This is a genomic window from Aurantimonas sp. C2-5-R2, from assembly GCF_036549495.1.
In the GTDB taxonomy this organism is placed as follows: Bacteria; Pseudomonadota; Alphaproteobacteria; order Rhizobiales; family Rhizobiaceae; genus Aurantimonas; species Aurantimonas coralicida_A.
In genome coordinates, this window is sequence record NZ_JAZHLJ010000030.1 from 1 (window position 1) to 47,527 (window position 47,527).

The following is a 47,527-nucleotide window of genomic DNA, read 5'->3' on the forward strand; positions in this document are numbered from 1 at the left end:
AAAAGCCGACCTCCTATGAATCATCGAAAACCCATCCTGGGAATCTCTAAAATCGTCGCGCGCTAAAAATATGCCAAAGTAGTGCTAGTGGGTCAAGAAATATCTGACTCGATATTCGTCGATTGTGACATTATCGGAGACGGATTTGTACATCTTCTCGACGATAACTTATTTCTAAACGGATACGAAGTTAATATGATAAGCCGTGAGAAGCTATTTTTTGAAGCCGATAATGATGATAACATAGTTGGCGCGATCGCATTTAACCGTTGTTTATTTATTAAATCCAAGATTCGAGTAAAGAAAATCGCCTTGAGCAATTTATGCGCTGAAAATTTGTTCGGGCAGTCGGGCCGGCCAATTCCCTTGCAACCTCTCCACGAGAGCGTGGAAAAACGCTGAATTCTCGCCTCACCTGCTCGCGTCTGATCGCGGGCTGCTCAATAGCGGTGTCAGCCGTTCTTTTCCAGCAGCCGCCTGCGGATATGCGCCTCGATCCGGTCGCAGACGGCGCGATAGGCATCGAGAATCTGTTCGCGGCTGCCGTCAGCCACGGACGGGTCCGGCATTGGCCAGAATTCGACGTCGACCGAGGCGGTGCCCGTGGCGTCGAGGGCGGCGTGGTGCGCCTCCGGCGCCATGGTGACGATCAGGTCGAAATAGCCGTCCTGCAGCTCCTCGAAGCGCTTCGGCCTATAGTCGCCGAGGCTGAGACCTCGTTCGGCCAGCACGATGTCGACGAAGGGGTCGCGCTGCCCGCTGCGGACGCCGGCCGAGGCGATGTAGACCGATGCGGGAAGGATCGAGCGGGCGATCGCCTCGGCGATCGGCGAGCGGATCGCGTTCATGCCGCAGACGAACAAGAGTGACGAGACCGCGACCTTGCCAGAAGGGTCGACCGCTGTCATTGGCCGCCCCCCGCTGTTGCAACAACATGGAATCCGACGTGTCGGGCCACGCAGGATACGCCAGATATTGTGCCGATTGCCGGTTTCGTCCGCGGCGCCATCGTGGGCTCAGTTCCGCCAGTGCAGAACGCAGATCAGCGTGAACAGCCGGCGCGCCGTATCGAGGTCGACGACGATTTTGCCTTTCAGGCGATCCATCAGGGTCTGCGATCCGTCATTGTGGATGCCCCGCCGGCCCATGTCGATCGCCTCGATCTGCTGCGGCGTCGCGCTGCGGATCGCCTCGTAATAGCTGTCGCAGATCAGGAAATAATCCTTGATCACACGGCGGAAAGGCGTGAGCGACAAGATATGCGCGACGATCGGCTCACCGACCTCGTCCCGTACGTCGAAAACCAGGCGCTTGTCGGCGAGCGAGAGCTTGAGCTTGAAGCGGCCGTCCTCGGGAGCGCCGGCCGGATTGAAGACGTTTTCCTCGATGAGATCGAAGATCGCCACCGCACGCTCGTGCTCGACATCTGGCGTTGCCCGGCCGATGGTCTCGTCGAGCTGGATGTCGATGAGCCTGCCGCTCTTCTGGTCGCCGCCGCCGGTCATCGCACGATCAAAGGTTCAGCCGGATCGCCACGGACCGGCCGTGAGCGTCGAGGCCTTCGACACGGGCCAGTTCGATCGCGGCGGGGCCGAGCGTCCGCAACTGCTCCGGCCCGAGCTTGAGGATCGAGGTGCGCTTGACGAAGTCGAGAACCGACAGCCCCGACGAGAAACGGGCCGAGCGAGCGGTCGGCAAGACGTGGTTCGAGCCGCCGACATAGTCGCCGATGACCTCCGGCGTATGGCGGCCGAGAAACACAGCGCCGGCGTTGCGCACCTTGGCGAACAGCGCCTCGGGGTCCTCGACTGCGAGTTCCAGATGCTCGGGCGCGATCCGGTCCGACAGGGCAGGGGCCTCGTCGAGGGATGCCACGCGGATGATGGCGCCATGGTCGCGCCAACTGGCGGCAGCGGTCTCGCCGCGCGACAGAAGCCGCAGCTGCCGCTCGACGGCCGCTTCGACCGCATCGGCGAAATCGCCGTCGTCGGTGATCAGGATCGACTGCGCCGCTGCGTCGTGCTCGGCCTGGCTCAAAAGATCTGCGGCGATCCAGTCCGGATCGTTGGCGCCGTCGGCGATCACCAGAATCTCGGACGGACCGGCGATCATGTCGATGCCGACCGTTCCGAACACCTGGCGCTTGGCGGCGGCGACGTAAGCGTTGCCGGGGCCGACGATCTTGGCGACCGGCGGGATCGTCTGGGTGCCATAGGCGAAGGCCGCGACCGCTTGGGCGCCGCCGAGCCGGTAAATCTCGTCGATGCCGCAGATCTTCGCGGCCGCGAGCACCAGCGGATTCAGCGCGCCCCGCATCGCCGGCACGGTCATGGCGATGCGCTCGACGCCGGCGACCTTGGCGGGAACCGCGTTCATCAACACCGAGGAGGGGTAGCTCGCCTGGCCGCCCGGAACGTAGAGGCCGACCGATTCGACGGCGGTCCAGCGGCTGCCGAGCTCGACGCCGAGCGCGTCGACATAGCGGTCGTCCTGGGGGCGCTGGCGTTCGTGATGGCTGGTAATGCGCTCATGTGCGGTCCGCAGCGCCGCGAGCGTCTCCGGGGCGGTTGCCGCGAAGGCAGCGTCGATCTCGTCCGATTCGACCCGCAATGTCTCCGCCGTCAGATCGAGGCCGTCGAAACGCCGGGTCAGATCGATCAGTGCTGCGTCGCCCTCGGCGCGCACACGAGCGACGATCGCGCGAACCGCGTCATCGACGTCGGCGGCGGATTCGCGTTTTGCGCCGAGCAGCGCCCGGAACTTCGCCTCGAAATCGGCGTCCGTGCTGGTAAGCCTCGACGGCACTGTGGCAATTCCCCTCTTGATTTGTGGCGGCGTGGCGACCGGCGCCGTGCCGAACTGCCTTCGTCAGGCCGACGGATCGGAACGGTCGTGCTCCGGCCGGGCCGATGTGCTCCAGGCACCTCCGACGTCGGCGAGCTGCGCCTCGATCACCTCGACGTCCAGCCTTATCGCGGAGCCGCCGGCGAAGACAAGTTCGACGACCCCGGAGGGGGCATCGGCGGGGGTGAAGCGGATGGCCAGCAGTACGAGCACCTGATCGCCCTCGGTCGCGTCCAGGCCCATCCGCTTGACGCCCCGCACCCGGTCGAAATGCAGGACGGCCCGCCGCCGCTCATATTCGGCCTTGCGGAACAGGCGAAAGCGGGAAATTCCCTCGGCGGTTTCCCAGACGAAGCGGTTCATTTCGACGACGAACTGCTGCTCACCGGCTCGGTAGCGACAGTCCCGCAATGTGACGACGGCATCCTGGCAATAGGCCGACAGGATGGCGAGATCGTCGGTATCGACGGCAAGGAGGCGCAGGCGGTCCATCGTGATGACCGTTGCTTTCTATCTAAACGGGCGGACTGAACGGGTTACTGCACCGCAAACTAGGCCGGCGGCTCGGAATTGGAATGGTCATCCCGTCGCCCGGTTCACGACGACGTTTCGCGCCATTATTCAAGCCGGAAGCGGCTGCAAAGCCAAAGGCCGACGATGGCGAGCCAGGTCATGAGCCAGATCGGATTGCCGCGACTGAAGAAATAGCTCTCGAAGAAGGAATTCAACAGGGCAAATGCGAGGATCATCAGGAGGAAATCCGCCAGGCGGCGGTTTTCCACGGCGGGCTGGGTCGTCAGATAATCCTTGAACGGCAGCAACACCAGCATCCATGCCGCGACCGCGAGTGTCGGCCATCCGCCCCAGATGGCGATGTCCAGATAGCCGTTATGGGCGTTGACGATAAGGCGCGGGTCCCAGGACAGCTCGAACGGGGCCTCGGCCTTGTAGACGACGCCCGTGTTCCAGAAGGTCTCGAAGCCGAAGCCCGTCCATTGATGATGGCCCATCAAGTCGAGGGTGAAGCGCCACAGATCGAGGCGGCCGGTAAAGGTCGTGCCGGGCAGAACCGCCTGCAGCACGATGTCGAGCGCGGGCGAAATTGCCGCTCCCAGCGTCAACAGCGCGGTTACGAGAATGGCAAGGAAAAGAACCGCGATCGGCAGGAGGCGGCCGCCGAATATCCGACCGCCCGTGACGAAAAGGGCAACGAGCGGAACCAGAGCCAGAGTCGTCTTGGAGCCGGTCTTGTAGATGAAGACCGCCGCCAGGACCGCGATGACGAGGCCGGCCCACCGCTCGCCGCAGCGCATGAGGTAGAGCCCGGCGAAAAACAGCATCGCCATGATCGGACCGGCGACGTTCTTGTGGCTGTAGATGCCCCGCCACAAACCGGCATGCTGCGGTTCGAGGCCGTCCGATCCGTGGATCGCCAATCCGGGATAGGCGACAAGCCCCAGATAGGAGAGCCCGAGAACGACGAGCGCGGCGATGGTGAGCGCCAGCCGGAAGTCGCGGATCGAGGGCGGTAGGCTGAGCGCGCCGGTCATGGCGAGCATTGCGGTCAGCGTGAACAGGATCGCGCGGATCGCGGCGCCCGGCGACTCCGATTGCAGAACGGAAAAGGCCAACAGGGCGATCGTCAACAGCCAGACCGGGCGCAGCAGCGAGAGCGCGACCGCGCGGTCGGTGAACAGGAGATGGCCGACGATCGCGACGAGCGCGAGTGCACTGTAGCCGAGTTGATTGACGATATTGCCCTGAACGTCGGTCTCGTATTCCAGCACGAAGGGCGTGAAGGAGACGAGAAGAAACGTCAGGATCGTCGCCGCGAAGACGAAGCGAAGCACCCTGATCGGGTCGTGGACGCCGACGGCGTCAGTTCTGTTCGGGACGACGATATTGTTCATTGACGAGGCCGAATTCGGCGAGCAGGCGGCCGACGGCGACCTGCATGTGATAAAGCCCGATGACGGGCGACTTGGTGTCGAAGGCCAGCCGTGCCGAGCGGAACGGCGAGGCGGCCAGCAAGGCGGCGCTCTTGGCGAGGCGGCGGAACCGGTCGGTCGTCCCGCCGCGACGGCGGCGTTCGATGATCGAAGAGATCGCGCCATTGCGCAGTGCCCGCGCGTTCAGCCACGAGAATTCGGTGCGCCGGGCTGGCGTCGTCTCATGGACGGGAGCCTCCGTGCACCAGCCGAAGGTGAAACCTTTTTCGCGGCAGCGCGAATAGAAGTCGCTGTCGCCGCCGCCGATGAAGTTGAAGGCAGTATCGAGATAGGGGGCGCCGATCGCCTCCAGGACACGGCGCCGGATCAGGACGTTGCCGGAGGAATAGAGGATCGGCACGGGTCCGGTTCGAGCGTAATGGGGCGTGAACACGGGATGGCGAGCATAGCGCGCCTGTCCATTGCCTTCGAAAATCGGGATCTGCGGGGCGCCGACGATGTCGACGGCAAGGGTCTCGGCCGTCTCCACCAGCCGCGCGATCCAGCTTTTACTGGCAATCTCGTCGTCGTCGATGACCAGAAGATACTGCATCGCCGGGAAGCGCTCGATCGCCGTTTGCCATCCAGCATTGTAGGCCGCGCAATTGCCGCGCTCATGGGCGATCAGGATCAATCCCGGAAGCCGGCCGGTTTCAAACAAGTCTGCGGCGGCGGCCAGTCCCTCGCGGCCTTCGGCATCGTTCTCCATGACGATGACCGCAAACCGCCTTTCGGTCTGCTGGGCGGCGAGCGATTCGAGCGTTTTCAGGAGATGCTCCGGCCGGCGGAAAGTCGGCAGGGTGACGACGACCTCGTACCGCCCGAAATCGAGGTCCGGCGAGATACACTCGATGGTAATGGCGTCGGTCATAGGGCGTCATTCGATCGGATCGCGTAACGGAAGGCGGGTTGGAGCAGATACCAGAACAAAATCAGAAGAAGATGAACGAAGTCTCGACGCAGCCCTCAAAAATCGCGAAATTCGGTCGCGAGCCCAGCAGAACAAACGAGAAGCTGGCCCCGCGGCGCGCTTTCCGATCCATCCCCATGGCACGCTTGGCCTGCTCCACGACGCCGCGCGGCGATCAAGCCGCCGAAACGTGCCGGCGGCATTAGGGCAATTTCAACGTGCGGCTGCGACAATCGGATTCCTGCAATGCGCGGAGTGGTCCGGTCGGAATGCATCTTTTGTTCGTTTCGTCGCTCCTGCCCGACGACGCCCCATCGACCGGCTTCGAGATCGCGAACCGCGCCATCGTCGCGGCGTACCGCCATCATGGCGTGCGGCTGACTTTCGTCGGCTTCCGCCGGCCGGGGTCGCGGCCCGCCAGGGCGGACGAGATATGCCTCGGCGAACTGGCGATCGAAAATTCCGGGGCGTCGACGCTCCGCAAGGCGGCCTGGGTCGGCGCGGCGTTCGCTCGCAACCTGCCGGTCGGAGCCGCGAAAGTGGCCGGGCTTAGCCGCGCCGAGCTTCTCGGCCGTCTGGCCGAAGCGGGGCCGGTGGACGGATATGTGCTCAGTTCCGTGCAAATGCCGGCCGCCTATCCCTTCTTGGCGCGCGAAAAACCGTCGATCTTCATCGCTCACAATGTCGAACATCGCTCCGCCCGCGAAAACGCCCGCAATGCTGGCGGTTTCCACACCCGGCTGCTCTTCGGCCGCGAGGCGGCGCTGCTCGAGCGCGCCGAGGCAACGATCTGCCGGGACGCGGCGGTCGTCCATACGCTGAGCGAAGACGACCGGGACGGGCTCGGCCTTGCCGGATCCGACAAATGCGTGCCGCTGGCGCTGACCGTCGGCCACCCGAACGTCGCCGACAAGGGCGAACGGGCCCATGATGTCGGACTGATCGGCACCTGGAGCTGGGCGCCGAACCGGGTCGGCCTCGACTGGTTCGTCGACGAAGTCGTGCCGCTGCTTCCTTCCGATATGTCCATCGCAGTGGCCGGGCGCTTCGACGGCCCGCCACCCGCCGCCGCCGCCAATGTCACTTTTCTCGGCCGCGTCGAGGACGCCCAGCGGTTCGTCGGCGCCTCGCGCGTGCTCGCCCTGGCGACCAAGGGCGGCACCGGCGTTCAGTTGAAGACGATCGAAACCTTCGAGGAGGGGATGCCAGCGGTCGCAACGCCGCAAGCCCTGCGCGGCGTCGACAGTGTTCCCGCCAATGTGCGGGTCGCGGATGCGCCGCGGGACTTCGCCGACCGGATCATCGAACTCGTCGCCGCCGAAAGGGCCGGCCAATCGCTTCGCCTCGACGGCGCCGCCTTCGCGCGCGCCCAGGGGGCCGCGCTCGACGCCGGCATCGCCGCCGGCCTGGATCGGTTCGCCAAGGCCATCGATAACCATCAGGCGCTGGTTGCACCGGTTGGCCCCGATGCAGTCGTCCCGCCTCGGCTCGCCAACGGAGTTGCCGGACGATGATGAAAGCGAGCGCCCTTTGGCCGGCGGGTTCCTCGCGAGGCGAAGCCGGCGCGAGCCGTGACATCGCCGGCATCGCGGTCACCGACCGCTCCGGCGTGGCGGTCATCGCGGCGCTCGCCGACGCACTGGCGGCCGGCCGGACCACGCGGCTAGCCTTCCTCAACGCCCATTGCGTCAACATCGCCCGGCGGGACGCAGCCTACAAACGCGCTCTGGAGCGCTTTCTGGTGATCCCCGACGGGATCGGCGTCGATACCGCGGCGCGGATGCTCTACGGCAAACCGTTCACCGAGAATCTCAACGGCACCGATTTCCTGCCCCGCCTTCTCGCCTCGCTCGACAGCCGCCTGCGCGTTGCCCTGATAGGAGGCGCGCCGGGCATCGCCGAGCGCGCGGCGACCCGGCTTGCCGCCGAGATCCCGGTGCATGATTATCTGGTGGTGTCGGACGGGTTCTTCGACCGCAAAGCTTGCGCTGGCGTCCTGGACCACCTCGCCTTGGCCAAGGCCGACATCGTTCTCGTCGCCATGGGCGTTCCCGCCCAGGAACTCTTCATCGCCGATCATCTGGGCGAGCGCTACGGCCGGCTCTTCGTCGGTGTCGGCGCGCTGTTCGACTTTCTCGCCGGCAATGTGGCCCGTGCGCCGCTCGCTATTCGGCGCCTGCGCATGGAATGGGCTTGGCGTCTGGCGCTGGAGCCCGGCAGGATGTGGCGCCGTTATATTCTCGGCAACCCGCTCTTCCTCTTTGGCATTCTGCGCGATCGGTTGCGGCGGGAGCGGGACGATGTCTGATGCCGCGCCACGGCAGGGCGCCGGGAAAGGGCGGCCCATGCGATCGGCGATCGTCACGTCGAGTTATCGCGGCGATTTCGAGCGATGCCGGTTGCTCTGCGAAAGCATCGATCGGCGCGTTGCCGGCTTTACGCGCCACCTGATCTTGGTCGAGGCCGGCGACATCGCGCTGTTCCGGCAACTCGCCGGGCCGAAGCGGGAGATCGTCGACGAGCGCGAGCTGCTGCCGCGTTGGTTGCGCCCGTTCCCGGACCCCTTGTCCTTCGGCCGTCGGCGGATCTGGTTGTCGGCTTACGGTCCGCCTCTGCGCGGCTGGCATGTCCAGCAATTGCGGCGGCTGGCGATCGCGGCGGCGATCGAAGAAGAGGTGATGCTCTCCGTTGATTCCGACGTGGTCTTTCTGCGGGAGTTTGACGTTGGCAGCCTGTCGAGCGACGGCAAGGTTCGTTTCTTCCGGCGTAAGGGCGCGGTCGCGACCATCGATTCCGCCGCGCGCGACGAACACCGCGAATGGTCGCGACGGGCCGGCGAATTGCTCGGCATTTCCACGCCACCTTGGACCGATACGGCCTACATCACCACGCTTTTGGCCTGGCGCACCGACACGGTTCGGGACTTTCGACGCCGCGTCGAAGCCCGGATGGGCAAGCCTTGGCTCGCGGCCATCGCGGCCTCGCGCAGCCTGTCGGAATGTACGATCTACGGGCGCTTCGTCGACGAGTGCGAAGATCGGCCCGATCGCCACGCGCCGAGCGACCTGGAGCTGTGTCAGGTCTACTGGAACGGCGCGGCCCTCGGCTCACGCGAACTGACGGATTTCGCCGCGGGGCTGGAGCCGCATCAGGTCGCTGCGGGCATCCAGTCCTTCACCGGCACCGATCCCGATCTCATTCGCCGGGCTGCTGGGCTGGCGTGAGACGCCGCGCCGAGCGCGCGGCGGGTGGGGCGGTCCAGTCGAACGCCGCGTAGGTCGCGGCGGCGGACACGATCCAGAGCACCAGGAACAACCCGTTCAGGCCGAAAATCCAGGTCTCCGTCTGCGGCGCCGCGCGCAGCAGAACGATGAGAAGCGCTGCCTTGATGAGGCCGACGACCGCCAAGATCATCGCCCGTATCCCGGTCCTGCCGCGGGCGTAGAGAAGCTCGCTCTCATATTCGACCAGATTGCGGAAGGCCGGCACGAACAGAGCGAGCAGCACCAAAGGCGCGGCCTCGGCGACATTCTTTCCGAGCGCCATCGGGAAGACGTGCAAGACACCGCCGAGAAAGCCGAGGCCGGCGACGGAGACGGCCGCGACGGCGGCCTCGATGCCCCAACGGATTCGCCATTGTGTCAGCCACTCGGGCGTGCGCATCAGTTTCTGGACGATCATCGTGTTGAAAGAACGGATCGGCAGGGCGGTGAGATCGATGAGCCGCATCAAGATCGCGTAGATGCCGGCCATCTGCGGCCCGCCGAGCGACAGGACCAGCAGCTTGTCGAGTTCGGACTGAAGATAGAAGATGATTTCGGCGCTGGCGACCGACACACTGTCCCGCCACCTGGCGAGATAGAGGGCCGGACGCAGGCGCAGGCGCTGCCGGGGATAATAGGCGATGACGGCGAAGCCCGCAGCGACGGCGTTCGCCCCGGCATAGGCGAGCGCCCAATGCACCAGCGAGCCGTCGCTGATCATCACGAAACCGACGGCGGCCACGGCCCGGATCGCCGAGCCGGCGATGACGATGATCGCCCCGCGCATAAAGCGTCCGAGGCCATTGTTGACGATGACCACGACCTCGAGGGCGCGCCAGAACACGACCTCCGCCAGGACCACGGCGGCGAAGGCGCCGATGCTCATCTCGCCCTTGAAGAATGTGACATAGAAGCCGGCCGCCGCGATCGCGACCAGCGGCAGCGACATGATGAAGGCAACAATCAGTCCGGCGGTGTAGGTTCCCACCAATCGCCGACGGACCGTCGCAACGCGGTAAAGCGGCGAAACGAAGCCGAAGCCGGCGATGCGCGACAGAACGATTCCGGTTGCTGAAGCCGTGGCGAACAGGCCGAAATCGCCAACCGACAGCCCATTGGCGATGGAGACGAAATAGGCGAGCGACAAGACGAGGCGCCCGGCCGATCCGCCGAGCAACGAGGCGTAGTCCCGCACGAGGTTTAGGTTGCCCTTAAGCCTTTCGATCCAGACTGCGAAACGTTGCATGATCGACAACCTTGGAGCCGAGGGGCAGATGACGATACTTCACCGCCGTCGCGCCGCAAAATCCGCTTTCGCCGTCCCGCAGCGGGACGCGGCGGATGGGTGTTTGTCCAACCTTTCCAATAGCGCGGGAACCTTAACGCGCCGTTCTCTGCTGGCCGCCGGCGCCGGACTGGCGCTGGCGCCGGGGACAGTCGCACCTGCCCGGGCCGAGCGGCATGGGGCGCCCCGTTCCGGCCCGGTGCCCCTCGGTTGCGCGGTCCAGGCCGAGTATTTCGATGCCGATCCGGCCTACAGAGACGCCGCAGTCGAGTATTTCGACCTGATCATGCCGATGAACGAACTGAAATTCGATCAAATCCGGCCGACCCGCGACAGCTGGAATTTCGAGCCTGCGGACCGGCTGGTGGAGTTTGCCCTTTCCCACGGTCGCTCGACCCGCGGGACCTGCCATGTCTGGTGGAATTCGACGCCGCAATGGGTTGAGGAAATCGAGACGGCCGCGGATGCGGAAGCGGCGCTCATCGAGCACATCGAACGGGTCGGCGATCGCTACAAGGCCAAGTTGACCGGCTGGGACGTCGTCAACGAGGTGATCTCGCACAATCCCATCAGCGAGGGTCCACTGCGCCGGACCGCGTGGCTCAAGAAGCTCGGGCCGCAGCATATCCCCATCGCCTTCGAGGCGACGGCGCGGGCGGATCCCGGCGCGCGGCTGGTCATCAACGACTACGATCTCGAATTTGCCGGGCCGCGCTACGATGCCCGCCGTGAGGTGATGCTGACGATCGTGCGCCAGCTCCAGGACCGCAACGTGGCCGTTACCGGCGTCGGCATTCAGGGGCATCTTTACGCCGACCGGACGATCGACAAGGACGCACTGGAAGTGTTCCATCGCACGCTCGACGGCTTGGGGGTCGGCCTCTTGGTCACCGAACTGGATGTGATCGACTGGGAGAGCGTGCCCGGTGCCGAGCCCCAGGATGCGACGGCGCAACGCCTGGTGACCGATCTCCTCGATGGAGTCTTTGCCTTCAAGGCGCCGGAATCGGTGATCGTCTGGGGTGTCAGCGACCGCTACAGCTGGGTCTCGGATGTGCTTCCCCGCCCGGACGGGCATCCGAGCCGCCCGTTGCCACTCGACCGGGATATGGCTCCGAAGCGCTGGATGACGCTCTTGCGGCAGCGTTTGAGATCGATCTGACTTTGCGTAAGGGGCCGTTATCGTCCCCGCGTTAACTGTTTCTTGAGCATGAAACCGCATTTTCGACGGATCAGGGCCCGCGACAGACGTCCGGCTCCGGCAATTCGGTGACGCCCATGTTCTCGACATCTTCAGCGACAAATCCGACGGCAAGCGCCCGGTCGCGCTCGCATGTCACGGTCGTTGAGCGTTCCGGACAGGCTTCGCTGATCGACCCCATCTACATCTTCCGCCATGTCTGGTCGTCCAAGCCGCTAATCGTCCTCACAACGTTTCTCGGCATCGCGCTCGCCATTCTACTGGCTCTATCCACACCGAAACTCTACACCGCCGACACCCAGATCCTGGTCGACCCGCGCGACATCAAGGTGGTGCAGAACGAAGTCACCCCGAACGGGCTGCCCAACGAGGCAACCTTGGCGCTGATCGAAAGCCAGATCGCGGTCGTCTACTCGAACAACGTCCTGAACCGGGTGATCGACAAAGCCGGGCTCGAAAGCGACCCGGAATTCAACGGGACGGCCGAAACGTTCTTCGGCTCGATCTTTCCGAACCTGGTGTCCTTCCTCCGTGAGGACGACGCTCAGAGCGGGCGGCAACGGCTCGTCACCGTGAAGAACCTTCGCAAGGCGATGACCGTCACCCGCGACGCCAAGAGCTTCATCATCAATCTTTCGGTCGAGACGAGAAACCCGGAAAAATCCGCCGAGCTCTCCCGTCTGATCGGCACAACCTTCATCGACCAGCTTGGGCGCGTGCAGTCGCAGACGGCGCGGCGCGCCAGCGACGCCCTGTCTGCGCGTCTGGCCGAACTGCGCCAAACCGTCGCTGAAGCGGAGCGGGCCGTCGAGGAATACAAGACCCGGAACCGGCTCGTCGGCGTCGGCGGACGGCTCGTCGACGACGATTACATCCTGCGCACCAACGACCAGCTTGCTCGTACGCGCGGCGAACTGGCGGCGTTGCGGGTGCGCGCCGAGCAGATGAAAAACGTCGGGATCGACGATGTCGTCAAAGGCTCCTTTCCCGAGGAGTTGACGTCGGAGGCGCTGACCCGGCTGCGTAATACCTATTCCGAACTCGCCCAGCAGGCCGCCGTTCTCAGCACCACGCTCGGGCCCCGTCATCCGCAACGCCTGGCCAGCCAGGAGGCGCTGGCCTCGGCGAGGAACGCCATCCGCGCCGAGCTCAACCGTATCGTCGCGGGGGCGCAGACGGATCTGGCCCGCGCCGAGCGCACCGACCGCGATCTGAGCACGCAGATCACCGCATTGAAGACCAAGCAGTTGGAGACCAGCGAATCCTTCGTCAAGCTGCGTGAACTGGAGCGCGAGGTCGAGGCATCGCGCGCGGTTTACGAAGCGTTCCTGCTTCGGGCACGCGAAACCGGCGAACAGGAAACCCTGAATACCGCCAATGTCCATGTCATCTCCGAGGCGACACCGCCGCTGGAGCCGTCGAGCCTGTCCCGGCGGACGATGGTCCTTCTTGGCGCGATCCTCGGCTTTTTCGTCGGAATCGGCATCGCCGTCCTCCGCGGCGCCGTGCGGTTCTTCCAGGAAGTCCGGCCGCTCGATCGTGTCGCCTTGGACGGCGCTGGCGTTCCCGTCGGTTTCGAGGCGGCCGACTATCGCGGGCGCTCGCCCTATTCGCCCGGATTTTATCCGTCCGCCGGCTTCTATTCCGCCGTCTCCGGCGGCATGGGCGACGCACGACAGACTGGCTCCACCGCCGCCGCGGGCGAGGTGGGGCTGGCTGACGCGGCCGGGATGCGTCCGGCGGTCTACGCCGAGACGGGGGATCTCCGGCGTCAGGTTGACGAGGCCGGTGAACCGAACCGGGACCAGCACGAATCCGACCAGCCGGCCGAAATGGGCCCGCTCGAGGAGGAGCGCGTGGTCCGCGAAGAGGACATGGATCAGCAACCTGCGGGCGACGCTCCGGCTTCGCCCGACGCGGCGGCGGAGCCCGCCCCCGTCGACGGTCAACCGCAGACGCGCGAAGAATTGCGCGACGGCATCCGTGCGATCGCCGCCGAGCGTCCCGAAATCGGCGATCAGGATAATCTCGCCGCAACGGATGACGCGGAGGTCGAGCGTCTCCAGTTCGACATCGCCGCCGTCAAGCGGCACATCGCCGAAATCCGCGAACGGCGTCAGGTCCACTGAGACGACGACCCCGTCCGACCTCCCGAGGCCGCGGGCGCGAAAGCTCGCGAATCGATCCTTCCCAAGTCCGATCGCTGTTTTCACTCGCCGAGACGCGGAACGTGTCCACGTGCCGGGTTGCAATCGCCGATGCCCTTGCGTTTCCTCTCAGTGGGGATAGCTTCGAAAGAAGGGCATCCGACCGTGGGAGTGGCCGGATGCAGGGCACCGATGATCGGCGTGCCCGATCGGGACACCAGGGAGGATTTTTCCATGACGCTTTCGCGGTTGGTTCTGGCGTTTGCCGCTTCGACCCTTTTCACCGGCGGCACGTTCGCGGCCGAGCTGTCACTGGTCTCTGGCTCCGTCGGCAAGGACATCGAGGAACTGCGGGGGCAGCTCGACGAATTCGAGAAGGAATCCGGCCACACGGTCAAGATCGTCGAAATGCCGGCGTCGACCACCGACCAGTTCGGGCAGTATCGCCTGTGGCTGTCGGCCGGCAATGAGGACATCGACGTCTACCGGACCGACGTGATCTGGGCGCCGCAACTGGCCGGCAGTCTCGTCGACCTGACCGAGGCCGCCAAGGACATTGTCGGTCAGCATTTCCCCTCGATGATCGAATCCCAGACCGTCGACGGCAAGCTCGTCGCCCTGCCCATGTATACGGACGCACCAGCGCTCTACTACCGCACCGACCTGTTGGAGAAATATGGCAAGGAGCCGCCCAAGACCTGGTCGGAACTCGAAGCCACCGCCAAGGATATCCAGGACAAGGAGCGCGAGGCCGGCAACGGCCAGATGAACGGCTTCGTCTTCCAGGGCGCGCCCTATGAGGGGCTGACCTGTGACGGCCTGGAATGGGTGGCGAGCAACGGCGGCGGGCAGATCGTCTCGCCGGATGGCGAGATCACCATCAATAATCCGAAGGCCGCCGCCGCGCTCGAAAGGGCCAAGGGCTGGGTCGGCACGATCGCCCCCGATGGCGTCCTCGCCTACAAGGAAGAGGAGTCGCGCGGCGTCTGGCAGACCGGCAATGCCGTGTTCATGCGCAACTGGCCCTATGCCTACGCGCTGTCGAACGGCGGCGATTCCGCGGTCGCCGGCAAGTTCGACGTGGTGCCGCTCCCGGCCTCGGAGGGTGGTTCCTCGGCGGCCTGTCTTGGCGGCTGGAACCTGGCGGTCTCCAAATACTCGCAGAACCAGGAGGCGGCGATCGATCTCGTCAAGTTCCTGAGTTCGGAAAAGGCGCAGAAGCAGCGTGCCGTCAATCAGTCGCGCCTGCCGACGATCCCGACGCTCTACGACGATGCGGAGATCGCCGAGAAGCAGCCGATCGTCACAGAATGGAAGGAAGTCGTGACCAACGCCGTGCCGCGTCCCTCGGCGCCGACCAAGCGCCAGTACAACGAGGTCTCGAAGGAGTTCTGGACGGCCGTCAACGAGACCCTCTCCGGCCGGGGCTCTGCCGCTGACAATCTCGATCAGCTGGAAAAGCGCCTGCGCCGGCTGAAGCGCAGCGCCTGGGAGTGAGATTCCGCCCAAGCTGATCGGGCGAGGAGGCTAGGCAGCGCCTTTTCTTGCGAACGTCATCCGGCCGGCATGGACCGCGAAGCGGCGGCCGGCGGACCAGATCGAAAGTCCATTGGGAGGGACGACGATGGCCAATGTCTCGCTGGGCGTGCCGCCGACAGCCAAGGCGATCGCGGCCGAGAAGCAGGGAGCGGCGGGCCGCTCCGATCTCTCCCGCCAGCGGCTGAAGTCGGCCTGGCTGTTTCTGACCCCGATGCTCGTCGTGCTGGCCCTCGTCGCCGGCTGGCCGCTGCTCCAGACGATCTGGTTCTCCTTTACCGATGCCAGCCTCGACAACATCGCGGGGGCCGAGTTCGTCGGATTCCGGAACTATTGGGAATATGTCGATTACGGCGATGGGGAGGGCGAATATTTCGGCCTCCTGTTCGATCCGCAATGGTGGAACTCGGTCTGGAACACCGTCTACTATTCGGTGATCTCGGTCTCGATCGAAACAAGCCTGGGTCTCGTCTTCGCCCTCGTTCTCAACGCCGAGTTCAAGGGGCGCGCCCTGGTGCGCGCGGCGGTCCTCATCCCCTGGGCGATCCCGACGATCGTCTCGGCGAAGATGTGGGCCTGGATGATGAACGACCAGTTCGGCATCCTCAACGACATGCTGATGACGATCGGCGTCCTGTCCGCCCCGGTCGCCTGGACGGCGACGCCCGAGACAGCGATGTGGGCCGTGATCATCGTCGATGTGTGGAAGACGACGCCGTTCATGGCGCTGCTCATCCTCGCAGGCCTGCAGATGGTGCCCGGCGATGTCTACGAGGCCGCCAAGATCGACGGCATCCATCCGGTCAAGGTGTTCTGGAAGGTGACGCTGCCACTGATCCGGCCGGCGATCCTCGTCGCCGTCATCTTCCGCGCGCTGGATGCGCTGCGTGTCTTCGACCTCATCTATGTGCTGACCCCGAACAACACCGATACCAAGACGATGTCGGTCTTCGCCCAGGAAAACCTCTTCCAGTTCGACAAGTTCGCCTATGGATCCGCGGCCTCGACGCTGTTGTTCCTGGTGATCGCCTTCATCACCCTGTTCTACATCAAGGTCGCCAGACTGAATCTCGGGGGAGGACGCTGACATGCCGGTCGTCATCAAGCGGACTGCCTTCTACGCCCTCGTCGTCGCCATCGTCCTGTTCTCGATCTTTCCGTTCTATTACGCGATCCTGACCAGCTTCAAATCCGGGACCGCACTGTTCCGGGTGAACTATTTCCCGACGGATTTCTCGCTGGTGAACTATCGCGGCATCTTCGCCAGCGGCGAGTTTCCGACCAACATCCTCAATTCGGTCATCGTCGCCTCGGTCGTCGTGGCGATCTCGCTGTTCCTTGCGGTGACCGCCGCCTATGCGCTGTCGCGGATCAATTTTCGCGGACGCGGGCTGTTGCTGTTGACCATCCTCGCGGTGTCGATGTTCCCGCAGATTGCGGTGCTAGCCGGGCTGTTCGAGATGGTCCGTGTCACCGGCCTCTACAACACACTGTTCTCGCTGATCTTCGCCTATATGATCTTCACCCTGCCGTTCACCGTCTGGGTGCTGACGACCTTCATGCGCGACCTGCCGATCGAGATCGAGGAGGCGGCGATCGTCGACGGCGCCTCGCCCTTCACCATCGTCGTCAAGGTATTCCTGCCGCTGATGTGGCCGGCGCTGGTGACCACCGGGCTGCTGGCCTTCATCGCGGCGTGGAACGAGTTCCTGTTCGCGCTGACCTTCGTGTCCAACAACGACACGCGGACCGTGCCGGTGGCGATCGCGCTCTTATCGGGCGCCTCCGAGCAGGAAATTCCCTGGGGCACGATCATGGCGGCCTCCGTCGTGGTGACGGTGCCGCTGATCGTCCTGGTGCTGGTTTTCCAGCGCAAGATCATTTCCGGCCTGACCGCCGGCGGAGTGAAAGGCTGACATGCGGACGACGCGGCAGACTGACGATGCTTCCATGACGACCTATTGCGCGGATGCCTCGCCGAGAGCCGCCACGGCGGATCGCGACTGGTGGCGCGGCGCGGTGCTCTACCAGATCTATCCGCGCTCTTTCCAGGACTCCGACGGCGACGGCATCGGCGATCTTCCTGGCATCACCCGCCGGCTGGCCTATGTCGCCTCGCTCGGGGTCGACGGCATCTGGCTGTCGCCCTTCATGACCTCGCCGATGAAGGATTTCGGCTACGACATCTCCGACTATCGCGACGTCGATCCGCTGTTCGGAACGCTTGCGGATTTCGACGCGCTCGTCGCCGAGGCGCACCGGCTAGGTTTGAAGGTGGTGATCGATCAGGTGCTGTCGCACACCTCCGACCGCCACCCCTGGTTCGTCGAAAGCCGCCTGAGCCACGACAATTTCAAGGCGGATTGGTATGTCTGGGCCGATCCCAAGCCCGACGGAACCCCGCCGACCAACTGGCTGTCGGTGTTCGGCGGCTCGTCCTGGGAGTGGGACTCCAAGCGCCGGCAATACTACCTGCACAATTTTCTCGCCTCACAGCCCGATCTCAACTTCCACAACCTGGATGTGCGGGCGGCGCTGCTCTCCGACGTCCGCTTCTGGCTCGATCGTGGGGTCGACGGGTTTCGGCTCGATACGGCGAATTTCTACTTCCACGATCGCGAATTGCGGGACAATCCGCCGCTCGAGGCCGCGCTCCAGTCCGAGGTGATGGCCTCGCGCAACCAGCCCTATAACTGGCAGGCGCATATCTACGACAAGAACCGACCGGAAAACCTCACCTTTCTGAGGGAATTCCGGGCGTTGCTCGACGAATATCCGGCCGCCACCTCGGTCGGCGAGGTCGGCGAGCGCATCCACGGCGCCGAGCTGATGGGCGAATACACCGCCGGCGGCGACAAGCTGCATATGTGCTACGCCTTCGACTTCCTGTCGGGCCGGATGCCGGCGGTCGTCGATCTGACCGGCACGCTGCGACGCTTCGAGGCGGCCGCGGCCGACGGCTGGGCCTGCTGGGCGTTTTCCAATCACGATGTCGAGCGGCACGCGACGCGCTGGGCCGAGGATCACCACGAAGCCGACAAGGTTCTGCGGCTCGCGGCCGGTGTTCTGTTGACGCTGCGCGGCTCGGTCTGTCTCTACCAGGGCGAGGAACTGGGGCTGGTCGAGGCCGACATTGCCTATGAGGATCTGGTCGATCCCTACGGTATCAATTTCTGGCCGGAAGTGAAAGGGCGCGACGGCTGCCGCACGCCGATGGTCTGGGAGGCAGACGTCGCCAATGCCGGTTTTTCGACCGGCAGGCCCTGGCTGCCCGTCGCCGCCGGGCACAAGGACCGCGCCGTCGATGCGATGGAGGCGGAGCCGGACTCGCTGCTTGATTTCTACCGGGCGTTCCTGCGCTTCCGCCGCGCCCATCCGGCGCTCGCCAAGGGCACGATAACGTTTCTGCCGTCGCCGCCGACGGTTCTGGCGTTCACGCGTGAGCATGACGGCGCGCAGCTCGTCTGCGCGTTCAATTTTGACGCCGCGGCGACGCATTTCGATCTGCCGGCGGGCACCGTTCCAACCGCGCTGCCCGGACATGGATTTTCAGGGACGGCCGACGGGGCGACGATTCGCCTCGGCGGCTTCGACGGTTTTATCGGCAGGCTGTGAGGCAAGCGCGCGCGGCTGGAAGGGAGACAGGACCATGGCGAACCTCAAGCTGACCGGTATCAGAAAGGCCTACGGACAGGTGCAGGTGCTGCACGGCATCGACCTCGACATCGAGCCGGGCGAGTTTATCGTCTTCGTCGGCCCCTCTGGGTGCGGCAAATCCACCCTTTTGCGGGTGATCGCCGGTCTCGAGGACATCACCGGCGGAACGCTCGAGATCGACGGCGAGGTCGTCAACGGCCGGACCCCGAAGGAGCGCGGGATCGCCATGGTGTTCCAGTCCTACGCGCTCTATCCGCACATGAATGTCTACGACAACATGGCATTCGGCCTGAAACTGGAGAAAAACAACTCCAAGCAGGAGGTCGACCGGCGGGTTCGCGAAGCGGCGCAGATCCTGCAGATCGAGTCCTATCTCGACCGCCTGCCCAAGGCGCTTTCCGGCGGCCAGCGCCAGCGCGTCGCCATCGGGCGGGCGATCACCCGCAATCCGAAGGTGTTCCTGTTCGATGAGCCGCTGTCCAACCTCGACGCCGCGCTGCGTGTCCAGACCCGGATCGAGATCGCCCGGCTGCACGAGCGCATGGCCGGCACGACGATGGTCTACGTCACCCACGATCAGGTCGAGGCGATGACCCTCGCCGACAAGATCGTGGTTCTCAACCAGGGCCATGTCGAGCAGGTCGGATCGCCAATGGAGCTCTACAATCGGCCAGACAATCTCTTCGTCGCCCGCTTCCTTGGCTCGCCCTCGATGAACATCCTGCCGGCGACGATCGAAGCGACGGGGCAGCAAACCCGCGTGCTACCGACGGGCGGGCGCTCGGTGACGCTACCGATCGCCTCGCCGCCAGACGCGAAGGGCAGGCCGGGCCATCTCGGCATCCGGCCGGAGAACCTCGTTTTATCCGACAGTCCGGACGCGCCGTTCAGCGGCGAGGTCATGCTGACGGAGTCGCTCGGCGAGGTCACGCTGGTCTATGTCGACATCGGTCGCACCGACGAGCCCTTCGTCGTCAAGCTGCCGGGGGAGGTGACGATCGCGCGGGGAACCACGGTGGCGTTGACGGCCGACCCCGACGCGATGCGGCTGTTCGGCGAAGACGGCAAGGCGATGCGAACGGCGCCGCAGCGCGTCGCCGCCTGACGGACTGAAAAGGGACACTGCCGAAAGTGGCGATCCTGGTTTGCGTCAGAAGATGCTGGCGCCGTTGTCGGCGGTGCCGACCGCTGCCCGGAAGGCTCCGAACAACTCGCGCCCCAGCCCGTATTCGTTGCCGGACAAGTCCGGCTTTGCCGGCTCGCGGGCGTCGAATTCGGCCGCGTCGACCAGGATTTCAAGCGTGCCGTTTTCGCCGTCGAGCCGAATCATGTCGCCTTCCTGGACCCGGGCGATGGCACCGCCCGCCTTGGCTTCCGGCGTCACATGGATCGCCGCTGGAACCTTGCCCGACGCGCCCGACATCCGGCCGTCCGTCACCAGCGCGACCTTGTGCCCGCGATCCAAAAGCACGCCGAGAAGCGGCGTCAATTTGTGCAGTTCCGGCATGCCGTTCGCCTGCGGTCCTTGGAAGCGGACCACGGCGATGAAATCCTGATTGAGGTCCCCGGCGTCGAAGGCGGCCTTCAGATCGTTCTGGTCGTGGAAGATCTTGGCCGGCGCCTCGACGAGGCGGCGCTCGGGCTTGACCGCCGAAACCTTGATCACGGCCTTGCCCATGTTGCCGGTCAGCATTCGGACGCCACCATTCGATGAAAACGGCTGATCGGGCGTGGTCAGCACCTTCGGGTCGCCGCTCTCCTTCGTTGCCGCCACCCGCGTCACGGATTGCCCATCGTCGGCGAGCCGAGCCTCGACGGCGTAAGCGCTCAAGCCCTGGCCCCAGGCGGTGCGGACGTCCTCGTGCAGCAGCCCCCGGCCGAGCAACTCGCGGATCAGGAAGCCCATGCCGCCGGCTGCCTGGAAGTGGTTCACGTCGGCGAGGCCGTTCGGGTAGACCCGCGCCAGCAGCGGCGTGACGTCGGACAAATCGGAAATGTCCTGCCAGGTCAGCTTGATCCCGGCCGCAGCCGCCATCGCGACGAGATGCATGGTGTGGTTGGTCGAGCCGCCGGTAGCGTGCAGGCCGACGACGCCGTTGACCACGGCGCGTTCGTCGACGACCAGCCCGGCCGGCGTGTATTCGTTGCCGAGCGCGGTGATGGCAAGCGCCCGCTTGGTTGCCTCCTTGGTCAGGGCATCGCGCAGCGGCGTGTTCGGGTTGACGAAGGACGAGCCCGGTGTGTGCAGGCCCATGATCTCCATCAGCATCTGGTTGGAGTTCGCGGTGCCGTAGAAGGTGCAGGTGCCGGGTCCGTGGTAGGATCGGGACTCGGCCTCGAGCAGCTCATCGCGACCGACCTTGCTTTCCGCGTAAAGCTGACGGATGCGGCTCTTCTCGTCGTTCGGAAGCCCGGTTGTCATCGGCCCGGCTGGGACGAAGATCGCCGGCAGATGGCCGAAGGTCAGCGCCGCGATGGTCAGGCCCGGCACGATCTTGTCGCAGACGCCGAGATAGACGGCCGCGTCGAACATGTCGTGGGAGAGACCGACCGCCGCCGCCATGGCGATCACGTCGCGCGAGAACAGCGACAGCTCCATGCCGCCCTGTCCCTGGGTCACGCCGTCGCACATCGCCGGAACGCCGGAGGCGACCTGCGCCGTGGCGCCCATTTCGCGCGCCGCCTCGCGGATCAGTTCCGGATAACGTTCGAACGGCTGATGGGCCGAGAGCATGTCGTTATAGGCGGTGACGATGCCGAGATTGGGCGTCTGGTCGCCGGACAACCGCTCCTTGTCCACCGGCCCGCAGGCGGCGAAGCCGTGGGCGAGATTGCCGCAGGAGAGCGTCGAGCGCTTCGGCCCCTCGGCGCCCTTGGCGGTGATGCGCGCGACATAGGCCTCGCGGGTCGGCGCCGAGCGCTCGCGAATGCGATCGGTAATGGCTTCGATGCGAGGATCTGCGGTCATGGTGTCGACCTTCTTGGCAGGAGGAAGTCAGGGCGCCCAGAATACGTTCAGCGGCTCGGTCCGCGGTGCTCGCAGCACCGCTCGAACCGGGAGGTCCGTTGCCGCGCCGTCCTTGAGCGCCGTCTCGTAGACGGCGAGCTTTTCCTCCCCCTCGATATGGAGGGCGAGGAGGCGCGCGTCGACCAGCAGCGGCAGTGTGAGGGTCACGCGCGGCTCGCCGGCTCCCGGCGCGCGGATCGCGACGACCGGCTCGTTCGTCGCCATGTCGATCGCCTGGGCCAGATTGTCTGCGTCGGGGAAGAACGAGGCGGTGTGGCCGTCGGCGCCCATGCCGAGGATGGCCGCGTCGAAAGGACGGGCCAGCCGCTGGAACCGCTCGCCGAGGTCGGTCAGCGCGTCTTCGGGCGTCGGCGCATCCATGTAGAGCGGCACGAAACGAGCTTGCGCCGCGCCATTCTTGAGCAAGTGTCGGCGTAGCATGGCCGCGTTCGACCGCTCGCTGGTTTCCGGAACCCAGCGCTCGTCGACCAGAGTGACGCGGACATTGCGCCAATCGATGTCGGCCTCGGCCAGGCGCTCGAAGAAGCGCTTCGGCGTCGAGCCGCCGGAGACCGCTAGCGTCGCCGAGCCGCGCGTGGCGATCGCGCCGGCGAGCACGGCGGCGACGCCGGTGGCCAGCGCTTCGGCGAGCGCCTCGCGCGTTTGATAGCGATGCAGGATGGGAGCGGGGATCATCGCATCCATCAATCGGGCTCGTGCCAGGTGCGCCCGTCGCGTTCGATCAGTGCGACGCCGGAGGACGGCCCCCATGTGCCGGCGGTGTAACCCTGCGGCTTCATGCCCTTCTCCTCCCAGGCATCGAGAATCGGGTCGACCCACTTCCAGGCGGCCTCGACCTCGTCGCGCCGCATGAACAGCGTCTGGTTGCCGCGGATGACGTCCATCAGCAACCGTTCGTAGGCGTCCGGATTGCGCACACGGAACGACTCGGCAAAGCTCATGTCGAGCGGCACATGGCGTAGCCGCATGCCACCCGGGCCAGGGTCCTTGATCATCAGCCATTGCTTGACGCCCTCGTTGGGCTGCAGGCGCATGACCAGCTGGTTCTGGACGATATTGCCGGCGGCTCCGGCGAAGATCGAATGCGGGATCGGCCGGAAGGTGACGACGATTTCCGACATGCGTTCCGAGAGCCGCTTGCCGGTGCGCAGGTAGAACGGCACGCCGGCCCAGCGCCAATTGTTGATCTCGGCCTTGATCGCGACGAAGGTCTCGGTATCGCTTTCGCCATTGCCGAGATCGTCGAGATAGCTCTTGACCGCGGCGCCGTCCGAAGCGCCGGCCTTATACTGGCCCCGTACGGTGCGGCTTTCGACATTCGAGGCGTCGATCGGGCGCAGCGCGCGCAACACCTTCAGCTTTTCGTCGCGCAGCGCGTCGGCATCGAGGGCCGCCGGCGGCTCCAGCGCGACCAGGCACATCAGCTGGACGATATGGTTCTGCACCATGTCCCGCAACGCGCCCGACTTGTCGTAATAGCCGGCGCGACCTTCCAGACCGACCGACTCGGCGACGGTGATCTGCACATGGTCGATATGGGCCGAATTCCAGATCGGCTCGTACAGGGCGTTGGCGAACCGCAGCACCATCAGGTTCTGCACGGTCTCCTTGCCGAGATAGTGGTCGATGCGGAAGACCTGCTCCTCGGTGAAATGATCGGCGATGATCTGGTTGAGTTCGCAGGCTGATTTCAGATTGCGACCGACCGGCTTCTCGACGACGAGGCGCATGTTGGCCGTCGACAATCCCTTTTCGCCAATCTGCTTGGCGAAATCGGCGAACAGCGAGGGGCCGACCGCCAGATAAAAGGCGCGAATGCGGTCTTCGCCCGCCTCGTCGAGCAGGGCGCGCAATTCGTCCCAGCCTTCGTCGGCGCGCGCGTCGACCTTGCGGTAGTGGAGCCGCGACAGGAAGCGGTCGACCGATACCTGATGCATGTCGGCTGCGTCGACGTGCTTGGCGAGGGCCTGGCGGGCGAAGGCGCGGTAATCCTCGTCGGATATCTCGCTGCGGGACGCGCCAATGATGCGCGAGGCGTCGGGTATCTGGCCATCATGATCGCGATGGTAAAGGGCCGGCAGCAACTTGCGCTCGGCAAGGTCACCATTGCCGCCGAAAACGACATAGTCGAATGGCTCGACGGGTATGATCTGGCTGGACATCGCTCGTCTTTCTGTCGCGGAGGGCCGACATCGGCCGCGCACGCGATCTGCTTAGTCTAATCGATTGAATTTTTCCATACCCCGGAAAAATTCGATCCCCTTCTTATTAGGCTCGCGCTCCTCGCTCGTCCTTGCGACGCGCGGCGGCGCGCGCGATCGCCTCCACCACCTCATGTCCGGCAAATGGCTTGCGGATAGCCTCGACTTCGGGAGGGTTGTCTTCGGGCAATTCCAGCCTCTCACCGTAACCGGTGACGAAGACGAAGGGGACGTTCTTGCGGTTGAGCGGTCCGATCAGGGAAAAGCTGGTTTCAGCGCCGAGATTGACGTCGAGCAGCGCCACATCGAAAGTTTCGGTCTCGATGAGCTGGCGGGCCTCGGCAAGGTTGGCGGCCGTGAAGACCTTTTCCATGCCATTGTCGAGCAGCAGTTGCTCGGTGTCGAGCGCAATGATGACACTGTCCTCGACGATCAGGCAGCTCAAACCGTCCAACGTCACGGCCTCGCTCCTCGGAGCCGCTTTCGCCTGCGGTGTCGCCTCGCTCGGGGTTTGCCGGTCGCCACTGTCCAAATGGAAGGCCGAAGCCGGGAACAGAAAGCGTGCGGTCAGACCTGACTCCGGATAAGTCACCTCCGCCTCGCCGCGGAGATCGTGGGGAATCGCGCGCTCGATGATCGTCGAGCCGAAGCCGCGGCGCGTGGGTGGCGAGACCACCGGGCCATTACTCTCGTGCCAGTGAAGCTCGCAAGAGCCGTCTGCCGCGATCGTCCAGCCGGCACGCACGACTCCTTTCGTATCGGAGAGTGCGCCGTATTTCGCCGAATTGGTCACCATTTCGTGGAACACTAGCGCCAGGGTGGAAAAGGCATTCGCCTCGATAAAGATATCCGGCCCCTCGAGATGAACGCGGCCGGCGTTCCGACCGACATAGGCCTGCACTTCGGTCTGGATGATGTCGCCCAAGCGTTGGGCGACATAGGTCTGGCGGGTGATTTGGTCGTGGGCCCGCGCCAGCGCCTGGATGCGCCCGCCAATGATGCCGCCAAATTCCTCGACCGAATCGGCTCCCGCCTGGCTTTGCCCGACCAGGGCGCGGATCAGGCTGAGAATGTTGCGAACCCGGTGGTTGAGTTCGGCGATGACGAATTCCTGATGCTGGGTGGCAAGGTCGCGATGGCGCGCATTTTCCTCGTTGAAATGCAACAGCACTTCCAGAAGTGAAACCCGCAGAGCCTCCGCCCGCTTCAGCTCCGACTCCGTCCAGCTACTACTCCTGCCGACCACCGACTCCTTCCAGACCTCGAAGCTCTCGCGTGGGGTCAGCCGCGGCCCATTCGGCCCCATCACAGTCTGCTTCTTGGTGGGATTGCCGGCCCAACTGACGGTCTGGACGATCTCCTTGCGGAAGAACAGAAGGTAATCCCGCGGACTGCGGGAAAGCGGGATCGCCAGCATGCCGGCAGCCTGATCCGTGAAAGCGGCGGCGTCCGGGGAGACCTCGCTCAGCTTGTCGCTCGCATAGACCTTGCTGGCGGAGGCACGGTTGAGGAACCGTGCGAGTTCGGCGATTTCCTGCGGGTTCGGGCATTGACCGAAGGTTCGGGCCTCGTCTTCCGCCCAGACCGCGAGCCCGTCGCAGGCGATGAAGTCGCGCAGCTCTTCGGCATGGTCGGCAAGCGACGTGACCGAGGGTGTCGCTGCGACGAGTTTGCTGATGTAGCGATCGTGCAGGTCGCGCGCCACCTCGTCGGCCTCACGACGCTGTTTGTGGATCCGGCCCTCGATGACGAAGGAGGCCATCTGGCCAAAGAGCTCGATGGCGCTTCGCAACTCCATCGGCAGGTGCCGCGCCGCGTAGTGATGCAGCGCGAACAGGCCCCAGAGCTTGCCGTCGATCACGATCGAGATCGACATCGATGCCGAAATCCCCATGTTTTTCAGATACTCGACGTGGATCGGCGAAACCGCCCGCAGCAGCGAAAGCGAAAGATCCAGGGGTCGCCCCTCGGGGCTGAGCGCGGGCGTGATCGCAACCGGTTCGGCATCGACATTGGCGATGATCCGGATCTGATTACGGATATAAAGCGCGCGTGCCTGCTGCGGAATATCGCTTGCCGGATAATGGAGGCCGAGAAACGGCTCGTAGCCGCCGCGCACGGATTCGGCGATGACAGCACCGGCACCGTCATCATGAAATCGATATAGCATGACCCGGTCGAACCCGGTTACGGCCCGCAATTGCCGCACGCATTCGCGATAGAGCGTCTCCAGATCGTGCGCTTTCTGGATGCGCAGTATCATTGCTTTGACGAGCGCGCCGGAATCGGCCGAGCGTCGCGCGGAGGCCGGCTCCATCTCCAACACGATCGAATCGCCCGATCGGTGGATAGCGACATCGAAATACTGTCCGTTCTCCAACACATCGATCGCGAAGAGCCGCTCCGAGCCGTCATTGTTCGACAGCACCTGCAGGCGCCCCCGCACCGCGTGCATCGTCGATGCCGGCAAGATGGTGACGAGCGGCACGCCGAGAAGATCGTCCGCCGATTTGCCGACGAAATCGCCGATATTGATCGACGCGTGCCGGACCATCCAGTCGGCGGTGACCGCGATCAGAAAGCCGAATTCCTGGATGCGACCCAGCAGATGAATGGGCTCGCGATCGCAGTTCGACAGATCGACCTGAAACGGAACAGCGGCGTCGGTGGTCACGATGGGACGTTCCCGTCTTCGGGTGGGTGTGGGAAGCCGGCGATGGCGGCATCAAACAGGGCGAAAGCGGCATTCGCGGCCGCGAGCGCGCGAGCGCGATGGGGCGCGGCGTATATGGCGACCGACAGGTCGTTCATCCGGTCCCGGAAACCGTCGGCGCGTGCCGCCGCCTCCAGATAGGCGGTCGAAACTCCCGGCCATCGCCGGGCAAGGCCGCGTGCCAGGAAATCGCGATGGATGAACCGGGCGCCGAGCCGCGACCCATCGAGCACATAGGCAATGCCCGCTGCCTCCGGGAGCCCGACGGGGCGAACGGGGAAGGGGATAGGGGCGGCCGGATGCAATCCCATTTGCCGCATGTCCGATGCCAGCGCCGGCAGAAGGATCGTCCGCAAGTTCGAGCCGATCGTCGCGTCGAGCCCCGCATGTCCTGAGAGAAGCGGTTCCAGGGCCGAATGCGCCGCATGATTCATGGCGATGAAACGTTGATAGAGGCCGGGATCCGAGGCTTCGGTCATGCCCTCGAAAATCCGGTCGAGGGCAGCATGGCGATCCGTGGTTCCGGAGCGCAGCAATTGTCTCAACGAAGGGGCCGACGATGGTCCGTCCAGGGGGCTTGCGAGCGCGGCATCAGTCATGTTGCATTCGGGTATCGTCCGGCTGGGATTGAGCTTGTGGCGGCGTAACGTCAACCCTAGCCGCAAACGCAGAGGCGCGGCAATTGTCGTTCGTGTCCGCAACCTGCTGCGCGTGCCTTTCGGTGCGCGCTCGGCGCGGCTGTCTGGCGTCGTTTACCACTTACCACAAGCCGTAGTCGGCCTCGCGCCTACGCCGGAACTGCGTCCCCAAAAAACCCAAAGGGCCACCTTCCGGCGGCCCAGCGGCACGTCTTGTCAGGTGGGCTGACTCAGCTGACGTAAGCGGCCCGATCCGCATTCGTCTCCAGCAACGCAGCCCTCAGCTTTTCCAGCGCTCGCGTCTCGATCTGTCGCACCCGCTCCTTGGAAATCCCGAGCTTGAGACCGAGCGCTTCCAGTGTGGCGCCATCATCCTGCAGGCGGCGCTCGCGAATGATCTTTAGCTCACGGTCGGACAGGACATTCAGGGCGCTGTTCAGCCAAGTGACGCGGCGCTCGTCGTCGATCGAGTCGGAAACCATTTGATCGGGCAGGGGGTCGTTGGACACCAGGAAGTCCTGACGATCGGCGCTGCCCGACTCGTCCTCCATCAACGGCGCGTTGAGTGAGGAATCCGGCCCGGAGAGGCGGGAATCCATCAAGGCCACGTCGCCTTCCGAAACCTTCAGCGCCGTCGCGATCTCGCGGTACATGGCCACGCCGGTCAGGCTCTCGGAGCCTTGGCTCAACCGTGCGCGCAACCGGCGAAGGTTGAAGAAGAGCGCCTTTTGCGCCGACGAGGTGCCGCCGCGGACGATCGACCAGTTGCGCAGGATGTAGTCCTGGATCGAGGCGCGGATCCACCATGTGGCATAGGTCGAAAACCGGACCTCGCGTTCCGGCTCGAAGCGCGCGGCCGCCTCCAGGAGGCCGACATGGCCTTCCTGGATGAGGTCGCTCATGGCGAGTCCGAAGTGCCGAAATTTCGAGGCCATGGAGATGACCAGCCGCATGTGGGCGGACGTAATCTTGTGAAGCGCTTCCTGATCGTGCTGCTCCTTCCAGCGGACGGCGAGATCGTACTCTTCCTCCCGTTGGAGGTAGGGCGCGGACATCGCTGCGCGGATCAAGGTGCGGCCAGCGGATTGGGATTTCATTTTTTACCCTCCAGTCAAGCTTTCGAGGCTCTTGAGCCTGTTGCGCGAAGCTGTTTGGGAATCCGCGCCTGGTCTGTGCAAAACGCACATCACCCGCAAACGTTCCCGGAGGGGAAAACTTTTTAGGGGAATGTAGAGGGGAAAGGTCTTAGGGCAAGATCAGGCGCGATCCGAGGTCGCAAATCATGATGAGCCTCAATCCATCATGCGCAATCGGGCGGTCGCTGACAAGCCGCCATCACGAAAATCTTCCTTCCGGGCGACAACGGACCACGCAGCAGGCTTGTCGAAGGCGCGGGCCCAGCCGCGCGAACGAATGAGGCCGGCCCTCTGTTCGAGCGGCCGGCCTCATTGGATGTCGGACAGGAGCCTGACGGCGCAACTTTCGTTGTGCCGAGATCAGGCCAATCGATCGCGTGTCAGGCGGCTTTTACCTGTTCGGTCTCGCTGTTGTCGGTCGCCGGCGTGGCTGCGGTGGCCTCTCCATTGGCGTCGGAAACGGCCTCGTTCGCTTCGGCTTCGGCTTCGGCTTCTGCTTCCGCCTTGCTGAGACGCTTCGGACCCTTATTGAGGTTGGTTTCGATCAGGCGAACCGCTTCCGTCTCGGACACCTCGTTGACGGCGGCGAGCTCGCGCGCCATCCGGCCGAGCGCGGCCTCGTAGAGCTGGCGTTCGGAGTAGGACTGCTCCGGCTGGCTCTCCGCGCGGTAAAGATCACGCACCACTTCGGCGATCTGAATCAAATCGCCGGAATTGATCTTCGCATCGTATTCCTGGGCACGACGGCTCCACATGGTCTTTTTGACCCGGGCGCGTCCCTGCACGACCTTCAGCGAACGCTCGACGAAATCCGTTTCGGAGAGTTTGCGCATGCCCACAGACTCGGCCTTGGCGACCGGCACCTTCAGGCGCATCTTGTCTTTCTCGAAGTCGATGACGAACAGCTCGAGCTTCATGCCCGCGACTTCCTGTTCCTCAATTGCGACGATCTGGCCCACGCCGTGAGCCGGATAGACGATGCTCTCGCCGGTCTTGAAGCCCTGGCGGGTTAATGTCTTCTTCTGACTGCTCATACGCTTTTTATAACTCCCTGTTGTGCCTGGCCACGCCAGCGGCTAGACACGGGTGACGACGCTGGCGCCGCCGATTGCACGGGTCCTTCGGAAACCGATCGGACCGCAGTCGTTGGGTTCAGGTCGTTCGCATCCTCACGGGTTCCGCGCAAACCATCCGGTGTTGCGCAGCCGTGGTGTTCAAGAGGATGAGGGAGCGACCTTTCGGAAAGACCCACGGGGCGAGATGGCGTGGCCTCGCGGCCACAACGCCCGACTGTTTTTCCACACTACACTGTTCTGGCGAAAAATTCAAGGTTTTTGGGCGTTTAAGCGTTCTTCGTGCGGCGCAGCATCGCGAGCGCCTGCGAATCAGGCGAATCGTTCCGCCGCCCATGACCGGCCGTGGTCTCCTGTGCCCCGAGTGCCCCGTATTTGGGAGGGCCGTTTCCGTCAGCGGTAGGGGACATCCCGTGGCATGTCAGGTCGCGGGCAGGTCTCCACTGGCCATGTCGACACCTATACGAAAGTGAAGATAATCGGCGTTGAACTCGCCGATCCGTGCCAGGGCCGGCCAGTTCTTGATCACCATGCGTGAGCGCTCGCGCTCGATCAGCCCTTTGAGTTTGAGTTCCTGCAGCACGCGATTGACCGTCACGACGGTCAGGCCAAGCGCGTCGGCCAGTTCATGCTGGGTCAGCGGAATACGGTAGACGTTTTCGGGTGACAGCCCCACGGATCGCAACCGCATCGCGAGTTCGCATAGAAGATGTGCCGTACGGCTTGTGCCAGACAGGCGACCCAGTCCCACGATCCATTCGCGGAAGATCGCGCCGTCAATCAACGTCTCAAGCCATAGCGCCGCCGCGATGTTCGGATGTGACACGCACAGCGACCAGACGGCCTCATGCGATACGAAGCCGATCAGCGATCGCGTTGTCGCCGCGAAGCTGTGGTCCATGATGTTGATATGCAGGCTGTGGAGGTCGGGAATGTCCCCCGGGACGTGAAACGCAATGATCTGCCGCTTGCCCTCGAAGGTGTGGCGATAACGGCGCGTAAAACCGTCGATCAGGATGCAGCATTGCGTGACGTGCTGACCTTCGCTGACGATATCGACCCCCGCACCCACCTCCCTGACCAGGATTGGCAGCCGGGCCAGCGCCTCCCGGTCATCGTCATTGAGATCGGCCACTAGATCGAGGCGCCGTATCAGAACCCTCTGTGCCGCATCCGCCAATGGTCGATTCTCCCCGCAACACTGCGAACCTCTGCGTCGGCCGTGCCTTCGCAGCCTGCGGCGCCATAGCTAGCACGTCGGTCCGGCGCAGGGCCGACAAACATCGTAGCCGTGACGGCGAGGCCGCCTCACAGCCGATCGAGCGCCCGTTCGGCCAGGCGCTGCCAGTAGCTTGCGCCGAATGCGATCGCCGTGTCGGCGAAATCGTAGGCAGGATTGTGGAGGCTGGCGCTGTTGCCGTTGCCGATGAACACATAGGCCCCCGGCTTTTCCTCCAGCATGTAGGAGAAATCCTCGCCGGCCATCATCGGCTCAGCGTCGGCATTGACATTGTCCGCGCCGACGATCTCCCGGGCGACATCGGCGCAGAAATCCGCCTCCGCCGGATCATTCACCGTGATCGGGTAATTCCGATCATAGGCGATCGCGGCGGTGGCGTCGTGCGCGGCACAAATGCCGCGCGCGATCTCGTGGATGCGCTGCTCGGCGAAATCTCTCAGGCCCTTTTCGAGCGCACGCACCGTGCCGGACACGATCGCCGTGTCTGGTATGATGTTGTGGGCGAAGCCGGCGTGAAACTGCGTCACCGAAACGACCATCGATTTCAACGGGTCGGCGTTGCGGGCGGCGATCGCCTGGAGCCCCTGCACAAGTGCTGCGCCGATGAGAATCGGGTCGATCGTGCGATGGGGCAGGGCGGCGTGCCCGCCGCGCCCCTCGATCGTGATGGCGAATTCGTCGGTCGACGCCATGGTGGCGCCATGGCGCATGCCGAACTGGCCGACCGGCATGCCCGGCAGATTGTGCATGCCGTAGACCTTGGCGATCGGAAAACGCCGGAAGAGACCGTCGTCGAGCATCGCCTTGCCGCCGGCCCCGCCTTCCTCGGCGGGCTGGAAGATCACCGCCACCGTGCCGTCGAAGGCGCGCGTCTCGCAGAGGCTGCGGGTAGCGCCCAGAAGCATCGCCATGTGGCCGTCATGACCGCAGGCGTGCATGGCCCCGGGGGTCCGAGAGGCATATTCGAGGCCGGTTTCCTCCACGATCGGCAGCGCGTCCATGTCGGCCCTCAGCCCGATCATCGGGCCGCCGGCGCCGCCGCGACCATGGACCAGCGCGACGACGCCGGTCTTGCCGATGCCGGGAACGACCTCGTCGCAGCCGAACGCGCGCAGCTTGCCGGCGACGAAGTCCGCCGTCTCGAACACGTCGTAGAGAATTTCCGGCCGGGCGTGGAGATGCTGGCGCCATCCCGCGATCTCGGTCTGCGTTTCGGCAATTCGGTTATTGACAGGCATCGATACTTTCCGGTTTTCCTGATGCAGGCTAGAATCCTGGCGCATTCATCGGCGGCAACTGTAACACGCCATGCTTGCGTCACAGCTTGGAGCTAAGCGCCCCGTTGAATCGTTCAGGTTCAGCAAAGTGCGCAGACTGACCGCAATCAATGAAGGAATCCAGCGTGAAGACGCTTGCCTCCCGTCATTTTCAATTTTTGACCGCGGCCTGCCTCGCTGTGGCGTTGCTCGGCGTGATGCCGATCGCGGGCCGCGATTCGCGCGCGATGGCCGCCGAAGATACCGCGCAGCCGATGGCGTCGATCGTCGTCGATGTCGAGACCGGGAAAGTGCTGTCACAGGATCGCGCGACCGAGCGCCGTTACCCGGCTTCGACGACCAAGCTGATGACCGCCTACCTCGCGCTGAAAGCTTTGCGCGAGGAGCGTGCGGCGCTGGACACGCCGGTGGTCATGACCCGCCGCGCGGCGGCCGAGCCGCCCAGCAAGATGGGCTATCAGCCCGGCTCGGTTATCCGACTCGACAACGCCTTGCGGATGATGCTGGTCAAGTCGGCAAACGACGTCGCCTACGCCATCGGGCAGACGATCGGCGAGGGCTCGATGGAGAATTTCGTCGCCATGATGAACGACACGGCGAAGAGGCTCGGGATGCTGGATACGCGGTTCATCAATCCCAATGGCCTGCCCGGCGACGGCCAGTACGCGAGTGCCAAGGATCTGGCCATTCTCGGCGTCGCCATCCGCCGGGAGTTTCCGGCCTTCTCGGACTTCTTCAACACCGAGGCGATCTCCAACGGCAAGAGGGTCATGAACAACGGCAACAAGCTGCTCGGCCGCTTCGACGGGGCCGACGGCATGAAGACCGGCTATATTTGTGCCTCCGGGTTCAATCTGGTGTCGTCGGCGACGCGCGACCGGCGCACGCTCGTCGCCGTTGTCATCGGCGCCAACGGCACCATTGAGCGTGAACGTAACGCCGCCGAGATCCTGGAAGCTGGTTTCAAAGCCGATCTCGCGAAAATCGACACCACCATCGACGAATTGCCGACAGCGAGCGGCGAACCGCTCGACGTCAGCGGCTATATCTGTTCGGCCGAGGGCCGCTCGGTCCGCGCCAATGACCGCGTCGAGGAAAAGGAGCGCGAGGAGACCTACGGCTCACCGTATCTTCACGAGATGAATCGTTCGCCCGTCGCGCTTCAGGTCGGTCTTGGCGGAGCAGCCGGCAACGCCATCGCCGAGCCGGGCATCTCCTTGATATCGGCCTATGGCATCCCGCTGCCCACGCCACGGCCCAGTCGGTCGGAGGATGTCGCCTTAACGTTGCCCGAATCCGTAAACGCCCTTGTGCCGCCCGTCGTGGCCGCCGATGTCGGCGTCTTCGATCAGGTGGTGGGCGGTGACGAGAACGAACCACCGCCCCTGGACGCGGCGCCCGCCGAAGCCGCGGACATGACCGTGTCGATCGATCCCGGCCCGGTGGGCGGCAAAACCTCGCGGTTCGGAATTTACCGTGACGATCCGGCAACCGGCCTGGCGCGTCAGCCGGCGGCGCTCCGTTGATGCATTCGTCTTGACCGCCTCGGTTTTCGACAAGGCGCGGCGACCGATCCGGCTGACCATCCTCACCGGGTTTCTCGGGTCCGGCAAGACGACGCTGCTCAACCGTCTGCTTCGCGAGACGGCCGTGACCAATACGGCTGTCGTCGTCAACGAGTTCGGCGAGGCCGGGATTGACCAGCTCCTCGTCGAGACGGCGTCGAGCGACGGGGTCATCGAATTGTCGGATGGCTGCCTTTGCTGCAGCGTGCGCGGCGAACTCGTCGAAACCCTCATCACGCTGGCGACGCGCCCGCGCCCCAGCGGTGATTCGGCGCTGGAGCGGGTGATCATCGAGACCACCGGTCTCGCCGACCCGGTTCCCATCCTCGCCTCGCTGATGACCCATCCGGGCCTTTTGGAAACCTATGCGCTGGACGGGGTCGTCGCGGTGGTCGACCGGCTGGCCGGCGCCCGGAACCTGGCCGAGCGGGAAGAGGCACAGCGGCAAGTGGCGGTCGCCGACCGAATTGTCCTCACCAAGTCCGACCTGGCGTCGGAGACCGGAGCCGAGTCCCCGGACGCGGCTATCGCCGCGCTGAATTCGCGTGCGCCGGTCATCGACGCGGGCGACGGGCGCGCGCTGGCGTCGCGCCTGCTCAATTGCGGCGTCTACGATCCAGCTTCTGGCACCGCCGATCCCTACCGATGGCTGGGCCTGGAATCCGGCGCCGAACTTCACCCTTCGGCAGCCCGCGACGATGCTCACGGCGCCGATGATAGCGCCTTCCCACATCATCACCACGGGCACGACCACCACGGCGCGGTGCGCTCGTTCTCGATCGTGTGCCGCGAACCGGTGGCTTGGGACGCCATCGACGGGTTTCTCGATCTTCTGCGCTCGACCCAGGGCCAGCGCATCCTGCGCATGAAAGCGCTGGTTTATACGCGCGAATACCCGGAGCGCCCGGTCGTGCTGCACGGCGTGCAGGGCTATTTGCACCCGCCCGCGCAGCTTCCCGCGTGGCCGGCCGGCGCGAACCGGGAAACGCGGATCGTCCTGATCGGCGAAGCGCTTCCAGAAACCTATGTCCGTGATCTCTTCGCTGCCTTCACAGGCGGGGTTCGTACTGATGCGCCCGACCGGGCCGCCCTCGAAGCCAACCCGCTGGCGGTGCCGGGACATCGCTTCCGCTGACCGGATCGCTTCCGGCGGCACGCCTGCCGCCTTGCTTGCCCAAGGGAGTCCTCCATGAGTACCGTCTCGATCGATCCCCAGACCATCGTCGATTTCTGGCGCGAGGCCGGTCCGGAGCGATGGTTCGGCAAGGACGCCGAATTCGACGAGACCATCCTGCGGCGCTTCGGCGACATCTACGAACAGGCGGTCCGCGGCGAACTCCAGGCGTGGCGGAGCGATCCGACGGGAGCGCTGGCGCTCGTGATCCTCCTCGACCAGTTTCCTCGCAACATGTTCCGGAACACGCCAAAAGCCTTCGCGACGGACGACCAGGCGCTGGAAATCGCCCGAGAGGCACTCGCCCGCGGCGACCATCGAACGGTCGCGGAGGACGTGAACCAGTTTCTCGCCATGCCGATGATGCATTCGGAGATTCTGGCGGATCAGGATGCTTGCGTCGCGTGGATGGGTGAGATCGGCGACGAGAGCAATGTCGCTTTCGCCAGGGAACATCGCGACATCATCGCCCGGTTCGGACGTTTTCCCCACCGCAACCTAATTCTCGGTCGGGAATCGAGCGAATCCGAACGGCAATTTCTCGCGGATGGCGGGTTCGCCGGGTAAATTCCCCCGCCAGCCCTTAGCGGCGACTGATTCTTAAGGCTATGGCGCTAATCCTTTGCAGGAGAACCGATCGGATTCGTGCGTGAGAAGCGCAAATCGCGTCGAATGACTGCATTTGGATCATCGAGTTATGGCAGCCAAGCCTCTAGTCGACGAGTTGTTCGTTCCGCCTCTGGCCGCTCCCGAGATTGCGCTGGCCGGCGGAGCTGAGCTCGTCCACGATCCGGAGCGCGACATCGCCGTTTCGCGCGGCGATACTATCCGCCACTTCTCCATCTATGCCCCGATGGCCGCGTTCGGTCTGGTCGAGGAACTGTCGCATCTGTCCCGCCGGGCGATCGAGCCGAACGTCTTCTTCGATCCGCAGTTTCTCGTGCCGGCCATGCCGCGACTCGACGAACGCAAGGTCCGGCTCATGGTGGTTCGCGACGAAGCCGGCTCTCGCAGCAGGTTAAGGCTTTTGATGCCGTTTTCGCTGGAACGGTCGGCGTCCGTCGGCGGGCCCGCGACGATCCGCGCCTGGACGCATCCGTTCGGTCCGCTGGGCACGCTGCCCGTCGATGGCGACGATCCGGCCGACACGCTGGCGAGCTTTCTCGAAACCATCGCAAGGCCTGAATTCGCCCTGCCCGATGTCCTCGTCCTGCCGGATGTCCGCATCGATGGAGCGATGGCGACGACCCTTCTGGCGGTAGCGAAGGAACGCGGCTTGCCGGCCACCTGCGTCAACGGTTTTACGCGTGCGGCGCTGCTCAAGGACGCCGACGGCGAACCTCACAACCTGTCGGCTCTTTCGGGCCGGCGCCGGCGCGAACTCGCACGTCAGCGCCGTCTGCTCGAAGCCACCGGTCAGGTCAGTTTCGACGTCGCCCGCACGAAGGCGGATGTCCAACTGGCGCTGGAGGATTTTTTCGTTCTGGAGGCCAGCGGCTGGAAGGGCCGGCAGCGCAGTGCCCTGATCACGGACCGCTATCGCGCGGCTTTCGCCCGCGAAGCGGTCAATGCTCTGGCCGCCGACGGACGGGTGCGCGTCTTCACGCTCAAAGTGGGGACGCGGACGGTGGCCAGCCTTGTCGCCTTCGTTGATCGTGGCGAAGCCTACACCTGGAAAAGCGCTTATGACGAGGCCTTCGCTGCCGCCTCGCCGGGGCAGCAGATCGTTGCCGAAGCGACCCGCGCCTTGCTGGCGGATCCAGCCGTCAAGCGCGCCGATTCCTGCGCCATGCCGGACCATTTCGTCATGAATCGATTCTGGTCCGACCGGATCGAGATCGCGACCATCGTTCTCGGGCTGAATCCGAATGGCGCGCGGCGCGTCGAAGCGGCGGCGAAAGGCCTTTCGTCGATGCGCCGCTCGCGCAACTTCGCCCGCCTGATGCGCGAGCGGCTGCGGGCCATGCTGTCCTTTTCATAGAGGGGCCTATCCCGCACGGCAGGCGTCGTGGAAGTTTGTGCTTTCCGACGTCTCCAACCCGGCTTCCTGCTTCGCCTGTTCCCGAAACACCCGGCGGACGATCTTGCCGCTCGTCGTCAGCGGCATCTCGCCGACGAAGGCGACTTCGCGCGGATATTCATGGGCCGACAGCCGCTCGCGCACGAAGCGCTGGACCGAGGCCGCGAATGCGGCATCCGGCGCATATCCGTCGGCTGGCACGACATAGGCCTTGACGATTTCGGTGCGCATCGCGTCCGGCTTGCCGACGACGGCGGCAAGGGCAACCCCCGGATGGGTCATCAGGCAATCCTCGATCTCACCCGGACCGATCCGATAACCCGCCGAGGTGATGACGTCGTCCTCGCGCCCGAAGAAGGTGACATAACCCTCTTCGTCCATGACGCCCTGGTCGCCGGTCGTCAGCCAGTCGCCGGAAAACTTTGCCGCCGTTGCGGCCGGGTCCTGCCAATAACCGAGAAACATCACCGGATCGGGTGCCTTGACCGCGATCGTCCCGGTCTTGCCGCGCGCCACCTCGCGCCCGTCCAGATCGAGGATGGCGACGCGGTGGCCGGGCACCGGTTTGCCGATCGCGCCGGCGCGCGACACGCCATAAGCCGCCGACGATCCGAGCACCATGTTGCATTCGGTCTGGCCGTAGAACTCGTTCACCGTCAGCCCAAGCGTCTGCCGCGCCCACAGGAACGTGTCGCGCGGCAGCGACTCGCCGGCCGAGCCGATGGTGCGAAGATCGAGGCCGGCGACCGCGTCCGGGCTGGCGGCGCCCTTCATCATGCGCAGCGCCGTCGCGGGCAGGAAGGCGTTGCGGACCTTCTGCCGCGCCATCAGCGCGAAGGCCTCTCCGGCCTCGAACCGCGCCTTGGTGAAGACCACCGGCACCCCGAGGAGAAGCGACGGCAACAGCGCGTTGAGCAGGCCGCCGGCCCAGGCCCAGTCCGACGGCGTCCAGAGACGGTCGCCGGGTTTGGGAAAGCCTTCGTGGTGGAAGCGCATGCCCGGCAGATGCCCGAGCAGCACGCGATGGCCGTGCAGGGCGCCCTTCGGCGGGCCGGTGGTGCCGGAGGTGAAGATGATCATAGCCGGGTCGTCCGGCGTCGTGTCGGTGGTTCCGACCTCCGGGGCCGCTTGCGTTTCAAGCTCGGCAAAGTCGAGAACGCCGGGCTTTTCCGTCCCGACCGCGACGATCTCGGCGAGATCCGGCAGCGGCCTATCGACAGCGGCAAGCGTGGCAAGCCCGGCGGTGTCGGTCACCACCATGCGCGCGCCCGATGCCTGCAGGCGAAAGCCGAGCGCCTCCGGCCCGAAACGCAGCGCCAGCGGCACGGCGATGGCGCCGAGGCGATAGACCGCCAGATGCGCGATCGCCGCCTCGAAGCTTTGCGGCAGCACGATCGCGACCCGGTCGCCGCGCCCAACGCCCCGCGCCGCGAAACCGGCCGCCAGCCGCACGGAGCGACGCGAAAGCTCGGCATAGGTCAGCGTTTGCGCCGCGTCACCGCCGCGATCCTCGATCAGGCATATCCGGTCCGGCTCGCGCGCTGCCCAGACATCGGCGCAGGCCGCCGCGATGTTGAAGCGGCCCGGCAGATTCCAGCGGAAGCTGGCGTAAAGATCGGCATAGGATGATGATGTGGTCATGTCGTCCAGAACAGCGCCGGAACATTGGTGCCCCTGGCCGGAATCGAACCAGCACTCCTTGCGGAACGCGATTTTGAGTCGCGCGCGTCTACCAATTCCGCCACAGGGGCGAACGGCCTCGGCCATTCGACGCGGGACTATAGCCGCAACGGGTCCTCGGTCAATGCCGACGGCCCTGCTTCTGTGCAATGCGGTAACGACAATTGCGTTTGCGCCGCGTTCGTCCTATGCGCCAGCCATGCGCGCGGGCCTCGTCTCGCACCCCAGGTTTGGAACCCGCCATGCTCCGCCGCCTCTATGATTGGGTCATGTCCCTGGCCGCGACCCGCCATGCGGAACGAGCGTTGGCTGCGGTGTCCTTCATCGAAAGCTCGGTTTTTCCGATCCCGCCGGACGTGCTGTTGATCCCGATGGTGATCGCGGACCGGGCGAAGTGGTTCCGAATCGCCTTGGTCTGCACGGTTGCTTCGGTGCTCGGGGCGTTTCTCGGCTATGCCATCGGCGCCCTGTTTTTCGACCTCGTCGGCCGGCCGATTCTCGAGCTCTACGGCAAGGCGGATGCTTTCGCCGAACTGACGGCCCGCTACAATTCCTGGGGCGGCTGGGCGGTGCTGTTCGCGGCGATGACGCCGTTTCCCTATAAGGTCCTGACGATCTTCTCCGGCGTCACCGGGCTCAATCTGCTGACCTTCACCGTCGTCTCGATCATCGGCCGGGGCGTGCGGTTCTTCCTCGTCGCCTGGCTGCTCAACCGCTACGGGGCGCCGATCAAGGGGTTCATCGAGAACAATCTCGGCATGCTCTTCACCCTCTTCATGGTTTTGCTCGTCGGCGGCTTCGTCGTGCTGCGGTATTTGATGTAACGGATGATTTCGATGGGATTGACTGAACGTTTCCAGCGTCCGACCGGCTTTCGCCAAACGTTGGCATCGGGCTTCCTCACCGTGGGAACGGCGATGACCGTCGGGACGGCGCTGCTGTTCCAGCATGTCGGGGGCTACATCCCTTGCGCCCTCTGTCTTCAGCAGCGCATCCCCTATTACGTGGCGATCCCGATCGCGCTTGTCGCCTTCGTTGCGGCGGCGGGGCGGGCGCCGGCTGTTCTGACCCGCGCACTGCTCCTGGCGATCGGTCTGATCATGCTCTATTCCCTCTATCTCGGCGTCTTCCATTCGGGCGTCGAGTGGGGATTCTGGCCGGGACCGGCCGATTGCGGGCAGGTCGGCGGCAGCGACCTGATGGGCGGCGATCTCCTCGCCACCATCGACGCCATCCGACCGCCCTCCTGCGACGAGGCGGCCGGCCGCTTCCTCGGCCTGTCCTTCGCCGGCTGGAACGCCGTCGCGTCCGCCCTCTTCGCGGCCGTGGCGCTGCGCGGCGCCGTCGCCAAGGCCGACCGATTCGCCTGAGGACAAGCGAGGCGATCTCCCCGAAAAGGGTTGATACGAGGCGATGCCGGCGATTTTCCTGACCCTTTGGCCGCTGTTTGCCCTGATCCTCGCGGGCCTTGTGTTCCGGCGGTCGGGCTTTCCAGGCGAGGGCTTCTGGCCGGCGGCGGAGAAGCTCAATTATTTCGTTCTCTTCCCGGCGCTGCTCTTTGCAAGCCTTGCCAAGGCGCCGCTGGCCGATCCGACCCTCCTTGGTTTCGCCGCGGCGATCCTCGTCGTGATGGTTGTCGCCGCCATCGTCCTTGCGCTGCTGCGCCGCTGGCGAGGGTGGCCGGCCGCGCGCTACGGGCCGCTGGTCCAGGGCACGATCCGCTTCAACACCTATCTGGGGCTGGCACTGGTCGGAAGCCTCTACGGCACCGAGGGCCTGGCGCGGGCCGCTGTCGTCCTCGCCGTGCTGGTACCGGCGGTCAATGTCCTGTCGGTCATCGCCCTGACCGCCGAACGCGAAACCAGTGCCCGCCAGTTGCTGATGCCGCTGGTTCGCAACCCGCTGATCCTCGCCTGCGCCGCCGGGGCGGCCTTTGCCCTCACGGGCGTTGGCCTTCCGTTCGGGACGGACCGATTCCTTGGCCTGTTGGCCGCTGCCAGCCTGCCGCTCGGCCTCTTGTGTGTCGGGGCCGCCCTCAAGCTCGCCGCCGCGCGGGCCGAGACCACGACGCTTCTTCTCAACAGCGCCGGCCGGCTCGTCGCCATGCCGCTCGTCGCCGCGCTGGTCGCATGGCTGTTTGTCCTGTCGCCGCTCGACGCCTCGCTACTCGTCATCTTCTTTGCGCTGCCGACCGCCCCGACCGCCTATGTGTTGACGACACAGTTCAAGGGCGACGCGACGCTGATGGCGGGTCTCGTCACCCTGCAGACGCTGCTCGCGGCGGCAAGCCTGCCGCTGGTCCTGTCCCTGTTCGGCTGATCAGGCCCTGTCGCTGTCATCGCCGGCATCTCCGGGAATCATGGCCGCCGCCGCTGCATATCCGCCGGTTGCCCCATCGATGAAATGGACATGGTCGCTGCGGCTCGCCGAGGGCACGAAGCAGGTCATCAGCGCCGCGCCCTGACGGTGGGTGCCGATCCGCGCGGTTCCCTCGGCCGCCGCCAGGCGCAGCCGCTGCTCGATCCGATCAGCGACGGACGGCGTGCAGTCCAGCGTCATCCTGAGGCCGTCGTCGAATTTGCGGAAATCGGTATTGCGCACGAGTTCGGCCCGATAACGTCTCGGATCGAACCGGCCGACCCGGATGCCCGTCGTGAATGTCAGATGGGCGAGAAAGGAGCGCAGAAGGACGGAAAGCCGTGACGACCAAAGAGCTCGACCGGTTCTTGCCGCCCAGACCTTTGCCTCGATCCGGAAGCCGGCGGATGGCCAGCGCAGATCAGGCCCTTGGGGCGGAACCGGGCTGCCGACCTCAATTCCATCGGCGCCCAGCGCCACAATCTCTTGTGCCAGGGCGGCAAAACGCTCCGGCGCGGCGTCCGGAGCCGGGACCATGATGATCGACAGGATCAGGCCACGGCTAGCCGGTATCTCCGCGAATCGGCAGGTCAGGCCCGTCAGGTCGGGCCGGGCCGCATCGCCCGTTGCCGGTTCCAGCTGATATTCCCCCGCCTTCATCCGCTGTTCCGCCCAGGCGAGGCCGCCGCCGTCGAACATGGCGTAGGCAACATCGGGTGAGGGAGAGAAGCGGGCGACCCGCACGTCGTGCGTGTTTGCCCGGATCGTCGCGACCGGGACCATGGCGATACGCAGGGTCAGGTCGAAAGCCTCGTCTGCCCAGCCGGCGACAGCCGCCATGGCCGTTCGGGCAAGTTCAGCCTGGGCAGCGGGCAGGGCGAATCCGGCACCATCGCCGCCGAACACGAAGGGAAAGTCCTTTCCGGAAAGGCCGTTGGCGATCGCGGCGATCACCGCCGCGGCGACCGTGTTGATCTGCTTGTAGGCGCCCGCTTCGATGGCGGCGGTCGAGCGCACGATGTCGGCGACACCGACGACCCAGTCGTCCGGAAGCGGCACATAGGCGGCGGGGTCGCCGAGACGACTGAAGTCCGCCGACGTCGGCAACGCCGCGTAGAAGTCGAGGCCGGTGCTAGTCGGCTTCGCGCGGACTTTGTCTGGCGGTTCGTGCATCGATCGTCCCGATTCAGGCGAGGCGCTTCGCCGGCCATTTTATTGTCGTCCGCTGCTCCGGCATCGAGGGGCGCGGCGGGAAGCGCGCATCGTTGCGTCGTCGATGCAGCTTCGCACGAACGGGATGAAAGGCTTCGATCGGGTCGGTCGAGAATGGCGCGCCGATCGATGCGCCTATTCGGGATCGAGTTCGGAATCCCAGTAGAGATAATCGAGCCAGCTCTCGTGCAGGAAGTTCGGCGGAAACAGCCGGCCGTTGTTGTGCAAATCGTGGACGCTCGGCTGATAGGGCTTTTGATGCGGGAACATGCGCGCCGCCCTCGGCATCAGCCCGCCCTTCTTGAGGTTGCAGGGCGAACAGGCGGCGACGACATTCTCCCAGGTCGTCAGCCCGCCCCGCGAGCGGGGGATGACGTGATCGAAGGTCAGTTCCTGCGGCGAACCGCAATACTGGCACTGGAAGCGATCGCGCAGGAACACGTTGAAGCGGGTGAAGGCAGGATGACGCGCCGGCTTGACGTAGGATTTGAGGCAGACGACCGAGGGAAGCCGCATCGAATAGGTCGGACTTCGCACCGCCCGGTCGTATTCCGCCAGGATCGTCACCCGGTCGAGGAACACCGCCTTGACGGCATCCTGCCAGGACCAGAGCGACAAAGGGTAATAACTGAGCGGCCGAAAGTCGGCGTTCAGAACGAGCGCTGGAGATAAGTCCTGATTCACGGCGATCGTCACCGGTCGTTCTCCTTAACTCCCTGCGGTCGGACCTGAATTGGCGCGACTATCGTGCTCTATCGTGTCGCCTTTGTGAAGCCTGGGCGCGAGCGAGTTTCGCCGACGGTTCCCCCCGTTTCCCGCAGTGCGGTCGACCCGTGGAGAAGATCTGTGGATAAATCTCGCGGGGGTCATTCGGCGGCGGGCGCCGGAGCCGCGTCGCGGCGCGTGACGGCGCCGTAGTAGGACCAGAACAGACGCGCGGCGACCGAACGGTGCGGCGACCAGCGCTCTGCGATAGAAGCGACGGCCGCCGCGGCCGGACGCGTTTCATGCTCGAAGGCATGGCCCAGCGCCGCTTGCAAGGCGAGGTCTCCGGCGGGAAAGATGTCGGGATGGCCAGCGCAGAACAAGAGATAGCATTCGGCGGTCCAGATCCCGATCCCGCGCACCGCGAGGAGTTCCGCGATCGCGTCGTCGGGGGACGCCGCCTCGACCCGCGCGAAATCGAGCGCGTCCTCGCGTATGGCTTCGGCGACGGCCAGCATCGTCCGCTGCTTCGGCCGCGACAGGCCGGCGCGGCGAAACGCCTCGTCGGAAGCGGCGAGGATCGCCCCGGCGTCGTCGACGTCGATCTCCTGCGTGAACCGCGCGAAAATCGCGTCGGCGCTCGCCTTCGATACCTGCTGCGCGACGATGATGCCGGCGAGACCCCGGAGCCCGCCGGCGCCGCGGCGAAGCGGCACCACGCCGGCCGCCTCGATCACCCGATGCAGGCGATCGTCCGCCAGACGCAGCGCATCCAGCGCCGCGTCGATGTCGGCTTGTGTCCTGATCATGGCGCCCGGTTCCTCAATTGCCGCGACTCTGTCACGTTGCTCACGCAATCGGAGTCTAGAGCATCGGCCGACAAGCGAGGGGAAACAATTCGATGGAAACGACGTCAGCCGTGTTCCGATTCGCACCGAGTCCGAACGGCGAACTGCATCTCGGCCACGCCTATTCGGCGCTGCTCAACCACAAGATGGCGCGCGAGGCGGGCGCAACCTTTCTCCTGCGGATCGAGGACATCGATCGGGCGCGCTGCACCAAGGCCTACGAGCAGCAACTCGAGGACGATTTGTATTTTCTCGGGATCGATTGGGACGACACCCCGCGCCGGCAGTCGGAGCATTTTCCCGACTATGCCGCAGCGCTCGAAGCCCTGGCCGACGAAGAGCTGATCTATCCGGCCTTCATGTCGCGCGGCGACATCCGCGCCCATGCCGAGCGGCACATCGAGGAAACCGGCAAGCCTTGGCCGCATGATCCCGACGGGGCGCCGCTCTATCCCGGCCTCGACCGCAAGCTGTCGACGCGCGAGCGCGAGCGGAAGATGAGCGACGGCGAACGCTTCGCCTGGCGGCTCGACATGGAAGCGGCGGTCGAACGGGTGCCGGCGCTGAGTTTCACGGAAACCGGGCGCTCGCCGGACGGCGCCAGCGGCGAGATCGCCGCGCGGCCGCTCGACTGGGGCGATGTCGTGCTTGGCCGCATGGAGATGCCGACGAGCTATCACCTGGCCGTCGTCGTCGACGACGCGCTGCAGGGCGTCACCGATGTCGTCAGGGGGCAGGATATGTTCCACGCCGCCAGCGTCCATCGCCTTCTGCAGGCGTTGCTCGGCCTGTCGGCGCCGCGCTACCACCATCACGACCTGATTCTCGGCGCCGACGGCCGCAAGCTGTCGAAAAGTGCCCGCGACACCTCCTTGAAGGCTCTGCGCGAGGCCGGTCTCGGCGCCGAGGACATTCGCCGCATGGTTGGATTTCCGGGCCGGCCGGCGGCGGAATGTTTCAGCCGAGAACGGTCAGCCACACGCTCAGGGTAACCACCGACAGCACCGTCGAGACCAGGATCGTCGTCGCCGCCAGCTTCTCGCCGGACCGGAAATAGGCCGCGAAGAGATAGGCGTTGACGCCGGCCGGCGCGGCGGCGGTCAGCACGGCCCCCTTCAGCCACACCGGCGGCAGGGCGAGCCAGGTGCCGAGAAAGAAGACGATCGCCGGCATCACCACTAGCGACAGCGTCGCGACGATCGCCGACGAAAGAACGTCGCCGCGCAAGCCGTAGCGGGTCAGCGACATGCCGAGCGAAAACAGCGCCAGCGGTCCGGCTGTGCCGCCGAGCAGCTTGGTGATCTCGTCGACATGGGGCTCCAGCGGCAGCCCGGTGGCGCGCCAGACGAGACCCGACAGGATGCCGACGACGATGGCGTTGGTCGCAAGGTTCTTCAGGACCCGCTTCAGCGTCGCGGCCGTCGAGATCTGCGGCGGCGCGGTGCCGGCGTCGCGCGCGTCGAGGACAGCCGCGCGCTCGACGATCAGTGTCGCGACGATCATCATCACCGGCAGATGGATGGCGAGAATCAGCAAGACCGGTTGCAGGCCGGCGTCGCCATAGGCGCGCTGGATGGTCGGGATGGCGACGAAGACGGTGTTGGCGAAGCTCGACGAGATGCCGGCGATGACGCCGGCGCGCCGATCGGCGCCGGTGAGGCGCCGGACCACGACGCTGCCGATCGTCCAGACGATGGCGATGGCGCTAAAATAGGTCAGCCACAAAAACAGCGGGTTGGCGTCGCCGAAGGCCGATGTGGCGAGGGTGCGGAACAGCAGCACCGGGACGGCGACGACGAAGACGAAGCGGGCGAGGGCCTCGCCGGTCGCATCCGACAACAGCTTCGCCCTGGCCGCCAGAAAGCCGAGGGCGATCAGGCCGAAGATCGGGACAATGATATTGAGGATGTCTTGCATGAGACGGGCCGGATGATCGCTGAAACCCGGCGATAGACGCCGCCGGGCGGCAAGGCAAACGCTTGCGACCCGATTCCGTCAGACAAGCTGACGATATCCGGCTTTCGGCCGGCGCGCCGCCCTGCTAGAGCGGGATGAGGAAATGGGGGCACCGGTTTTCCGCCCTCATCCCGCGCTGAAAGAAAAAAGCGCGCGCGACGCTTTCCGCCGCCCGCCCGCCCGCCCGTCCGCCGCCGACCCGCCCATCTCGAAAGGCCGTCCCCAGTGAACAGGTTGCTGCCCTTCTTTCCGGCGATCTTCGTGCTGCTCTGGTCGACCGGCTTCATCGGCGCGCGCTACGCGATGCCCCATGCCGAGCCGTTCACCTTCCTGTCGCTGCGCTATGCGCTGGCGCTGGCCATCCTCGGCGCGGTCGTCCTCCTGATGCGGGCGCCCTGGCCCGGCTGGCGGCCGGCGGCGCACGCGATGATCGCCGGCAGCCTGATCCACGGCGTCTATCTCGGCGGTGTGTTCTTCGCCGTGCGCCATGGCCTCAACGCCGGCATCGCCGCGCTGATCGTCGGGTTGCAACCCGTCCTGACCACCATCCTCGCCGCCAGCTTCCTCGGCGAGCGGGTGCAGCCGCGCCATCTCGCCGGTCTGGCGCTGGGCCTTGTCGGCGTCGCCCTGGTCATCCTGCCGAAGCTCGACGGCTCGGGCGACTACCGGCTCTTGACGCTCGGTCCGGTGGTCCTGTCGGCCTTCGCGATCTCGGCCGGCTCGGTCTGGCAGAAGCGCTTCGTCGGCGGCGTCGACCTTCGCACCGGCACGGCGCTGCAATATTTTGGCGCCCTGGTGCCGACGCTGATTCTTGCCGCCTCGACCGAGACGATGGTGCTCGACTGGACCGGCGAGCTGGTCTTCGCGCTGGTCTGGCTGGTCTTCGTCCTGTCGATCGGGGCGGTGTTCCTGATGCTGTATCTGATCCGCGAGGGCGCGGTGTCGTCGGTCGCGTCCTTGATGTATCTGGTGCCGGGCGTCACCGCCGTCACGGCCTGGCTGCTGTTCGGCGAGACGCTGTCGCCGATCCAGCTTGTCGGCCTCGTCATCGCCGGGGTCGGCGTTGCCGCCGCAACGCGCAAGCGCAAGGCCAAGCTGGTGCCGCCCGGCCTATGAACCGCTGGTTCGCGCTCGCGACACGCCTCGGTGACCGGGGGCTCGCGCCGTCGCCCGCGCTGTCTATATTGCGCTTTCCGCGACTCGAAATCCGTAAAAGGCCGGCATGTCCGATATTATGATCTACCTTGCCCTGTTCTTCATGCTCGCGACCGCCGGCGTTCTCGTCGCGGGCCTTTATAATCTGATGAAGGGCGGCTCCAACAGCACCTCCCAGAATTTGATGCGCGCCCGCATTCTGTTGCAGGGCCTGGCCGTCCTCGTCCTCGTCGCCGTGCTGTTGTTTGCAAGGTAGGGCGCGCTTTCCCTCGCCCTTCGAGGCTCCGCTTCGCTCCGCACCTCAGGATGAGGGAGAGTGGGGGCGCGGCATTACCCGCCTTCGTCATCCTCGGCTGCCTCGCTGCGCTCGCCCCTCATCCGGCCCTTCGGGCCACCTTCTCCCCGCCGGGGAGAAGAATCGGCAGCGTTCCTGTCGGCGCTTTTTTCTGTTCCTGATGGACGCGAACAGTTTCGGAAGGGCGCCATTCCTCGCCCCTGCGGGGAGAGGGTGGTTCGCGCAGCGAACCGGGTGAGGGGTTTTTCCCCATGCGACAGCGCCTCCGCGCCCGCTCGGGCCGGAGAGTTCTCTGTCCCCTCCTTAAGCTTCGCCTTGCGGCTCGCTGAGGGCCCCCTGATGCCACTCCTGACGAGCGGCGGGATGCCGGAGGCGAACCCTCCGACTATTTTTAAGTCAATACGGTCCGCCTCCGGCATCCC

The 47,527-nt window shown here is 65.1% G+C and carries 41 protein-coding genes and 1 tRNA gene; 20 read left to right on the forward strand and 22 right to left on the reverse strand.

Annotated elements, in window-relative coordinates; all coding sequences use genetic code 11:
- Positions 1-452: 452 nt before the first annotated feature.
- From VQ044_RS13795 to VQ044_RS13820, 6 genes are all read right to left on the reverse strand, one after another.
- Positions 453-908: an arsenate-mycothiol transferase ArsC gene (locus tag VQ044_RS13795; RefSeq protein ID WP_327623242.1), complete on the reverse strand. Its 456-nt coding sequence runs from the start codon at positions 906-908 to the stop codon at positions 453-455.
- Positions 909-1,016: 108 nt separating this feature from the next.
- Positions 1,017-1,505, reverse strand: a complete 489-nt coding sequence (locus VQ044_RS13800; protein WP_327647768.1) for a UPF0262 family protein — start codon at positions 1,503-1,505, stop codon at positions 1,017-1,019.
- 7 nt (positions 1,506-1,512) lie between these two features.
- The gene (gene hisD / locus VQ044_RS13805; RefSeq protein ID WP_327647769.1) at positions 1,513-2,805 is read right to left on the reverse strand and encodes a histidinol dehydrogenase; all 1,293 of its coding nucleotides are present in this window, start codon (positions 2,803-2,805) and stop codon (positions 1,513-1,515) included.
- Positions 2,806-2,868: 63 nt separating this feature from the next.
- Positions 2,869-3,336, reverse strand: coding sequence for a DUF2948 family protein (locus VQ044_RS13810; RefSeq protein ID WP_327647770.1), 468 nt, complete (start codon positions 3,334-3,336; stop codon positions 2,869-2,871).
- A 125-nt stretch (positions 3,337-3,461) separates the two neighbouring features.
- Positions 3,462-4,754, reverse strand: a complete 1,293-nt coding sequence (locus VQ044_RS13815; RefSeq protein ID WP_327647772.1) for an O-antigen ligase family protein — start codon at positions 4,752-4,754, stop codon at positions 3,462-3,464.
- On the reverse strand, positions 4,723-5,703 hold the full coding sequence (locus VQ044_RS13820; RefSeq protein ID WP_327647774.1) for a glycosyltransferase family 2 protein: 981 nt from the start codon (positions 5,701-5,703) through the stop codon (positions 4,723-4,725). The genes VQ044_RS13815 and VQ044_RS13820 overlap by 32 nt, the downstream gene beginning before the upstream one ends.
- A gap of 308 nt (positions 5,704-6,011) precedes the next feature.
- Between VQ044_RS13820 and VQ044_RS13825 the strand changes: the two genes are divergently transcribed.
- The 3 genes from VQ044_RS13825 to VQ044_RS13835 are packed head-to-tail and all read left to right on the forward strand — an operon-like array spanning position 6,012 to position 8,966.
- The gene (locus tag VQ044_RS13825) at positions 6,012-7,256 is read left to right on the forward strand and encodes a glycosyltransferase family 4 protein (protein ID WP_327647776.1); all 1,245 of its coding nucleotides are present in this window, start codon (positions 6,012-6,014) and stop codon (positions 7,254-7,256) included.
- Entirely contained in the window at positions 7,253-8,050 is a 798-nt protein-coding gene (locus VQ044_RS13830; RefSeq protein ID WP_327647778.1) for a WecB/TagA/CpsF family glycosyltransferase, read from the forward strand. The genes VQ044_RS13825 and VQ044_RS13830 overlap by 4 nt, the downstream gene beginning before the upstream one ends.
- A 37-nt stretch (positions 8,051-8,087) precedes the next feature.
- Positions 8,088-8,966, forward strand: coding sequence for a DUF6492 family protein (locus tag VQ044_RS13835; RefSeq protein WP_327647780.1), 879 nt, complete (start codon positions 8,088-8,090; stop codon positions 8,964-8,966).
- Here VQ044_RS13835 and VQ044_RS13840 read toward each other — a convergent pair.
- Positions 8,938-10,251, reverse strand: coding sequence for a lipopolysaccharide biosynthesis protein (locus tag VQ044_RS13840; protein ID WP_327647781.1), 1,314 nt, complete (start codon positions 10,249-10,251; stop codon positions 8,938-8,940). The genes VQ044_RS13835 and VQ044_RS13840 overlap by 29 nt on opposite strands.
- On the opposite strand from VQ044_RS13840, the gene VQ044_RS13845 reads away from it, so the two are divergent.
- The 7 genes from VQ044_RS13845 (at position 10,250) to VQ044_RS13875 (ending at position 19,936) form a co-directional block, all read left to right on the forward strand.
- Positions 10,250-11,452: an endo-1,4-beta-xylanase gene (locus VQ044_RS13845; protein ID WP_327647782.1), complete on the forward strand. Its 1,203-nt coding sequence runs from the start codon at positions 10,250-10,252 to the stop codon at positions 11,450-11,452. The two genes, VQ044_RS13840 and VQ044_RS13845, sit on opposite strands and share 2 nt — an antisense overlap.
- A 116-nt stretch (positions 11,453-11,568) precedes the next feature.
- Positions 11,569-13,620: a GumC family protein gene (locus VQ044_RS13850; protein ID WP_327647783.1), complete on the forward strand. Its 2,052-nt coding sequence runs from the start codon at positions 11,569-11,571 to the stop codon at positions 13,618-13,620.
- Between the two features lie 252 nt (positions 13,621-13,872).
- Positions 13,873-15,135: an ABC transporter substrate-binding protein gene (locus VQ044_RS13855; protein WP_327647785.1), complete on the forward strand. Its 1,263-nt coding sequence runs from the start codon at positions 13,873-13,875 to the stop codon at positions 15,133-15,135.
- 127 nt (positions 15,136-15,262) lie between these two features.
- Entirely contained in the window at positions 15,263-16,261 is a 999-nt protein-coding gene (locus tag VQ044_RS13860) for a carbohydrate ABC transporter permease (protein WP_442872922.1), read from the forward strand.
- Position 16,262: 1 nt separating this feature from the next.
- Positions 16,263-17,090: a carbohydrate ABC transporter permease gene (locus VQ044_RS13865; RefSeq protein WP_327647787.1), complete on the forward strand. Its 828-nt coding sequence runs from the start codon at positions 16,263-16,265 to the stop codon at positions 17,088-17,090.
- A gap of 34 nt (positions 17,091-17,124) precedes the next feature.
- Positions 17,125-18,789, forward strand: coding sequence for a beta-galactosidase BglA (gene bglA / locus VQ044_RS13870; protein WP_327647788.1), 1,665 nt, complete (start codon positions 17,125-17,127; stop codon positions 18,787-18,789).
- A 34-nt stretch (positions 18,790-18,823) separates the two neighbouring features.
- Positions 18,824-19,936, forward strand: coding sequence for an ABC transporter ATP-binding protein (locus VQ044_RS13875; RefSeq protein ID WP_327647789.1), 1,113 nt, complete (start codon positions 18,824-18,826; stop codon positions 19,934-19,936).
- A 45-nt stretch (positions 19,937-19,981) separates the two neighbouring features.
- On the opposite strand, the gene edd is transcribed toward VQ044_RS13875, so the two are convergent.
- The 9 genes from edd to VQ044_RS13920 all read right to left on the reverse strand — a co-directional run bounded on the left by edd (position 19,982) and on the right by VQ044_RS13920 (position 32,098).
- Complete coding sequence (edd, locus tag VQ044_RS13880) at positions 19,982-21,799, reverse strand: phosphogluconate dehydratase (RefSeq protein WP_327647790.1); 1,818 nt, start codon at positions 21,797-21,799, stop codon at positions 19,982-19,984.
- A 27-nt stretch (positions 21,800-21,826) separates the two neighbouring features.
- Entirely contained in the window at positions 21,827-22,534 is a 708-nt protein-coding gene (gene pgl / locus VQ044_RS13885; RefSeq protein ID WP_327647819.1) for a 6-phosphogluconolactonase, read from the reverse strand.
- A gap of 8 nt (positions 22,535-22,542) precedes the next feature.
- Positions 22,543-24,021 carry a glucose-6-phosphate dehydrogenase gene (gene zwf, locus VQ044_RS13890; RefSeq protein WP_327647791.1) on the reverse strand — a complete coding sequence of 493 codons (1,479 nt, stop codon included), beginning with the start codon at positions 24,019-24,021 and terminating at the stop codon, positions 22,543-22,545.
- 106 nt (positions 24,022-24,127) lie between these two features.
- A complete protein-coding gene (locus VQ044_RS13895) occupies positions 24,128-26,734 on the reverse strand; it encodes an HWE histidine kinase domain-containing protein (protein ID WP_327647793.1) in 2,607 nt (868 codons plus the stop codon).
- Positions 26,731-27,252 carry a hypothetical protein gene (locus VQ044_RS13900; protein ID WP_327647795.1) on the reverse strand — a complete coding sequence of 174 codons (522 nt, stop codon included), beginning with the start codon at positions 27,250-27,252 and terminating at the stop codon, positions 26,731-26,733. The genes VQ044_RS13895 and VQ044_RS13900 overlap by 4 nt, the downstream gene beginning before the upstream one ends.
- A gap of 389 nt (positions 27,253-27,641) precedes the next feature.
- Entirely contained in the window at positions 27,642-28,508 is an 867-nt protein-coding gene (locus tag VQ044_RS13905) for an RNA polymerase factor sigma-32 (protein WP_327626164.1), read from the reverse strand.
- 419 nt (positions 28,509-28,927) lie between these two features.
- A complete protein-coding gene (locus VQ044_RS13910) occupies positions 28,928-29,581 on the reverse strand; it encodes a CarD family transcriptional regulator (RefSeq protein WP_327626163.1) in 654 nt (217 codons plus the stop codon).
- A gap of 460 nt (positions 29,582-30,041) precedes the next feature.
- The gene (locus VQ044_RS13915; RefSeq protein ID WP_327647797.1) at positions 30,042-30,800 is read right to left on the reverse strand and encodes a Crp/Fnr family transcriptional regulator; all 759 of its coding nucleotides are present in this window, start codon (positions 30,798-30,800) and stop codon (positions 30,042-30,044) included.
- A 128-nt stretch (positions 30,801-30,928) separates the two neighbouring features.
- Complete coding sequence (locus tag VQ044_RS13920; RefSeq protein WP_327647799.1) at positions 30,929-32,098, reverse strand: M20 aminoacylase family protein; 1,170 nt, start codon at positions 32,096-32,098, stop codon at positions 30,929-30,931.
- A 164-nt stretch (positions 32,099-32,262) separates the two neighbouring features.
- Between VQ044_RS13920 and VQ044_RS13925 the strand changes: the two genes are divergently transcribed.
- The 4 genes from VQ044_RS13925 to VQ044_RS13940 all read left to right on the forward strand — a co-directional run bounded on the left by VQ044_RS13925 (position 32,263) and on the right by VQ044_RS13940 (position 36,857).
- A complete protein-coding gene (locus tag VQ044_RS13925) occupies positions 32,263-33,663 on the forward strand; it encodes a D-alanyl-D-alanine carboxypeptidase family protein (RefSeq protein WP_327647800.1) in 1,401 nt (466 codons plus the stop codon).
- A gap of 10 nt (positions 33,664-33,673) precedes the next feature.
- Positions 33,674-34,837, forward strand: coding sequence for a CobW family GTP-binding protein (locus VQ044_RS13930; RefSeq protein ID WP_327647802.1), 1,164 nt, complete (start codon positions 33,674-33,676; stop codon positions 34,835-34,837).
- A gap of 54 nt (positions 34,838-34,891) precedes the next feature.
- On the forward strand, positions 34,892-35,443 hold the full coding sequence (locus VQ044_RS13935; protein WP_327626159.1) for a DUF924 family protein: 552 nt from the start codon (positions 34,892-34,894) through the stop codon (positions 35,441-35,443).
- A 130-nt stretch (positions 35,444-35,573) separates the two neighbouring features.
- Positions 35,574-36,857 carry a GNAT family N-acetyltransferase gene (locus tag VQ044_RS13940; RefSeq protein ID WP_327626158.1) on the forward strand — a complete coding sequence of 428 codons (1,284 nt, stop codon included), beginning with the start codon at positions 35,574-35,576 and terminating at the stop codon, positions 36,855-36,857.
- 6 nt (positions 36,858-36,863) lie between these two features.
- Here VQ044_RS13940 and VQ044_RS13945 read toward each other — a convergent pair whose 3' ends face one another.
- Together VQ044_RS13945 and VQ044_RS13950 are read right to left on the reverse strand one after the other, a co-directional pair.
- Positions 36,864-38,537, reverse strand: a complete 1,674-nt coding sequence (locus VQ044_RS13945; RefSeq protein WP_327647804.1) for an AMP-binding protein — start codon at positions 38,535-38,537, stop codon at positions 36,864-36,866.
- A 25-nt stretch (positions 38,538-38,562) separates the two neighbouring features.
- A tRNA-Leu gene (locus VQ044_RS13950) sits at positions 38,563-38,647 on the reverse strand.
- A 171-nt stretch (positions 38,648-38,818) separates the two neighbouring features.
- Between VQ044_RS13950 and VQ044_RS13955 the strand changes: the two genes are divergently transcribed.
- Genes VQ044_RS13955 through VQ044_RS13965 form a run of 3 tightly spaced genes read left to right on the forward strand, consistent with a single transcriptional unit; the run spans position 38,819 to position 40,895 of the window.
- Positions 38,819-39,400, forward strand: a complete 582-nt coding sequence (locus tag VQ044_RS13955; RefSeq protein WP_327647805.1) for a YqaA family protein — start codon at positions 38,819-38,821, stop codon at positions 39,398-39,400.
- A 12-nt stretch (positions 39,401-39,412) separates the two neighbouring features.
- Complete coding sequence (locus VQ044_RS13960) at positions 39,413-39,946, forward strand: disulfide bond formation protein B (RefSeq protein ID WP_327647806.1); 534 nt, start codon at positions 39,413-39,415, stop codon at positions 39,944-39,946.
- A 43-nt stretch (positions 39,947-39,989) separates the two neighbouring features.
- The gene (locus VQ044_RS13965; RefSeq protein ID WP_327647807.1) at positions 39,990-40,895 is read left to right on the forward strand and encodes an AEC family transporter; all 906 of its coding nucleotides are present in this window, start codon (positions 39,990-39,992) and stop codon (positions 40,893-40,895) included.
- Here VQ044_RS13965 and VQ044_RS13970 read toward each other — a convergent pair whose 3' ends face one another.
- The 3 genes from VQ044_RS13970 to VQ044_RS13980 all read right to left on the reverse strand — a co-directional run bounded on the left by VQ044_RS13970 (position 40,896) and on the right by VQ044_RS13980 (position 43,660).
- Complete coding sequence (locus tag VQ044_RS13970; protein WP_327647808.1) at positions 40,896-42,107, reverse strand: DUF3095 domain-containing protein; 1,212 nt, start codon at positions 42,105-42,107, stop codon at positions 40,896-40,898. It lies immediately after the preceding gene.
- A gap of 174 nt (positions 42,108-42,281) precedes the next feature.
- Positions 42,282-42,842, reverse strand: a complete 561-nt coding sequence (locus VQ044_RS13975) for an HNH endonuclease (protein ID WP_327626244.1) — start codon at positions 42,840-42,842, stop codon at positions 42,282-42,284.
- A 170-nt stretch (positions 42,843-43,012) separates the two neighbouring features.
- Positions 43,013-43,660 (reverse strand): DNA-3-methyladenine glycosylase family protein, encoded by a 648-nt coding sequence (locus VQ044_RS13980; RefSeq protein WP_327647810.1) that lies wholly within the window; start codon positions 43,658-43,660, stop codon positions 43,013-43,015.
- A 92-nt stretch (positions 43,661-43,752) separates the two neighbouring features.
- Between VQ044_RS13980 and gluQRS the strand changes: the two genes are divergently transcribed.
- A complete protein-coding gene (gene gluQRS / locus VQ044_RS13985; protein ID WP_327647811.1) occupies positions 43,753-44,691 on the forward strand; it encodes a tRNA glutamyl-Q(34) synthetase GluQRS in 939 nt (312 codons plus the stop codon).
- Here gluQRS and VQ044_RS13990 read toward each other — a convergent pair.
- Positions 44,657-45,616, reverse strand: coding sequence for an AEC family transporter (locus VQ044_RS13990; protein WP_327647812.1), 960 nt, complete (start codon positions 45,614-45,616; stop codon positions 44,657-44,659). The genes gluQRS and VQ044_RS13990 overlap by 35 nt on opposite strands.
- Positions 45,617-45,880: 264 nt before the next feature.
- On the opposite strand from VQ044_RS13990, the gene VQ044_RS13995 reads away from it, so the two are divergent.
- Both VQ044_RS13995 and VQ044_RS14000 read left to right on the forward strand, forming a co-directional pair.
- A complete protein-coding gene (locus tag VQ044_RS13995) occupies positions 45,881-46,771 on the forward strand; it encodes a DMT family transporter (RefSeq protein ID WP_327647813.1) in 891 nt (296 codons plus the stop codon).
- A 106-nt stretch (positions 46,772-46,877) separates the two neighbouring features.
- A complete protein-coding gene (locus tag VQ044_RS14000; protein WP_327647815.1) occupies positions 46,878-47,066 on the forward strand; it encodes a twin transmembrane helix small protein in 189 nt (62 codons plus the stop codon).
- The last annotated feature ends 461 nt before the right edge of the window (positions 47,067-47,527 follow it).

What these genes read in the sequence shown, in the direction of transcription:
- VQ044_RS13795 (WP_327623242.1), bottom strand. Translation starts at nt 908, where the DNA reads ATGACAGCGGTCGACCCTTCTGGCAAGGTCGCGGTCTCGTCACTCTTG.
- VQ044_RS13800 (WP_327647768.1), bottom strand. Translation starts at nt 1,505, where the DNA reads ATGACCGGCGGCGGCGACCAGAAGAGCGGCAGGCTCATCGACATCCAG.
- VQ044_RS13810 (WP_327647770.1), bottom strand. Translation starts at nt 3,336, where the DNA reads ATGGACCGCCTGCGCCTCCTTGCCGTCGATACCGACGATCTCGCCATC.
- VQ044_RS13815 (WP_327647772.1), bottom strand. Translation starts at nt 4,754, where the DNA reads ATGAACAATATCGTCGTCCCGAACAGAACTGACGCCGTCGGCGTCCAC.
- VQ044_RS13820 (WP_327647774.1), bottom strand. Translation starts at nt 5,703, where the DNA reads ATGACCGACGCCATTACCATCGAGTGTATCTCGCCGGACCTCGATTTC.
- VQ044_RS13825 (WP_327647776.1), top strand. Translation starts at nt 6,012, where the DNA reads ATGCATCTTTTGTTCGTTTCGTCGCTCCTGCCCGACGACGCCCCATCG.
- VQ044_RS13830 (WP_327647778.1), top strand. Translation starts at nt 7,253, where the DNA reads ATGATGAAAGCGAGCGCCCTTTGGCCGGCGGGTTCCTCGCGAGGCGAA.
- VQ044_RS13835 (WP_327647780.1), top strand. Translation starts at nt 8,088, where the DNA reads ATGCGATCGGCGATCGTCACGTCGAGTTATCGCGGCGATTTCGAGCGA.
- VQ044_RS13845 (WP_327647782.1), top strand. Translation starts at nt 10,250, where the DNA reads ATGATCGACAACCTTGGAGCCGAGGGGCAGATGACGATACTTCACCGC.
- VQ044_RS13840 (WP_327647781.1), bottom strand. Translation starts at nt 10,251, where the DNA reads ATGCAACGTTTCGCAGTCTGGATCGAAAGGCTTAAGGGCAACCTAAAC.
- VQ044_RS13850 (WP_327647783.1), top strand. Translation starts at nt 11,569, where the DNA reads ATGTTCTCGACATCTTCAGCGACAAATCCGACGGCAAGCGCCCGGTCG.
- VQ044_RS13855 (WP_327647785.1), top strand. Translation starts at nt 13,873, where the DNA reads ATGACGCTTTCGCGGTTGGTTCTGGCGTTTGCCGCTTCGACCCTTTTC.
- VQ044_RS13860 (WP_442872922.1), top strand. Translation starts at nt 15,263, where the DNA reads ATGGCCAATGTCTCGCTGGGCGTGCCGCCGACAGCCAAGGCGATCGCG.
- VQ044_RS13865 (WP_327647787.1), top strand. Translation starts at nt 16,263, where the DNA reads ATGCCGGTCGTCATCAAGCGGACTGCCTTCTACGCCCTCGTCGTCGCC.
- bglA (WP_327647788.1), top strand. Translation starts at nt 17,125, where the DNA reads ATGACGACCTATTGCGCGGATGCCTCGCCGAGAGCCGCCACGGCGGAT.
- VQ044_RS13875 (WP_327647789.1), top strand. Translation starts at nt 18,824, where the DNA reads ATGGCGAACCTCAAGCTGACCGGTATCAGAAAGGCCTACGGACAGGTG.
- edd (WP_327647790.1), bottom strand. Translation starts at nt 21,799, where the DNA reads ATGACCGCAGATCCTCGCATCGAAGCCATTACCGATCGCATTCGCGAG.
- pgl (WP_327647819.1), bottom strand. Translation starts at nt 22,534, where the DNA reads ATGATCCCCGCTCCCATCCTGCATCGCTATCAAACGCGCGAGGCGCTC.
- zwf (WP_327647791.1), bottom strand. Translation starts at nt 24,021, where the DNA reads ATGTCCAGCCAGATCATACCCGTCGAGCCATTCGACTATGTCGTTTTC.
- VQ044_RS13900 (WP_327647795.1), bottom strand. Translation starts at nt 27,252, where the DNA reads ATGACCGAAGCCTCGGATCCCGGCCTCTATCAACGTTTCATCGCCATG.
- VQ044_RS13905 (WP_327626164.1), bottom strand. Translation starts at nt 28,508, where the DNA reads ATGAAATCCCAATCCGCTGGCCGCACCTTGATCCGCGCAGCGATGTCC.
- VQ044_RS13910 (WP_327626163.1), bottom strand. Translation starts at nt 29,581, where the DNA reads ATGAGCAGTCAGAAGAAGACATTAACCCGCCAGGGCTTCAAGACCGGC.
- VQ044_RS13920 (WP_327647799.1), bottom strand. Translation starts at nt 32,098, where the DNA reads ATGCCTGTCAATAACCGAATTGCCGAAACGCAGACCGAGATCGCGGGA.
- VQ044_RS13935 (WP_327626159.1), top strand. Translation starts at nt 34,892, where the DNA reads ATGAGTACCGTCTCGATCGATCCCCAGACCATCGTCGATTTCTGGCGC.
- VQ044_RS13940 (WP_327626158.1), top strand. Translation starts at nt 35,574, where the DNA reads ATGGCAGCCAAGCCTCTAGTCGACGAGTTGTTCGTTCCGCCTCTGGCC.
- VQ044_RS13945 (WP_327647804.1), bottom strand. Translation starts at nt 38,537, where the DNA reads ATGACCACATCATCATCCTATGCCGATCTTTACGCCAGCTTCCGCTGG.
- VQ044_RS13955 (WP_327647805.1), top strand. Translation starts at nt 38,819, where the DNA reads ATGCTCCGCCGCCTCTATGATTGGGTCATGTCCCTGGCCGCGACCCGC.
- VQ044_RS13960 (WP_327647806.1), top strand. Translation starts at nt 39,413, where the DNA reads ATGGGATTGACTGAACGTTTCCAGCGTCCGACCGGCTTTCGCCAAACG.
- VQ044_RS13965 (WP_327647807.1), top strand. Translation starts at nt 39,990, where the DNA reads ATGCCGGCGATTTTCCTGACCCTTTGGCCGCTGTTTGCCCTGATCCTC.
- VQ044_RS13970 (WP_327647808.1), bottom strand. Translation starts at nt 42,107, where the DNA reads ATGCACGAACCGCCAGACAAAGTCCGCGCGAAGCCGACTAGCACCGGC.
- VQ044_RS13980 (WP_327647810.1), bottom strand. Translation starts at nt 43,660, where the DNA reads ATGATCAGGACACAAGCCGACATCGACGCGGCGCTGGATGCGCTGCGT.
- gluQRS (WP_327647811.1), top strand. Translation starts at nt 43,753, where the DNA reads ATGGAAACGACGTCAGCCGTGTTCCGATTCGCACCGAGTCCGAACGGC.
- VQ044_RS13990 (WP_327647812.1), bottom strand. Translation starts at nt 45,616, where the DNA reads ATGCAAGACATCCTCAATATCATTGTCCCGATCTTCGGCCTGATCGCC.
- VQ044_RS14000 (WP_327647815.1), top strand. Translation starts at nt 46,878, where the DNA reads ATGTCCGATATTATGATCTACCTTGCCCTGTTCTTCATGCTCGCGACC.